The sequence below is a fragment of the Pelagibius sp. genome, from assembly GCF_028289705.1.
In the GTDB taxonomy this organism is placed as follows: domain Bacteria; phylum Pseudomonadota; class Alphaproteobacteria; order Kiloniellales; family Kiloniellaceae; genus Pelagibius.
On the sequence record NZ_JANQOI010000178.1, the window covers coordinates 1 to 51,997 of the forward strand.

Consider the following 51,997-nt stretch of genomic DNA (forward strand, 5'->3'; position numbering starts at 1 on the left):
TCGTCGCCGTCCAGTGTGACCGTCTGGCCCTCGCCCACGGTCAGACTGTTGTTGACCAGGACCGGGGCGTCGTTCACCCCGTTGACGGTGATGCTCACCGTCGCCGTGTCGCTGCCCTCGTTGCCGTCGGAGACTCGGTACTCGAAGATGTCTTCGCCGTAATCCCCGTCCCCGAGGCCCTCGAACTGACCGTTGGGGTCGTAATCGAAGCTGCCGTCGGCGTTCAATGTCAGCAGCGCACCGGAGCCGAGCGTGACTTGCTGGCCCACAGAGACCGCCTGGCCGTCCACCTCCGTCACGCTCAGCGGGTCCTCTTCCGGATCGCTGTCGTTGCCCAGAACGCTGGACGTCGTGAAGGCGCTGTCCTCGTCGGTGACGAAGCCCGCCCCGCCGTCGTCCCCGGCCAGCGGCGGGGCGTTCACCCCGTTGACGGTGATAGTCACCGTCGCCGTGTCGCTGCCCTCGTTACCGTCCGAGACCCGGTACTCGAAGATGTCCTCGCCGTAGTCCCCGTCTCCCAGGCTCTCGAACTGGCCGTTGGGGTCGTAATCGAAGCTGCCGTCGGCGTTCAGGGTCAGCAGCGCACCGGAGCCCAGCGTGATCTGCTCGCCCACGGAGATCGCCTGGCCGTCCACCTCCGTCACGCTCAGCGGGTCCCCTTCCGGGTCGCTGTCGTTGCCCAGAACGCTGGCCGTGGTGAAGGCATTGTCCTCGTCGGTGACGAAACCCGCTCCGCCGTCGTCCCCAGCCAGCGGCGGGTCGTTCACGCCGTTGACGGTGATGCTCACCGTCGCCGTGTCACTCCCGTCGTTGCCGTCGGAGACCCTGTAGGTGAAGACATCCTCGCCGTAGTCCCCGGCCCCGAGGCCCTCGAACTGGCCGTTGGGGTCGTAGTCGAAGCTGCCGTCGGCGTTCAGCGTCAGCAGCGCCCCGGAGCCCAGCGTGACCTGCTGGCCGACGGTCACGGCGTTGCCGTTCACCTCCGTCACGCTCAGCGGGTCTTCCTCCGGGTCGCTGTCGTTGCCCAGGACGCTCGTCGTGGTGAAGGCGCTGTCCTCGTCGGTGACGAAGCCATCCCCGCCGTCGTCCCCGGCCACCGGCGGGTCGTTCTCGGAGTTGAAGGTGATCTCAGCCGCCGCCGGATCGGTCGATGCCTCGCCGTCGCTCACCGAGACGCTGTAGTTCGGCGGAACCTCGTCCCCGTCGTCGACGAAGACAATGTCGCCATCCAGAACCTGCTGCTGGGTGAAGGAGGTGACGGCCGCCTGCTGCGCGCTGATCCCGCCTTCTTCCTGGAATCCGCCGCCGCGCAACTCGAACTGGCCGCCGGTGACGTTGCTGACGGTGAAGACCAGGCCGGCATCATCGTTGTCGGCATCCGTCGCGCTGAGGTTCTCGGCCGTCAGCGTCACCGTCTGGCCTTCACCCACATTGAGACTGTTGTTACCCAGGACGGGCGCGTCGTTGACCGGCGTGACGGTCATCGGGATCGCCACCGGCGCGGAGACGCCGCCATCCGGGTCGGAAACGGTGACGGTGAACCCGGCGTTCGTGGTCTCGCTGCCGTCGTGGGCAAAGAACACGAGGCCGTTGTCGAGGTCGGCCTGCGTGAAGCTGAAGACGACTTGGAAGTTCTCGCCAACGGCCAAGACAAGCAGCCCGTTGCTGACCGCCGTCACCGTGTAGTTCAGTTGGGCCGGATCGCTGGTCTCCGCATCGCTCGCCGTCATCACCGCCGGGCCGAGTCCCACAAGCCCGCCTTCCAGGACCGCGCCCCCACCGGCGGTGATTGTCGGTGGCGCATTGCTGGGCGGGGGCGGCGGTTCGGTCTCCTCCTCGACCGTCTCTACCGGCGGCGCGGTTGTGACGCCTTCGGTGGGCGGAGCCGGTTCCAGACCGGAGGGCGTCTCGCCGCCGTCGACGAGTTCTTCGACCCCCTCCAGGTCATCGCTCACCGCCTCCGTCTGCAGGCTGCCGCCCAGACTGCTGCCCTGGCTGATGGACGGTGCGCCTGATTGTCCCTGTTGCGGGCCGGCTGCCGTCTCGATCGGCGCCTCGGTTTGCAGCGCCTCTATCTGCTCCTGCGTCAGGCCAGCCTCTTCCAGAACCGCCTGAAGCTGATCCACCTCGAGTTCGGCCTCTTGGGTCTCGTCAGGATCCTGCTGCTCGGGTTCCTCCGGCTGGTCCTGGCTGACGGAGCGCTGGACCTCCACCGCCCTGTTCAAGGCGCGCCCGAATTCCCTCGCGATCGCCTGGCCGGAGGCCACCGAAGGAACGCCCGGATCCACGGTGGCGCTGCTGACGTCGAGAAAGTGGTTTGCAAGCGTAAAGAGGGCGTCGCCGACATCGTTGCTGAAGGTAAAGCTGCCGAGTTCCCCGGTCTCCGGATTGGTCAGGTTGGCGATCTGCGTCCGTCCGCCGAAGGTCGCAATCTGCACGCCCACCGTGGTGCCGCGGATGCCGATGGTGCCCACCGGGGTTTCCACGTCGATCCCGCCGCTGGGCGCCACCTTGCCGGTGATGAACACGAAGGTGCCCTGGATCAGGGAGATCCCCATGCTGTTGGCGGTGCTGCTGGGATTGTAGATGAGCTCGTTGATCACCATCCGCGCGTTGGCGGAGAGGGAGAAGACCGTGTCGTCGACGAAGAGGATGCCGAGTTCGGAGCCGACGCCGGTGGACACCACGTCGCCCTCGAAGATCGGATCGCCCTCGGAGAGATTGGCGCGTGTGCCGTCCGGCCGCTGGACCCGCGCCGAACCGCTCAGTGTGCTGACCTGGCCGATGGGTTCGGCCAGCTGCACCGTGCCGGCCTGGGCATAGGCAAGGGGATGCTCCGGGATGGCCAGGCCGTCGACGGTCTCCGGCAACAGACGTGCGCCCTCGACCGTCTCCAAGGGCGGCGGCGGGTCCTGCGCGAAATAGTCGCGCACCAGCACCTCGCGGCCATCGTCACCGCGCAGCAGAAGGTCGTCGCCAACCCTTACGAATTCGGCTGAGAACAGGAATCCGGACTCGAGGACGACGCCGCCTTCTTCCGACAGCTCGACAACACGCCCGCCTCGGCCGGCAATCGCCTGAGGATCAACTCCAGCCCTGACCATTCAACACGCCTCAACGCCCTGCGTGAACGCTCCCAATGGGCCCGATCAATCCCCAGCCGGCACGCAAGACGCACGCGTCGGCACTCGAAATCCTGATTGATCGCAGCCCCCCTGCATTCCAGCATGGATCGCATTTTTTGGGCACCCCTCAAATTGCACGGAAGGCTAACGCAGGCTTTCAGGAAGGACGACTTTAGGTTAAGAATTCAATCCGAATACAATCGAGATTTGAGAATTAGGGTTACCCGCTCCGGCGTGTCGGGAGCATATAAGGAGAACCTAAATTCGGCCTGAGACTCCGGCCAGCCTTCCCCGGCGAACCGAGGCTGGCTCGCGCGCGAACCGGGCGTGCAAAAGGGCCTCGCGCGGCACGGTGTCGCGGCTGTCCGGCGGTTAGAGCTCTTGATGTTTTGACGGCACCGGCCCGCAGCACACGCGCCTGTGGCAAATATGCGTCAATCAGCGCATCGACGGCCCAGCCGCGCATGCGGGTTGGAATGTCGCCGTCCTTCAAACCACCCAGAAGCGAATGCGTCGCGGCACGCCCATCGGCGCCTCGCACAGGCCGCCTAATCCGCGACTGCGCTAGCTCTCTGTCAGATGCTTGGCGGTATGCGCAATGGCCTCTTGCGTCAGGGCCAGATCGTCTTCGGTCAGCGCCAGGGAGATATAGAACTTGCTGTCGGGCTTCAGCACCCCTTGCTCGCGCATCAGCATGTTGAAGCGCTTCAGCCTGTCCATATCGCCGCGCTGGAAGCCGCGATAGTCGACCACCGGGTCCGGCGTGAAGACGACGTCGAACAGCACCGGGTCGCCGACGATCTGATGGGCGATGCCGGCGGCGGAAAGATGTTCTCTCAGCGCATTCATCACGGTTTCGCCGTTCTGGCGGATGCGCTCGTAGCTGCCCGGACGGCTGAGGACCTCCATGGTCTTCAGCCCCGCCACCGCCGCCACCGGATTGCCGCTCAGGGTGCCGACCTGGAAAGTGAATCCCCCTTCGCCCACCTTGGCCTTGTCGAAGTGGGCCATGATCCCGCTCTTGCCCGCGATCGCGGCCAGCGGAAAGCCGCCGCCGATGACCTTGCCGAGGGTGCAGAGGTCCGGCGTCACGCCATAGTGTTCCTGGGCGCCGCCGTAGGCGAGTCGGAAGCCGGTGACCACCTCGTCGAAGACAAGGACAATGCCGTGCTTTTCCGTCTCCTCGCGCAGCGCTTGCAGGAAGCCCGGCGCCGGCGGGATCAGCCGCTGCAGGGGCTCGACGATCACCGCGGCGATCTCCCCGGCGTGCTCGGCGATCAGGCCGCGCAGGAAGTCGATATCGTTGAAGGGCGCGATCAGCATATGGTCGCGCACGCTCTGGGGAATGCCGGCGGAGTCCGGCACCGCCAGGGGGAAGTTCTCCAGCCGGGTCGGCGCCAGGCTCATCAGTGCCTCGGCAGACATGCCGTGATAGCCGCCCTCGAACTTCAGGATCTTGTCGCGGCCGGTGTGGGCCCGGGCGAGACGCATGGCATACATGTCCGCCTCGCCGCCGGTGCTGACGAACCGCACCTGCTCGGCGCAGGCCACGGCACGGCAGATCTCCTCGGCCAGTTCGATCCCCCGCGCATTGCTGGCGAAGAAGGTCAGGCCCTTGCCGAGTTGCTCCTGAGCCGCCTCCAGCACCTCCGGGTTGCCATGGCCGAGCATCATGGGGCCGGAGCCGATGAGGTAGTCGACGTAGACCTTGCCGTTCTCGTCCCAAACCCGCGCGCCGCGGCCTTCGCGGATCACGATGTTGGGGTCGAAGTTGCCGAAGCCGCCGGCCGGCAACACCTTTTGCGCGCGCTCGATCCAGACGTCTTGCGAGATATCGGCTTTCATCGGATGGCTCCCTTCAATCAAAGACCGCAAGCGGCTCGCCCAACACCTCGGGGTCCGGGGTCACGCCCAGTCCGGGTCCCTCCGGCGGTGCGATGCGCCCGGCCTTACGGATCGGCCCCGCGGGGTCGAGGCGCGGGGCCCCATAGCCCGAGAGGTCGCAGACATTCAACACGCTCTCCGCTGCGGTGGCCGCCGCCAGATGCAGGGCCGCCGCCGTTGTGACATCGGACCCCCAGGTATCCTCGATACACATCTGTGCGCCGAGATGGAAGCAGAGATCGCGGGCCCGCCGCGCCGCGCTCAGGCCACCGAACTTGGAGAGCTTGACCGCCACCGCATCCATGCAGCCGAGGCGCTGGGCCTGCAGGAGGCTCTCGACGTCGAAGGCGGCTTCATCGATCTTCATCGGCAGGCCGGTTGCCGCGCGCACCGCCGCGCAGTCCGCCAGGGTTTCGCAAGGCTGCTCGAGCATGACATCCAGATCCGCGACGGCGCGGCCGACGCGGGTCGCCTCCAGGCGGCTGGCCCCGCAGTTCCAGTCGCCGTAGACCAGCGGGCCGACCCCGACTGCCTCACGCACCAGGCGCAGGCGGGCGACATCGGCCTGCCAATCGTCGTCGGCGCCGAGTTTCACCTGAATCTGTCCAATGCCGGTCGCCTGCGCCTCGCGGGCGATCCGCGCCATCTCTTCCGGCGCGATGCAGGTGATCGAGTGATAGAGCGGCAGATCCGCCGCCTGCCTGCCGCCGAGCAGGGCGTAGAGCGGCAGGCCCGCCGCCTTGCCGGTGAGGTCCCAGAGGGCGATATCGATCATCGACTTGGCATAGGGATGCCCTTTGAGCCATCGCGCCATCGCGCGTTCGAGTGCTTCCGGGCCTCGGGGGTCCGCGCCCAACAGGATGGGCGCCAACTCCTCCAGCGCGGGCGCAACCCCGCGGGCGTAGGCCGGCAGGTAATGGGGGATCGGGCAGACCTCGCCCCAGCCCTGCAAGCCCGCGTCGGTTTCGACCCGCAGAACCATGGTCTCGACGGTTTCGCAGGCCTTGCCCTCGGCCATGAGGTAAGGAACGTGGCTGGTGAGGGCCACGGACCAGAGCGTGAGCCGCGTGATCCTCACCTCAGCCCCCGTAAACGGCGACCGGCTCGCCGAGGCTTTCGAAGTCCGGCACGACGCCAAGGCCGGGGCCATCCGGCGCAAAGAGCTTGCCGTCCCGGGTCTCCGGTCCCGGGCGCCCGGTTGAGCGCGTGTTGTAGCGATGAAGATCGGTGGTGCTCACCAGCATCTCCGACGGCGTCGAGGCCGCGAAGTGCGCCACCACCGCCGAGCAAATCTCGCCGCCCCAGGTGTCTTCCGCAAGGACCGGAACACGGTTGTCGACAAGGTAGTCGCGCAGGCGCCGCGTCTTGGAGAGCCCACCCTGCTTGGAGACCTTGAGACAGACGATCTCCGCGCCCTTGTCCGCGACCAGTTTCTGCGCCACCCGAATGTCGGTCACGCATTCGTCCAGCTTCATGGGCAGGTCGATGCGGGCTCGAAGCTGCTGGCATTCGTCATAGGTCTGACAGGGCTGCTCGAGGATGTAGTCGAGGTGCCGCGTGGCGCGGACCACCTGCAGCGCCTCATCGACGCGCCATCCTTGATTGGCATCGACGAAGGCTCTCTCGCCGGGTTGCAGCGCAGGCACGGTTTCACGAATGCGTTCGATGTCACCGGCCCAGTCCGCGCCGACCTTGACCTGAAACTGGCGATAACCGGCGGCCCGGTGCCGCAGGATCTCATCGCGCATGGCCTCCGGCGCTTTCTGGGGCGCGACGCGGTACATCGGCGCGCCCTCCGTCAGCCTGCCCCCCAGCAGCATCCAGACCGGCTGACCCGTCGCCTTGCCCAGGATGTCCCAGCAGGCAGCGTCGAAGGGTGATTTGGCATAGCCATGCCCCCGCAACGTGGCATCCATGATGCCTTCGATCTTGGCCAGTTGGCGCGGATCTTCCCCCAGCAGCGCCGGGGCCAGCAGCCGGGCGGCAGCCTCGGTTCCCTCGGAATGCGCCTCCATGTAGCTCTCGCCGCAGGGACAGAATTCGCCACAGCCCGAGAGGCCCGCATCGGTGTCGATGACGACGACGGTCGTGCGTCCCTCGGTGAGAACGTTCCCGGCCCCCCAGCGGTATTCCCCACCGACATAGGGCAGGCGCATCCGGTAGACCGCGATCCTGGTGATCTTCACGGAACGACCACGATATTGCCGATGTGCTGCTTGTCGATGAAGGCCCGCTGCGCCTCTCTCAGCTCGGCCAGCGGATAGCGCGCCGCGAGGATCGGTTTCACCTCGCCCCGCTCGATGTAGCGGACCAGATCGGCAAAGACGCCGGGCGGCACGATGGTGGCGCCGGTGAAGGTGAGGTCGCGCAGATAGAAGGTGCGCAGGTCCAGGGTGACCATGGGCCCGGCGATGGCCCCGGCGCAGGTGTAGCGCCCGCCGCGGTCCAGCGCGTCAAGAAGCGCCGGCCAGTAGGCCCCGCCCACCACATCGGCGACCACGCTGACCCGGTCGCGGCCGATGGCCTGGCGCAGGGCTCCCCTCAGGTTCTCCGGCGCGCGGGGCAGGATCGCGTCGGAACCGATCTCCCTGAGTTGTTCGTGCTTGGACTCGCTGGCCATGGCCACCGTCGTCGCGCCGCGGCGCTTGCAGAGCTGGACGAGGGCCGAGCCGACGCCGCCGGAAGCGCCGGAAATGAGCACGCTGTCGCCCTTGGCGACCGCGGCCCGGTTCAGCATGTTCTCCGCCGTCATCGAGGAGGTCGCGAAGGTGGCAAGTTCGGCATCGCCGAGCGCGCTCTCGATGGGATGGACCTGGCGCTGGTCGACCTTGGTGAACTCGGCAAAGCCGCCGTCGCACTCCGAGCCGTAGTAGCCGCACTTGTCCTGGTTGAGCGGGTCGTCCCAGTCGCGCAGCCAGGGATCGATGAGGACGCGCCGGCCCATCAGCGCCGGGTCCGCCCCCTCGCCCAGCGCGACGACTTCGCCGGCCACATCCGCGCCCTGAATCTTCGGGAAGGTGATGGGCGACCCGCCCCAGGCGGCATCGTCGGACTCGGCGCTCTCCAGGGCGCCGCCCGTGGTCCTTTCGGTGACGCCTTTGGAGTACCAGCCGGTGCGGGTGTTGACGTCGGTGTTGTTCAGCCCGCAGGCCAGCACCTTGATCAGGACCTCGCCCGGGCCCGGACGCGGCACCGGCCAGTTTTCATGGACTTCGAGCTTGTCCAGATCGCCGTGGCCGGTGAGCACCACGGCGCGCATGACCTCGGGGATTTGGGCTGGCGCCGTCATGCCGCATCGCTGCTCGCCACCGCGTCACTGCGCGGCAGCAGAGCCTCCGGATCATAGGCCGGGGCGTCCAGCACCCTGGCCGCCCTCGGCGTGCCCAGGATCACCACCTCCAAGGCAGTGCCCGGTTCGGCGGCCTCCGGTTTCACATAGGCAAAGGCGAGGACCGTGCCGACGCTGTGGCCGTAGGCGACGGAACTGGTGGTGCCGACCACGGCACCATCCTTCAGCACCGCTTCGCCGCCGTGGCCGTCGCAGTCGCCGTCGGCCTCGATCTCCAGGTAGGCGCAGACCCAGGGGCGCGCGCCGTCCTGGCTTGCCAGGGTCGCTTCACGCCCGAGAAAATCGCCCTTGTCCAACTTGACGAAACGCATCACATCGGCCTCCGGCAAGGTGACTTCATTGGTCAGTTCCCCCGCGCCTTTGAAGGCCTTTTCCATGCGCAAGGCGTTCATGGCGAAGGAGCCGTAGTCGGCGATGCCATGGACTTCGCCGCCGGCCCAGAGGGCGTCGTAGACGGCGGGCAGCGAGTCGCGGGGGCCGTGGATCTCCCAGCCCAGTTCCCCGGCATAGGACAGGCGCATCGCCCACACGGGGTGTCCGCCGATTTCGATCTCCTGCGCCGTCAGCCAACGGAACCCGGCATTGTCGAGGGGCGCCGCCGTCGCCGCGGCCAGCACTTCGCGGGAGCGCGGCCCCTGCAGGGCGAGGGCCGCCCAGCTCTCCGAGCGGTTGACGACCTCGACCGTCTCGTCCTTGAGGGTCTGCTGCAGGTGGTCCAGCAGGCGCTGTTCGAAAAAGGCGGCGCAGACCAGATAGAAGCGGTCTTCGTCAAGGCGCACGACGGTGAGTTCGATCTCGATGCGGCCACGGCGGTTCAACAGATGGGTCAGGGCGATGCCGCCGACCTTGCGCGGCAGCCGGTTGGCGACCAGCCGGTCGAGGAAGGCTTCCGCGTCGGGCCCGGCAACCTCCACCTTGGTGAAGGCGGAGATGTCCATCACGCCGACCCGCCGGCGCACCGCCTCGCATTCCCGCGCGACCATGTCGTGGACCGCGGTCCGCCGGAAGGAATAGAGATCCTCCTGGGCAAGGCCGTCGCGGGCGAACCAGCGCGGGCGCTCGTGGCCGTAGACCTCCTCGAAGACCGCGCCCTTGGCCTTCAGCCGGTCGTAGAGCGGGCTCGGTTTGACCGGCCGCCCGGCGAGGCGGTTGAAGTGGGGAAAGGGGATCTCGTGGCGCAGGCAGTAGTCTTCCTTCGCCTTGGTCACCTGCCAGTCCTTGCCGGCATAGGCCCCGAAGCGCCGCGGGTCAAACTCCCGCATCGAAATGTCGGCGGCGCCGTGAACCATCCAGCGCGCCAGTTCCCGAGTCAGTCCGGGGCCCCAACCGATGCCGATCTGGGTGCCGCAGCAGCACCAGTAGTTGCGCACGCCCGGCGCCGGGCCGATCAGCGGATTGCCGTCGGGCGGGTGGGAGATCGCACCGTGTACGTCGCGCTTGATTCCCAGTTCGGCCAGCACCGGCATGCGCTCCATCGCGGCCTCCAGCCAGGGCATGACCCGGTCGTAGTCCGCCTCGAAGAGCTCGTTCTCCGCCTCCCAGGGGCAGTGGTCGATCCACACCGCGTTGGGGTTCGCCTTCTCGTAGATCCCGATGAGGCCGGACTTCTGCTCCATGCGGATGTAGCCTGAGACCTGACGGTCGTCGCGCACCACCGGCAGTTCCTGATCCAGATCCAGAAACTCCGGCACCCTGTCGGTGACGAAGTAGTGGTGGGTCATGGAGGTCATGGGCAGTTGCAGCCCGCTCCACTCGCCCATCTGGCGGGCATAGGTGCCGCCGGCGTTCACCACATGCTCGCAGCGGATGTCGCCGCGCTCGGTGGAGACCAGCCACTCGCCGTTCGGCTGCTGCGCGATGTCGGTGGCGCGGCAACGCCGGACGATGCGCACGCCCAGTTGCCGGGCGCCGATGGCCAGCGCCTGGGTGACGCCCGAGGGGTCGACGTGGCCGTCCTCCGGCGTATGCAGCGCACCCAGGACACCATCGAGGTTGTAGAACGGATGCAGCGCGCGCACGCGCTCCGGCCCCACCAGTTCCATGGGAAAACCCAGCGCCCGGCCGACGCTCAGGGTATGGCGCAGCCAGTCCATCTCGTCGTCGCTGTAGGCCAGGCGCAGCGAGCCGCAGCCGTGCCAGGTGACCGACTGGCCGGTCTCCCGCTCCAGCGCGCCGGCATAGAGGTCGATGTTGTAGCCGACGCACGTGCCCAGGGCGAAACTGGAGGTGGAGTGGGTGATCTGCCCCGCCGCGTGCCAGGTGGAGCCGGAGGTCAGCTCCGCCTTTTCCAGCAGCACCACGTCGCGCCAGCCCTCATGGGCCAGATGGTAGGCAAGGCCGCAGCCCATGATCCCGCCGCCGACGATGACCACCCGCGCCGAGCCCGGCAGCTCGGCTCCGCTTTCGGATGACACCATGTCCCTCCTCCGGTCTTCCAGGGGCTAGCCAGGGGCTAGAATGAGATGGACAGGGTAATTGTACAATTGTACGATAGTCAATCATGAATGATATGACCGTACCAAATATCCAATTGGATGCCCCGGATGCCGTGCTGCAGGCGCTGGCGACGGAGCTGCAGAACCTGACGCCGGAGCTGCGCAAGGCGGCCTCCTATGTCTTGGAGAACCCCAACGACATCGGCGTCAGCTCGATCCGCGAGATTGCCGGTGCCGCCGGGGTGAAGCCCAACACCCTGGTGCGCATGGCCCGCTCCGTCGGCTTCGAGGGCTATGACGACTTCCGCGCCCCCTTCCGCGAGGACATCCGCAAGGGCCGGGCGGCCTTCCCGGATCGGGCGCGCTGGCTGCAGTCCCTGGCCAAGGGCGGCAAGCTCGGCGGGCTCTTCGCCGACATGGCCGCCAGCGCCATCGCCAATATCGAGCAGAGCTTCGCCGATATGGACTCGCGGCGCATGAAGGCGGCCGCCGATGCCATCGTCGCCGCCCGCCACACCTATGTGCTGGGGGTCGGGGTCAACCACAGCCTGGCCTGCAACTTCGCCTATCTGGCCGGCATGGCGGTGGACACCATCGAGGCCATTCCCCGCGCCGGCAGCCTGGCCGCCGACGACCTTGCCCGCGCCGGGCCGGACGACGTTCTGCTCGCCATGACCTTCAAGCCCTACCGCACCGAGGTGCTGGAGGCCGTGGAGGTCGCCCGCGGCCAGGGCGTCCGCATTGTCGGCATCTCCGACAGCCCCGCCTCGCCCATCGTTGTCGGCAGCGCCCACGGCTTCGTGGTGCAGACCGACACGCCGCAGTTCTTTCCCTCGACCGTGGCCGCACTGGCCCTGATCGAAACCCTGATGGCCTTCGTCATCGCCGATGCGAAACCCGATGTCATTGCCAACATCGAGCGCTTCCACGGGCGCCGGCAGCGCCTGGGCATTTACCGCGACGACTGGGGAGAACGGTCATGAACCTGCAGAGCGGCCCGCCCCGCGCGCTGGAGGCCCGCTACTACACCGATCCGGAGATCTTCCGGACGGAGCAGCGGGATCTCCTCGCCACGACCTGGCAGTTCGCCGGCCATGCCTCCCAGGTCGAGAAGCCGGGCGACTACTTCGTCTTCGAGATCGCCGGCCAGAGCCTCTTCTGCGTGCGCGGCAGGGACAACGAGGTGCGCGCCTTCTACAACGTCTGCCAGCATCGCGCCCACGAACTGGTCCAGGGCAGCGGCAACGCGCGGCTACTGGTCTGCCCCTACCACGCCTGGACCTACGAGCTGAGCGGTGCCCTGCGCGCCGGCCCCAACACCGCCGCCGTGCCCGGCTTCGACCGCAACGAGATTTGCCTGACCGCCGTACCGGTGGAGGACTTCCTCGGATTCCTCTTCGTCAACCTCGACCCCGAGGCGCAGCCGATGGACAGTTGGTTTCCGGGCGTGCGCGCGGAGCTTTCGGCCTACGTGCCGCAGATCGAACGCCTGAAGCCGCTGGAGTGGGTCGAGATCCAGGAGCGCTGCAACTGGAAGGTCTCGGTCGAGAACTACTCGGAGTGCTACCACTGCCAGCTCAACCACCCGACCTTCTCCGGCGGGGTGGTGAAGCCGGAGACCTATGACATCCGGCCCCAGGGCCACTGCCTGCGCCACACCACCCAGTGCCAGAACCTGGAGCGCATGACCTATGCCATCGATCTCGAGGCCAACGAACACGCCGGCGATTATTCCTCCTGGTTCCTCTGGCCGCTGTTCTCCTTCCAGGTCTATCCCGGCAACGTGCTGAACACCTATCACTGGCGCCCCGGCGCCGTGGACGCGGTCACGGTCTGGCGCGGCTGGTATACGGTGGACGGCGTCGATTCCGACGACATCCGCCGCCTCGCGGTGCAGGACCGCGCCACCACCGTGGAAGAGGACATTCATCTGGTCGAGTCCGTGCAGCGCGGGCTGGGCAGCCGCGGCTACAACCCCGGGCCGCTGGTGATCGATCCCCGCGGCGGCGTCAAATCCGAACACTCCCTGGCAACGCTTCAGGGTTGGATGCGGGCGGCCATCGATGGCGCCTGACGTACAGCCCTACTGGCGCAACTACATCGACGGCGCCTTCGCCGACGGCGGCGCCGGGCGGCTCGCCATTGAGGACCCGGCCACCGGCGAGACCCTGGCCGAACAGGCGCTGGCCGATGCCGGCGACGTCGACCGCGCCGTGCAGGCGGCCAGGCGCTGCCACGAGAGCGGCGCCCTCACCGACCTGCGGCCGGTCGAGCGCGGCCGCATGGTGCGCCGGATCGGCGAGCTCCTGCTGAAACGCATCGACGAGATCGCCCCGGTCCACACCCTGGAAAGCGGCAAGCCTCTGTGGGAGTCCCGCATCGAGATCGAGGGCGCGGCCCGCTACTTCGAGTACTACGGCAACCAGGCGGAGACCCTGGAGGGCCGCTCGATCCCGCTGGGTGCCAATTACCTCGACTTCACGGTCTACGAGCCCTACGGCGTCTCCGCCCAGATCATTCCCTGGAACTATCCCCTGGAGATGACGGCGCGTTCGCTCTCGGCAGGGCTCGCCACCGGCAACACCTGCGTGGTGAAGACGCCGGAGCTGGACCCGCTGACCAACGGCTTCATCGCCGAGGCCGTGGAGGCCGCCGGCTTCCCGCCGGGGGCGGTGAACATCCTCTGCGGGCTGGGCGCGGAGGCCGGGGCCGCCCTCTCCGCCCATCCGGGCGTCGATCAGATCGTCTTCACCGGCTCGGTGGCCACGGGCCGCGCCATCGCCCGCGCCGCCGCCGAGACCGTCGTCCCCTGCGTGCTGGAGTTGGGGGGCAAGTCGGCCGCCATCGTCTATCCCGACGCCGACCTCGCCAACCTCGTCGAGAACGTGCGCTGGGGCATCTATTTCAACGCCGGCCAGGTCTGCTCGGCCATGTCCCGCGTGCTGGTGCACCAGTCGATCCACGACGCGGTGGTCGACGGCATCGTCGACATGGCCCGCGGGCTTTCCGTTGGCCCCGGCATCGAGCGCCCGGAGCCCGGCGCCAACATGGGCGCCATGGTCTCGGAGAAACAGCGCGACCGGGCGGCGGAGATGTGCGGCGAAGCCCAGCGCCAGGGCGCCAAGTTCGCCACCGGCGGCCACAAACTGAACCGCCCCGGCCACTTCCTCGAACCGACGGTCTTCACCGCCGTCACCCCGGAAATGACCATCGCCCGGGAGGAGGTCTTCGGCCCGGTGCTCTCGGTGATGCCCTTCTCGACGGACGAGGAGGCCATCGCCCTGGCCAATAGTACCGACTACGGCTTGGTGGGCGGCGTCTTCACCCGCGACCTCGACCGCGCCACCGACGCCGCCCGGCGCCTCAAGGCCGGACAGGTTTTCGTCAACGAGTGGTACGCCGGCGGCGTGGAAACGCCCTTCGGCGGTTACGGCAAGTCGGGCTATGGTCGCGAGAAGGGCCGCGAGGCCCTGTGGAACTATCTGCAGACCAAGAACGTGGCGATCCGCCTGAACTGACGGGACATGAGGTGAGAGGAAGGGTGATGGACGGCGATCTTTTTGAGAAGGGACTGAAACAGCGCAAGGCAACCCTCGGCGATGACTACGTCGAGAAGACCCTGGGCGGGGCGGACGACTTCAACCGGCCCTTCCAGGAGGCGATGACCGCCTGGTGCTGGGGCTTCGGTTGGGGCGATGCGGCGATCGAGCCCAAGACCCGCTCCATGATGAACCTCGCCATGATCGGTGCCCTGGGAAAGATGCACGAGTGGGAGATTCACTGCCGCGGCGCCCGCAACAACGGCGTCTCCTGGGAGGAAATCCGCGCCATCGTCCATGTCGTGGGCATCTACTGCGGCGTGCCCCAGGCCATGGAGTGCTTCCGTGTCGCCCGCAAGGTCAAGGACGCGGAAGCCGAGACTTAAGTCAGAAAAAAGTTATATCATATCAATAGAGTCAGGACCCTTCCTCAGACTTCACATGGAGTGCGAGCCAAAGCGTCGGGCGCAGCGGATCGGTCCAGGCCACCCGGTGGCGGCAGTGGGCCGGCAGCAGCAGGGCGTCGCCCGGGCCCAGGTCCGTCTCGCCCTCGCCTTCGATGGTCAGGCGCGCCGCCCCGGCCAGCAGCAGCACCCATTCGTCCCAGTCCTGGTCGTACCACTCGCCCTCCGGCGTGGTCTGGCCGCGGGAGACGATGCGCTCCAGCTTCACCCCCGGGCGTTCCAGCAGGATTTCGAAAACCTCCTCCGCGGCGGCGGGCGGCAGACTTCTCAACAGGTTCCTCGGCTCGGTCATGGCGGCGCCCGATCTCTCTTGCGGGGACGGTCAGGATACCGCCAAGGGCTGAGATGCGGGGCCTTGGATTTGACGCACTGCAGACATAGTTTCTCATAGACAACCTTTGGTAGCCTGCTGTCTCTTCGCCACTGGGGGAATCCATGCACCTGCGACCCGCCGCCTTTCCAGCGTTCCCGCTTCGCGCCGCGCAAGGCCTGGCCGCCGCCGTGCTGCTGCTGTGGAGCGGTGCTGCAGCGGCCGACGAGTCCAAGGCGGTGCGCGCCAGCTACGAGGTCTACTTCGGCGGCTTTCACGTTCTGAATGCCGAGGCCTATCTGGAGAACGGCGAAGAGCGCTATCGCATCACTGCCGAGGCGGAGACCCAGGGCTTCCTCAGCTGGTTCCTCACCTGGCGCGGGACCACCGAGAGCAAAGGGCGGGTCAGCGCCGAGACCGTCATCCCGGAGCGGCACGACAACTGGGGTACGGCGGATGAGGGCGAGCGCCTGGTCAGCCTGCGCTATGACGCGGCCGGCAACATCGTCGAGACCGTCGCGGAGCCGGAGCAGGACTGGGCGGAGCGTCATCCCCTGCCCCCGGACGCCGGCAAGGGCACCCTCGACCCGCTCAGCGTCATCGCCGGGCTGGGCCAGCTCCTGCGCAACGGCGGGGCCTGCGAGGGCAGCTTCGCCGTCTTCGACGGGCGCAAGCGCTATGACCTCACCGTCGCCGATGCCGGCGTGACCAAGCTGGAGCCCAACAATTACTCCATCTTCGACGGGGAAGCCCGCGGCTGCCGCCTGGACTACGAGATGCTCGGCGGCCACCGCATCGAGCGCAACAAGTACGCCGCCACCGCCTACGACCGCATCGTCTGGGTCGCCCGCCCTGCCGAAGACGCCCCGCTGATTCCGGTGCGCCTCAGCATCGAGACCGCCTACGGCACCGTCATGGGCCACCTCACCGGCTACAGCGTCGACGGGGAAACCGCGGCGCCTTTGACCGACTGAGTCCCACGGCCTCCGCCAAACACATCCCGGTAGTCACCGCCGCCCATCGCCCGTAAGATCGCTCAAGGTGCCCAGCGCACCTCTGGGGGAAAGGGGACTGTCATGGCGGCGCAGCAGGAACAGCGGCCGCCCTTCACGGCGGCAGAACGCCTGGAGGGCGGTGACCGCATCCCGCCCTTTCGCTTTGCCGATCAGGACGGCCGCCCGGTGGGCCCTCTGGACGACCGCCTGGCGGGCCGGCCGCTGGTCCTGGCCTTCGAATGCGAGGGCACGGGGCCGACTTACGAGGACGAACTGGCCGCCCTGGCCGACGCGCTCGCGGAGAGCGCAGCCGTTGTCCTCGCCATCACCCGCCGCAGCCCGGAGGAAAACCGCGCCCTGAGGGACGGCCGGTCCCTGCCCTTCTCCGTCCTGTCCGACGCCAAGGCGGAACTCTACGGGGCCTGCGGCCTCGATCCGCTCACCATCGGTCGGCCCGCCGTCACCTTCGTGCTGGATGCCAACCTGCGCATGGTGGAGCTTTTCGACGGCGGCGGCGCCACCCGTAGCGCCGAGATCCTGGCGGCCCTTGAGGCTGCCGCAGACGACCCGCTGAGCGCGCCGCCGGCCGGCCACCCGCCGGTCATCGTGCTGCCGCGCACCCTGAGCGCCAAAGACTGCGCCGACCTGATCGACTACTGGCATCGCCCGGCCCCGGTCTGGGAGGCCGAGGGGCTGACCACCCAGGGCTTCGGCCAGGAGGCGGGCGATTTCATGGTGCGCAACAAGGACTACGGCAAGGTCTCGCAGCTCGTGGTGCGCGATCCCGAGTTGCAGAAGTACCTCGACGCCAAGCTGAACCGCCGGGTGATCCCGGAGCTGCGCAAGGCCTTCCAGACCAAGATCTCACGGCGCGAGGATTACCGCATCGCAGGCTACGACTCGGCGGAGAGCGGCAGCCTCGGCCCGCACCGCGACAACCCCACCAAGGAAACCCGCCACCGCCGCTTCACCATCTCCGTCACCCTGAACGGCGGCGCCTTCGAAGGCGGCGAACTGCGCTTCAGCGAATACAGCCAGCAGGGCTATCTCGTCCCCACCGGCACCGCCGTCATCTGGTCCTGCTCCCTCCTCCACGAGGTGCTGCCGGTGACCGCGGGCCGGCGGTTCATCCTGGGGACGCACCTGTTTGGGACGTGAGGGCCAGTCCGTTCCCACCGATACCGAGCCCGATCCCCCTCACCCTCCCGCTGACGCGGGCCCCTCCCTCTCCCACGCCGGGGAGAGGGATATCTCACCCGCACATTTGGTTCCCTCTCCCCGCCGTGGGAGAGGGTTGCGCAGGCTTGGTGAGCGCAGCGAGCCTAGCCGAAGCTGGGTGAGGGGGAGCGCCGCACGAGGGTGACGATGGGCGCTACCCTACCGCAATGGCCTCGCGTTTGAAGGGCGCGACGTCGGGGTCAACCATCTCCCCGAACTCCCGGGCGTAGCGGTGGCCGGCGAAGACGGCGGCGGCGATGGTGCCTGGCGCGCGGGCGTCGCCGAGGGTCTGGAGGGTCTCTAGGCCGGCGTCGGGCCAGTCGGCTTCGCGCCGCCGCAGGTCGAGAGTCAGCGACTCGTTGGGCAGGCGGGCGGTGACCAGGACCAGGGTGGCGCAGGCGAGGGTCTCCGGCGCTTCGGTGAAAGCGCAGGCGAGGTCGACGCGGGTGGCTGTGCGTCCCGTCAGCACGCTGTTCAGCCTGATGGTCACGCAGCACTCGGCGAGGCGGCGGTGGATGCGGGGCTGGTCGAGGGCGTACTGGGTCCAGGCGGAGACCAGGGGCGCCGGGGTCACGTAGGTAACCGCGCGCCCGGCCTTGGCCAGGACTTCCGCCATGAGGCCGCCCATGAGATAGCCCTCGTCGTCGTAGACCACCACCGGCCCGTCGGGCAGCGCCGCGGCGTCGAAGCCGTCGGCCACTACGTCGTCGGGGGTCAGGAGGGCGCCCGCTCCCAGTCCCGGCACCGGCGCATGGCGGGACCGGCCGATGCCGTCGCGGCGCCAGGTGGCGCCGGTGGCCAGCGCCACATGGGCGATGCCGTAGCTGAGGATCTCCCCGGCGGTCAACGCGCTGGCGAGGTACATCTCGACATTGGGCAGCTTGTGCAACTGGCCCAGGCGCCAGTCCCGCACCCGGGCCCAGGAGGCAAGGCCCGGCAGGCGGCATTCCCGGGCGACGCGCCCGCCCCAGTCTTCCCCAGCCTCGGCCAGCACCACCTCCAGCCCGCGCTGGCCGCAGGCCCGGGCCGCCTCCAGGCCGGCCGGGCCGCCGCCGACGATCAGCACCCGCTCGCGCTGCTCGACGGCGGGGATGACCTCGGGGTGCCAGCCGCGGCGCCACTCCTCCCCCATGGTCGGGTTCTGGGTGCAGCGGATCGGCGCGGCGAAGTTGTCGCCGGTGACGCAGATGTTGCAGCCGATGCACTCGCGGATGTCGTCGATGCGCCCTTCCTCGATCTTCTTCGGCAAAAAGGGATCGGCGATGGAAGGCCGCGCCGCGCCGATGAGATCGAGGTGGCCCTGCTTCACCACCCGCACCATGGCGTCCGGCGAGGTGTAGCGCCCCACGCCCACCACCGGCTTCGAGGTGAGCGATTTCACGAAGCGGGTATAGGGCTCCTGAAAGCCCTCCTCGGAGAAGCGGGCGGTCTGGCTGTCGTTGGCCCAGCCCGAGAGGCTGACGTCCCAGAGGTCCGGCAGCTCGGCCAGCAAGGCGACGACATCGTGGGCCTCCCCCTCCGCGCTGATGCCCTCCTCCCCCAGCAGTTCGTCGACGGCAAACCGGAAGGCCACGGCGCAGCGGTCGCCCACTGCCTCCTTGGTGTCGATGAGGATTTCTTTGATGAGGCGCGCGCGGTTTTCCAGGCTGCCGCCGTACTCGTCGCAGCGGTCGTTGTGGCGCCGCGACAGGAAGTGCTGCAGCAGGGCCATGTCGTGGCCGGCATAGACATAGACGATGTCGAAGCCGGCCTCCTTGGCGCGCAGGGCGGCGTTGCGGTGCCAGCGCCGCAGGTTCGCGATGTCGGTCTTGTCCATGGCGCGGGCCTGCACCGGGTCGCCGGAATCGACGATGCGGTGGGAGGGGCCCAGCGGCACCTCCCGGCTGTAGTGGTTTGGGCTGTGGTGGCCGTTGTGCACCAGCTCGATCCCCGCCAGGCTGCCCCGGGCGTGCACCGCCTCGGTCAACGCTTTTAGGTGCGGCAGGTCCTGGGCGTCCCAGATGCGGTTTTCCACGTAAGGCGTGATCTCGGCGGAGTGGTGGATCTCCGCCTCCTCGGTGCAGACCACCGCCCAGCCGCCCTCCGCCTTCATGCCGCGCAGGGCGGCGTTGGACATCGGGAAGCGGTAGCCCATGCCGGCGCAGTGGGGCACCTGGTAGAAGCGGTTGCGCGCGGTCACCGGCCCGATGGGCACCGGCTCGAAGAGGACGTCGTAGCGGGGATCGCGCATCGAAGCTCTCTGGTTGCTGGTTGTCGCGGCGCCGGCCCGACGCAAATCGAACGCGCTCTACCGCGTATGACCCTTGCCGTAGTAGGCCTCGATGCGCGCCTGCACAATCTCGAAGACCACCGACATCACCCAGTAGATCACGGCGGCGGCGATGAGGAACTCGAAGACCTGGAAGTCGCGCTTGCCGAGCACCTGGGCGGTCTTGGTCAGCTCCCAGACGCCGACCACGGAGACCAGCGAGGAGTCCTTCAGCATGGCGATGAACTGGTTGCCGGTGGGCGGCACGATGAGGCGCATGGCCTGGGGGAAGACGATCTTGCGGAAGATCAGGTTGGACGGCAGGGCAAGCGCCTTGGCCGCCTCGCGCTGGCCCGCGGGCACGCCCTCGATGCCGGCGCGGAAGATCTCCGCCATATAGGCGCCGTAGCAGAGCGAAAGCGCGGTGATGCCGGCGGGCACCGCCTCCATGACGAAACCGAGCTGCGCGAAGCCGGTGTAGATCAGCACCACCTGCAGTAACAGCGGCGTGCCGCGGAAGAAGGAGATGTAGAAAGTCGCCACGGCATAGAAAGCGCCGTTGCGCGACAGCTTGCCCAAGGCGCCCGCCAGCGCCAGCACGCAGGCGATGGCAATGGCGATCAGCGATACGTAGAGCGTGGTGAAGGCACCGGTGGTGATCAGGAAGTAGAGGTTGGAAACCCCGGAGCGCCCTACCGCGAAGATCACCCCGAAGTCGCGGTCGAAGGAGAGCACGAAGCCGTAGAACAGCAGCAGCAACTCGCCCCAGACCAGCAGCACCTGGTAGCGGAAGGGCAGCAGGCGCAGGAACTCCAGATTGGCGACCAGGGCACCGGCCAGCATCAGGCCCACCAGCAGGTGGCGGCCGAAGCCGGTCTCGGCCTCCGGGTCCACGGCGCCCAGCAAGGGCGAGAAGAGGTCTCCGGCTGCCGTGCCGCCCAGGCCCAGGGCGGTCAGCAGCGCCGCGGCGACGAGGAAGAGGGTCGCCCGTGAGAACCAGGGGCTCTCACGGGCGAGGTCGAACATCGAAGCCCCCGCTTACTGAACCGAGGTCAGGTCGACCCCGTACCACTTCTCCGACAGCTTCTTCAGGGTGCCATCGGCCTTCATCGCGTCGACGATCGCGGTGATCTTGGCGTCGAACTCCGGATCGCCCTTGTCGGTGGCTACGGACAGCGGCTCGTAGAAGGCCGGCTTGCCGATCACCTTCAAGGGATAGCCGCCCCTGCTGATGGCTTCCTCAATGGTCGGCAGGGCCGAGAAAACCGCGTCGAGACGGGTGCCGTCGCCCAGGCGCAGGTCGTCGAAGGCATGGGTGTCGGTCTCGTAGGTTTTGATCTCCCCGGCCTCGACCTTGTACTCGAAGGGCGGCGCCCCTTCCGCATCGATCGTGAGCTGCTGGTTCAGGTAATCATCGTAGGTGCAGCCGCCGCAGGCGCCGATGGTCTTGCCGTTGAGGTCGGCCAGCGAGTCGATCTCGGAGTCTTTGTGCACGGCAAAGGCGGCCGGCGTGTAGTAGTAGACCGCCGGGAAGTTCAGCACCTCGGCGCGCTTCTTGGTCGGGGTCATGGAGCCGACGGACATGTCCCAGCGCCCGCCCCAGCTGCCTCCGGTGATGATGTCCCAGGAGGGCGTGACGATCTTCAGCTCGACGCCCATACGCTTGGCGATCTCCTTGCCGACGTCGACGTCGAAGCCGTCCATCTCGTTGGCGTCGTTGAGGAAGGACTGCGGCGGATACTCCGCGTCGGAGGACATGGTGAGGGTCTTGGTGGACATCACCCGGTCAAGGGTGTCACCGGCAAACGCCGGGCCGGCCATGGCCAACGCCAAGGTGGCGGCCATTCCCAAGGTAACGATGGATCTCATTCTTTGTTTCTCCCTGTGGTTAAGATTGTTATTGGCGCGGCGCGGTCCTGCTCCTTGCGTTCAGGGTGCGCAGCGCGGATTCGAAGTCTTCGTGATTGTGATAGCAGCCGCAGAACACACGCTTGCCGGAATAGCCCATGCGGCCGTGCAGCAGGCGCCAGTTGTCGAAAATCAGCGCCATGCCGGGCCGCAGCGGCACGGTCTGCCAGTTCTCCTGGTTCACGATGCGGGCGTGGAAATCGGCATAGGCGCGGTAGAAGGCCTTCATGCGTTCCGGCTCGAGGTGGAAGGGCGCGCGGTCGTAGTTGTTGAAGGTCACCTGCGCCAACCGGCCCTGGCCGTCCAGGCGGATGGCCGGGCGCTCAGCGCGCAGGTGCTGGCCCTCCTCGATGTAGCGCCCCGGCACCGAGACTTCGCAGAGCACCCGGAACAGCTCCGGCTCTTCGCTGCGCATCTGCTCGGCCAAGGCGAAGCCGTCCACCAGGATCGACTCGCCGCCCGTGCCGTCGAACTCCTGGCAGAGGAAGCACTGCAGGCCCGGCGCGTCGTGGCTATAGGTAGCGTCGGTGTGGGGCTCCAGGTATTGGGTCGAATAGGCAGTGTCGTCGTGCTCGGTCAGCTCCGCCGAAAGCGACCAGATGCCGCCGAAGATGGTCTCGCGGATGTAGCCGAAGCGGCCGAAGAGATCGCGCGCCGAGGCCTCGTCGGTGGGCACCCCGGCGATGACCACGAAGCCGTCGCGCTGCAGCCGCTCGAAGCATGTGCGCAGGCCGTCCCCCTCCCCGGCGATGGTGCCATAGGCCACCGGCTCAACCACCTGCAGCGGCGATCCGGCGGACCAGAGCCGTGGCGGAATCCTGGCCTGGGTGTCCCAGTCATCGGCGGCAAGGCCGGCCATGGCGGCCAGGAATTCGGCGCTGTAGCAACTGCGCAGGCCGCTTTCGGGCCAGGTCACGGCCAGCGTCCGCCCCTCTTCAAGGATCGCGCTATCGGCACCGCGGATCGCCTCGTCCAGGGCGAAGGTATCGACGCGGCGCTGCAGCGTGGCCGGGTCCAGGCTTGCGGGGCTCTGGTCGTGATCGCGCAGCCAGAACCAGGAAAACCGGCTTTCCGCGCCGTCCCGCCAGCGCAGAACCAAGCCCTCGTCGTTGCCCTCAACCGCCGCGATCACCGTCATCGTCTTCGCTCTTCATCCCGTGCGTTGCCGAACCCAGGTGACCAGTCTAGCGCGCCGGGGAAAAGCGGAAAACCTGGAGTTTCGTCCAGCGATCTCAAAGCCTTATGGCAAAAGGCTCCCTGGCGCGCCTGCCGCGCGGGCGGCCCTCCTATCGCCAGCGCGGGGTAAAGGCGGGCGGCGGAGGAAAGCGGGAGCGCGCGTCGTGGTCGCTCAGTTCCATATGGCTGCGGGTGTATTCGTCGCCGGCCGCGCGCGGCGGCTGATAGTCCCAGCCGGTGTGCTGGCCACGGGTCAGGGCGCCATTGATGAAGCGGCGCCGGGCCTGATCCTCCAAGACCGCCCGCGCCACCGCCTCGGTATCCCAGTGGGCGCCCGCCTGCCGGCGGAAGTCCGCCAGGACCTCGGCCTGCCCCGGATCGCCGGCCAGATTGGTCAACTCGTCCGGATCCGCCTCCAAATCGAAGAGCTGTTCCGGGTCCCCCGGGCAGCAGGTGTATTTGAAGCGTCCCTGGCGGATCATCAGCAGCGGCGCGGCCGCGCCCTCCGCCAGATACTCGCTGACCGCCCGGCCCTGATCCGCCTCGCCGCGGCAGGCCGGCAGCAGGGACACACCGTCCAGCGGATCGACAGGCTCGGGCATCTCGCCGGCACCGCTTTCCGCCGCCAGCGCCATCAGGCTCGGCAGCACGTCGACCTGGGAGGCCGGCGCCGCCACCCGCCGCGCCGCGAAGAGCTGCGGTGCGGAGACGATAAGCGGGATGCGCACCGACCACTCATAGAGGCTCATCTTGTACCAGAGGCCGCGCTCGCCCAGCATGTCGCCGTGGTCGGAGAGAAACACCACCACCGTGTCGTCGCGCAGGCCGAGATCGGTCAAGGTCTGCATCAGCCGTCCCAGCCAGTGATCGACGTAGGAGACGTTGGCGTAGTAGGCGCGGCGCGCGCGGCGCACGTCTTCCTCGGTCACCTCGGCGGCGTCGACGGCGATGGCCCGTTCGAGGCGCAGGCTGTGCGGATCGTTGGCCTCCGCGGCCGGACGCGCCACCCGCGGCAGGTCGATCTCCTCGCCCTCGTAGAGATCCCAGAACTGCCGCCGCGCCGCATAGGGGTCGTGGGGGTGGATGAAGCTGGTCACCAGGCAGAAGGGCCGGCCGTCGCCGTTGCGGGCGGCATCGTAGAGCCAGCGCAGCGCCTGGGCGCCGACCTCGTCGTCGTAGGCGAGCTGATTGGTGATCTCGGCCACCCCCGCCTGCTTGACGCTGGACATGTTGTGATACCAGAGGTCGATGCGCTGCTCCGGCATGCGCCAGTCCGGCACCCAGCCGAAGTCGGCGGGATAGATGTCGGTGGTGACCCGCTGCTCGAAGCCGTGCAACTGGTCGGGACCGACGAAGTGCATCTTGCCGGAGAGGCAGGTGCGGTAGCCCATGGCCCTCAGGTAGTGGGCGAAGGTCGGCAGGGTGCTGGGCAGGTAGGCCGCGTTGTCGTAGCCGCCGAAGCGAGAGACATAGCGCCCGGTCATGAAGGCATAGCGCCCCGGCGTGCAGAGCGGCGAGTTGCAATAGGCGCTGTCGAAGACCACACCCTCCGCCGCCAGGGCGTCGATGTGGGGCGAGCGCACCAGCGGGTGGCCGTAGCAGCCGAGCGCGAAGGGCGTGAGCTGGTCGGCCATGACGATGAGAAAGTTGGATGCGGCCATCGGCCAGTCTCCCTAGATCTTGCTGCGGACCCTACGTTTACAGAAGGTCCCTATCCTGCCAATGGACAGCAGAATGGAAGTCGCCGGCCGGAGGGTCTGTCGCAGCCGCGACATTGATCGCCGCGGCGAAAGGCAATAGACAGGCTGTCGGCCGTCAACCGCCCAACGAAGGACCCTCCCATGCGCCAAGACCGATCCGCGCCGCGCGGCAGCCTGCACAGCCTGGTTCTGGAATCGGAGCGGCTGCGGGGCAACCTCCTCGGCGATCCCCATGAGCGCGAGGTTGCGGTCTACCTTCCCCATGGCCACGACGGCAAGGGCCTGCCCCTGCTCGTCGACCTGGTGGGCTTCACCGCCGGCGGGCCGGCCCACGTCAACTGGAAGAACTTCGGCGAGAACCTGCCGGAGCGCCTCGACCGGTTGATCGGCAGCGGGGCCATGCCGCCGGTGGTGGTTGCCTTCCCCGACTGCTTTACCCGGCTGGGCGGCAACCAGTACATCAACTCGGCCGCCATGGGCCCCTGGGAAGAGGTGCTGATCGAGGAGATCGTGCCCCTGGTCGAAGGGCGGTTCGGCTGTGGTGGGGACGGCCGGCGCGGCGTCTTCGGCAAGTCGTCGGGCGGCTACGGGTCTATCGTCCATGCCCTGCGGCGCTCCGACTTCTGGGCGGCAGCCGCCTGCCATTCCGGCGACATGGGCTTCGAGCTCTGTTATCTGGGCGAGTTTCCGAGCCTGCTGCGCGCCCTCGCCAAGAAGGGCTCCATCCAGCAGTTCATCACCGACTTCGAGGCCGGCCCGAAGTGGAAGGGCGACGACATCCACCAGCTCATGACACTCGCCATGTGCGCCACCTACGACCCCGACCCGGAGGCCTTCTGCGGCATCCGTCTGCCGGTGGACCCGGAGACCTGCGAGGTGATCGAGGCGCGCTGGCAGAACTGGCGGCGCTGGGACCCGATCAACCTGGCGGACGACCACGCGGCGAACCTGAAGACGCTCAAGGCGCTGTGGATCGACTGCGGCGACGTCGATCAATACGACCTGGTCTACGGAGCCAGACGCCTGCACCGCAAGCTGACGGCCGCCGGGGTCGAGCACGTCTACGAGGAGTTTCCCGACAACCACTCCTCGGTCGATTTCCGCATGGACCGCAGCCTGCCCTACCTGGCCAAGGCGCTGAGCTGAGCCTGTCCCGGCGTCGCTGGCGCCAGTCCTGCAGGAAACATTCAAAGACCTGGACTTAGGCCACTAAACAAAAAGGCCACCGAGACGGTGGCCTAAGTTTAGGGAGGAAACGCCCAATGGGCGTGCGGACTGGCGCTCAGCGCCATCCGTCCATCAAATATGGTCATTTCATCAGCAATCTACAAATGAAAATTTGATTATGCCGTTTGTTTGATCATCTGTTCCAAATTTAGGCAGACCACTGGGTTTCTTTTGCAACAGTTCGATTTGCCGCTTCCGATCAAGGCGAGCCGACCCGGTCCCCGAAGCGTCAGGACCGGTGGATCGGGTCAACGGCCCGTGGGGTCGGCCTCGACCGCCGGCGGCGCGTCACCCTCGGCCGACAGGGCATTGAACTCGCGGGTCAATGCCAGGGCGGCGTTGAGGTCGTGCTTCTGCAGCAGCATCCAGACCACGTCCATGTTTGCCCGCACGCGCTTTTCGCCGGCCAGATAGGCGCGGCCGTACCAGCGATAGGCCTCGGCGTAGTTGCGCTCGACCGATACGCCCTGGACATAGAGATAGCCGAGGATCTCCATGGCCTGGGGATCGCGTCGTCCGGTGGCTCGTCGCTCGATGACCGCGATGTCCTCCGCCGACAGGTTGTCGGGATCGGCCTGGTCGAGAAACGCCAGCCAAGCGGCGTCTTCGGCGGTCAGCGGCGGCCCCTGCTGCTCAGGCAGCTCGGCTTTGGAGGGCAGCTCCGATCCCTCGGCACACCAGCTCGGCGGGCGCCGTGCGTGGGTGCAGACATAGATCCGCATCATCGTGGTCGCGCCGGCCCATAGATCGTGCTCCCAGGGCGAAGCGCCGCTCGGACCGGCCGGCGCCACTGCAGCCGCGTCTTCAGCCGGCGCTTCGTCGTGTGCGGGCGCGGCAGAGGTCCCCGCGGGACCGGCTGTGGCGCGGCCCGGCAAGAAGCCGGTCGCGGCGATCAACAGAGTGACGGAGAGGAAAACGGTGAGCGCTTGCATCCGCGCCGGCATGTGCCGGCGGCCGCGACGCTTGCCGGACCTGCGAGACCCTGCCTCAGCAGGCGTTGGCAGCGGCCGGCCGGTGCGCTTCCAGCGCGCCGGGCAGAACCGAGAGCACATCATCGATAAGCTGCCCCTGCGCCAGAGGCTGCCAGGCCGCATCCAGGGCGTAGTACCAGCCCTGGGCCTTGCCGAAGGCACAGATCAAGCATTGATGGTCGTAGTCGAGAAGGGCAATTACAAGTTCGCCCGCCTCGGTCTCCACCGGCACACAGGCACCGGCCAGACCGCGATCGACCATCTCACAACCCCGGTTCAGCAGGACGTGGATGTCCGCCCGAGTAAACTCCGCATGACCAATGGGCGTAACCGACATGGAATTCTCCATCGTTCGGACGATGCCCTCAGCTTCCCCTGGAAACGTAACCATGTCGTAAATGTCGCCGGTTCTTATTTTTCTCGGCTAAGATACTGATCTACAATGGTTAACGAGAGATTACCGAAGCGCTCTGGCGGCCCGTTTCGGTCCCCTTGCTCCCCACAAAAACAGGTGCGTGACGAAGCGCCGGCCCCGGTCTCTTTGCCCGGCAGTTTCGGCGAGCTTGCGGACTTCGGCTGTGGGAATGCCCACAGATTCGAAAACCAGGTTCTGGTCTGATGATACCCAGTCGCCGAAGACCAAAGACCCAACGGAGCAATCACATGCCCAAGACCGAGAACCGCAATGCGGTCAGGTGGCGGCCCGGATTGACGTCCGGATCCCTGCTTTCGAACGCCTTCCTGTTCGGCGTCACTCGCGGCCTCAGCGGACAGCCCGGGCGGGACCCGGGCAGCCAGGGAAAAGGCCTCTACGACCCCCGGGACACCTTCGAGGAGAGCTACCCGAAGTTCGAGTTCGCCGGCCTGGTCAAGATGGTCCTGAGATTGGCCGGCTGGCTATCGCGGCGCAGCCAAGAGACGGCCGAACGCCCGGCGGACACGACGGAGGCCCCGGCGCCGGCCATCAAAGGTCCCACGCTGGTCAAGCCGCGCAACCCGGGCCGTCCCGCCTGGCGCGACCGCAAGACGGCGCCACCGGCCTCTTCGGCGCGCTGAGAGCCCGCTTCGCCCAACACGGCAGAGTCAGAGGGCACCGTAGAGGCTGGCCGGTGCCGCACAGAGAACAGCCTGGCGCTGTGCACTCGTGAGCCCGGACAAGGCGGACCGGGCCAGAGCCGCAGTATCGATCTGCCGAAACGGCCTGGGGCTGAGCCGCTCAGCATCGCTGGTGGGGTGCAGAGGGGTGTGCGGCCAGTCCGAGCCCCAGAGGCAGCGCTCCGGCCAGCGCTCAACCAGCGCGGCGACGTAGGCGGCGACCCTGGCCGGCTGCAGCCCCGCCACCCGGTAGGGGGCCGAGAGCTTGAGCCAGACAGTCCCGCTGTCGAGCCAGCGGCCGAGCAGCGGGGGTATCGATCCGTCTCTACCAGGGGCCAGGCCGCCGAAGTGATCCAAGGCCACGGGCAGGGTGACGCCGGCCATCAGCCGCTCGAGCGCCTCGAACGATGCGCTGATCGCGTGCACATCCAGATGCCAGCCCGGGCCGGCATAGCGGTGAACCGTCTCCGTCAGCCCCTCGGTCTTGCAGTCGGCAAGGTGCAGGCGAATGCCGCGGACGCCAAGCTGCGTCAACCGTTCCAACTCCGCGGTGCTGGGGACCTTAGCCGGCAGCTGCATGACGCCGACAGCCCGTCCAGCCAGCCGTTCGAGTGCCCAGAGCAGGCAGGCATTGTCGCTGCCGTAGACCGAGGCTTGCTGCAGCACGGCGAAGCGCGCGGCGAGACCGTCCAGGAACGCGGAGGCCGCTTCCGGGCCGGCAACTGGCGGCGTGTAGCGCCGCTCTTCGGCGAAGGGAAAACGTCCGGGGTCTCCGAAGACGTGGATATGACAGTCCCAGCCGACGCCGCCGAGGGGGCCCAGACCAGGGGCCTCTGCCTGGCTTTGACGATCCTGGTCCGGCCCGGTCATGGCAAGTCAGCCGCCGATCTCGTCGACGAGTGCGAGAGCGAAGGCTTCCGTTCCCAGGGGGCCGCCCAGATCGCCGGTGCGGGTCTGCGGGTTCGCCAGGACCTTGTCGACGATGGCGTCCAGCACCATCGCCGCCTCCTTGAAGGCGTCCAGGCTATGCTTGTCCCCGAGCCAGCGCAGCAGCATCCCTGCCGAGAGAACGAGGGAGGTCGGATTGGCCTGATCCCGTCCCGCGATATCGGGGGCGGAGCCGTGCTGGGCCTGGGCAACGCAGAATTCGTCGTTGGCGTTGATGGAGCCGGCAAGGCCCAGGCCGCCGGCCAATTCGGCCGCAAGGTCCGACAGAATATCGGCATAGAAGTTGGTGGCGACGACCACGTCGAAGCGCGAAGCATCACGCACCAGAAGCGCGGCCATGGCATCGACGATCACCTCCTCGAGCTCCACCGAGGGATAGCCTGCAGCAACCTCCCGGACCACCTCGAGGAACAGGCCGTCGGTCATGATGAAGTTGTTGGCCTTGTGCACGGCGGTCACCCGCCGGTGGCGCAGTAACGCCAGATCGAAGGCGGCAGAGGCGATCCGCTCACAGGCGCCGCGCGTGATCTTGCGCACCGAAAGGGCCATGTCGGGATCGGGCATGAACTCCCCGATGCCGCGGGCCATGTTGCGGTCGGGATACATGCCCTCGGTGGCTTCGCGGACGATGACCAGATCCATCTCGCTGCCGCGATGCGGCACGCCCGGCCGGGTCCGCGCCGGCCGGATGTTGGCGAAGAGATCCAGCTTGACGCGGAAGGCGGCCGAGACGTTGACGCCGCCCTGATCGCGCGGCGGATAGTCGAGGTGGGAGATCGGCCCGAGGATCACGCCGTCGACGGCGCGGGCCTGCTCCAGCACGTCCTCCGGCAAGGTCGTTCCGCAGGCCTCGTAGGCGGCCCAGCCAATCTCCCGCTCCTCGAACGCGAGGCCCAGGGCAAAGCGCCGGTCGAGGGCTTTCAGAACCGTACGGGTGGCCGCGGCAATCTCAGGACCGATGCCGTCCCCCGGCAGGACGAGGATCTTCATAGGATGTGGCCCATCACAGTCAGCAGTGCTCCTTGAACTCGGACAGCATGACGACGCTGCCGCTTTCGATGGATCGATAGGCCGCCAGGGTCGCGGCCAGGGTTTTCAGGTTGTCCTCCAGAGAGGTCTCAAAGGGCTCGCCCTTGCGCAGGGCGGTTACGAAGTGCTCGATAGCCGCGGCGTAGGAGCAGGCATAGGCATCCTCGCCGTCGACCAGGACCGCCCGTTCTTCGTGGCCGGCCGGCGTATCGCAGATCACCCGCAAGGCGCCATCGGTGTCGACGAAGGCGGCGCCTCGTTCGCCTTCCACCACCACTTCCTCACTGGCCACCGGCGGTCTCTCCCGCCCCCGGGAGGCGTAGCTGCGCTCCAAGACGGCCTCGGCATCTTCGAAGGTGAGATGAAGGATCGCCATGTCCTCGCCCTGCACCAGCGGCGAAACGCGCCGCGCACGCGCATAGACCGAGCACGGTTCGCCCAGCAGCCAGCGCGCCACGTCGACCTGATGGATCATGGATTCGAGAATCAGGAAGCGTTGGAGCCGGGCGAAAAAGGGCTGGCGGGCCAGGCTCCAGGGCGCCTCCGGATGGGCCGCGGTGGTCACCGTGCCGGCCATGCGCTGGGCCGAGCGCAGGTAAAAGGGCGCGCCGATGTCGCCGCGCCGGATCAGTGATCCCAAGGCCCGATACCAGGGCCGAAAGCGGAAGTTCTCGTGGACCATGGCGCGCACGGCAGCGGCCTCGGCAACGGCGGCAATCTCCTCTGCCGTCGTCATGTCCCGGGCCAGCGGCTTCTGGCAGATGAAGTGAATGCCGCGTTCGCAGGCCAGGCGCGCCTGGGCGAGATGCACGTCCGCCGGCGTACAGATGTCCAGGATATCGGGACGCTCCCTGTCCAAGGCTTCGGCGAGGTCCTGATAGACCCGCGCAATCCCATGGGCCGCCGCGCGCTGCGCACAAGCCTCCCGGTTGCGGCCGGCAATTGCGGCCACGGTGACGCCAGGCAGCCGCGCCCATCCGGCCAGGTGGAAGGGCGTGACGAAACCGGCACCGCTCACCACCACGCGCAGCGGCCGGTCGCCGATGGGCTGTGCTGGTGTGGCACCGGTCATCGCAACACCGACGGCAGGAACAGCACCAGCTCCGGCACCACGATCAGCAGCAGGATCACGGCGACGGTGAGCACAAGATAGGGCACGGCAAGTCGCGCCAGGGTCGCAAAGTCGAGTTCGGTTACCTGGATCAGCGCATAGAGCACCATCCCCACCGGCGGTGTCAGCAGGCCCAGGGTCAGAGTAAGGGTCATCACCACGCCGAAGTGGATGGGATCGATGCCGAAACGCTCGACGATGGGCATCAGGATCGGCGTCAGGATCAGGATCGCCGGCGTCTGCGCCATGAAGCAGCCGACGACCAGCCAGAACCCCATGAGCAGCAACAGCAGCAGGGTCGGGCTGGTGGTGAGCGAGGCCAGGTACTCCGCCAGCGCGATGGGCACCTGACCGCGAATCATCAGCACACCGAAGGCCGAGGTGAAGGCGATGATCAGCATGATGACGGCGCTGTCGATCAGGGTGCCGCGGATCTCCCGCAACAGGACCGAAAGACCGAACTCGCGATAGAAGAGCAGACCGAGAAGCGCGGCATAGAGGGCGGCGACGGCCGCGGCCTCGGTGGGCGTGAAGACCCCGAAGTAGATGCCGCCCATGATGATGCCGGGCGTGAGGATCGGCAGGATCGCCTTGCGGAAGGCGGGCCAGAGTTCGGACAGTCGTGCGAAGCGTCCGGCCGTCATGCCCGCGCGGCGCGCCTGGACGCTCACGTAGGCCATGTAGGCGGCGGCCATCAGCAACCCTGGTGTGACCGCCGCGAAGAACATCGCGGCGACCGAGACCTCGGCCTGCACCGAATAGGCCACCAGGGCGATGCTCGGCGGCAGGATCGGACCGATCAGCGAGGAGGCGGCGGTGATGCCCGCGCTGAAGCGCCGGTCGTAGCCCTGGGACAGCATGGCCCGCATCTCGATGCGCCCGAGACCCACGGCATCGGCGGTGGCCGAGCCCGACATGCCGGCAAAGAGCACGCTGGCGAGCACATTGGCGTGGCCGAGGCCGCCGCGCAGCGGCCGCACCACAAGGCTGACGAAATCGAACAGCCGCTCGGTAATACCGCCGGTGTTCATCAGCCGGCCGGCGAGCAGGAAGAAGGGAATCGCCAGCAGCAGAAAGTTGTTCATCTTGTCGAGGGCCAGGCGGGCGATCATGGTCGCCGCCCGTGGGTCGCCAATGTCGCCGAAGAAATAAGCGGCGCCGGAGAATGCCGTAACGCCGGCGGCAAAGCCGACGGGCATCCCCAGCACGATGAGCAGGATCAGTAGCCCGACGAAGGCAAGATAGACGATCATGCCCCGCCGCCATCCGGCCCGCGGTTCGAAAGCTTGCGCCATAGCCCGAGCGAGATGTAGAGGGCCATCAGCGCGATGCCCAGAAGCTCCCAGAGATAGAGCCAGCCGACGGAGAACCAGGGAATGGTGATCAAGGTCGCGGTCCAGTTCAGCTCGGCCAGGGCGATGGCGCCGCGCGCCCAGAGCACAAGGAACGCCAGAATGGCGAGATCGAAGAGACACTCGATCACCCGCCGCAGCGCAGGGGCGTACTTCACGAGCAGAAAGTCGACGACGATGTGTTCGCGGTCCCGCGCGGCAAAGGCCATGCCGGTGAACATCGCCGCGACGAACAGGGTCCGCGCCAGTTCCTCGGTCCAGGGAACCGGGATCTCCAGCAGATAGCGAAAGGCGACCTGGCCGAGGGCGGCCAACAGCATGACGACGAACAGCGTCAGCGTCACCGCTTCCAGCCCCTTCTCGACAAGCCGCCAGGCTTGGCGCAGGCGAAGCGATCCGGCTGCGCGCGCAGAATGGCTATCGGACATCGCAGACCCCGTCCCGGCTGAAGCGGCCGATCACCCTAGCGCAGCGATCGGCCGCGGCATTGTTTTATTGTACCTTGCGAATGTCTTCCAACAGACCGGGCCGGCAGTTTTCGGCGGCATAGGCCTCGACGACCGGGGCGGCGATCTGCTGGAACGCGGTCACGTCCGGCTTGATCACCGAAAGGCCGCCGTCCTGCATGGTCTTCAGCAGAGCGGCGGTGTCGTCGCGCACTTTCTGGTTCAACCAGCCCATGGCCTCGCCCAGGGTCTCGTCGAAGACCTTGCGGTGCTCGCCGGAGAGGCCCTCGACGAAGCCCTTGTTGGCCGAGACGATGTAGTAGCTGATGACGTGGCTGGTCAGGTTCACATGGTCCTGGACCTCGTAGAACTTGTTGCCCCAGATCGTCGGGATCGGGTTCTCCTGGGCATCGAACACGCCCTGGCGCAGCGCCCCGTAAAGCTCGGAGATCGACAGCGGCGCCGGCAGCGCGCCGAGCGCCTCGAAAACCTGGGAGCGCAGCGGGTTGGTCACCCGCACCTTCACGCCCGCCAGATCGGCCGGCGAGTTGATGGCCTTGTTGGCGGTGAGCTGGCGGGCGCCGCGCAGGCCGACACCCACCATGGTGATGCCGTACTGGTCCTCCAGCGCCTTGTTGACCTCGTCGCCGAGGGGGCCCGTCCAGACGCGGTAGCCGTGGTCCTCGTCGCGGTAGACGAACTCGGCCTCCATACACTGGTACTGCTTCAGCAGCTTGTGGACGATCACCGGGCCGGCAACGTGAAGCTGGATCTCGTTGGTCGCGAGCTGCTGCAAGAGCTCCTGGTCGCCGCCGAGGGCGCCGCCGGAGATGAAGGTCATATCGAGCTCGCCGCCGGAACGCTCCTTCATCGCCTGTTGCCAGCGCACGATGGCCTGCGAGCTGAAATCCTTCGGGCCGTTGGTGGTCGCGAAGGTGAACTTCACTGTGTCCGCCTGGGCGGCGGTGGCGCTGAGCGAAAGCAGCAGCGCCGCGGACGCGAAAAGTCGCGCGATCATTGAATCCTCCCTGATTGCCGTTCGGCTCTTTAATGTATACACATAAGCTGCCAAGTTATCCGTAGATGCGCAAGAACTTTGTCAGGATTCTTGAGATCGGTGGCGACCTTGTCTGAGAAATTACCTAATGGCCTGTAAATTTGCCAGTATCTGACTTGAAGGCGCCGAACTCGCTGTATACATTATTACGATCAATTGATTGATCCATCTCTGGGAACGAGTCATATGGCTGTACAGCCCGTTGCGGCAGACCGCCGATCCATGGTCGAGGACGCCTATGAACGGCTACGCGCGAAGATTCTGACCAACGAACTCGCGCCCGGTTATTCCGCCTTTGAGGAGGAGTTGGCGCTGGAACTGGGCATGAGCCGCACACCGGTGCGCGAGGCGCTGATCCGCCTGGAGAAGGAGGGGCTGGTCGAGGTCGTCCCACGGCGCGGCATGCGGGTGCGCCAGGTCACCGCCCGGGACGTGCGCGAGATCAACGAGGTGCTTGCCTGCCTGGAGGTGCAAGCGGCCGAGCGCCTGGCCAGCCGCCGGGTCAGCCCTGACGAAATGGCGCAGTTGGAGAACGCCATCGCCGAGATGGACAAGGCCCTGGAGGCCGAGGACATGACGGGCTGGTCGGCGGCGGACTATCGCTTTCACCGGCTGATCATCGAGCTCTGCGGCAACGGCCATCTGGCCGAGACGGCCAAGCTGTTTCTCGACAAGGCGCACCGCTGGCGGCTGCTGACCCTGCCCTACCGCGCCAAGCCGGTCTATTCCAACGTCAACCACGCCGCCGTCGTCGAAGCGATCCGCCGCGGCGATGCGCAGACCGCCGGCGAGATCCACGGCGCCCACAAGCGCCGCTGGTTGCGGGAGATGAATGAGATCATCGAGCGGATGGACCTGCCGGAGAGCAATGGGGACCGGCCGGCGTGAGCGAAGCGCGCCCGCCGCGAATCGTGCTCGTCCATGCCGTCACGGTGGCGGTCGATCCGATCCGCGAGGCCTTCGACCGGCTTTGGCCGGAGGCCGAGCGGATTAATTTGCTCGACGACTCGCTGAGCCCGGACCGGGCCAAAGACACGGATCTGACGAACAGCCTCAGCACGCGCATCGGCGCCCTGGGCGACTACGCCGTTCTGGTCGGCGCCGATGCCCTGCTCTACACCTGCTCGGCCTTCGGGCCGGCCATCGAGGCGGTGGCCCGGCGGCTTGCCATTCCGGTGCTGAAGCCGAACGAAGCGATGTTCGCCGCCGCCCTTCGCGCCGGCCGGTCTCTGGGCATGCTGGCGACCTTCGCGCCCAGTGTTGCTTCCATGGAGGCGGAGTTCGAAGAGGAGCAGCGGCGCCTCGGCGTCGACGCCAGCCTACGCACCCTGCTGGTCGAAGAGGCGATGGCCGCGCTGAAGGCGGGTGACACGGAAGCCCACAACCGCCTCCTCGCCGCGCAGGCCGAGGCCCTCGGCGGTTGCGATGCCGTCATGCTGGCCCACTTCTCGACGTCCCGTGCGCGCGAAGCTGTGGCCGCCGTGGTGCCCTGCCCGGTGTTGACCAGCCCGGACGCCGCCGTGCTGGCGCTGCGCCAACAGCTCCGCCTCAGTCTCTGAAATTCTCGTACTGCAGGGGCTGATCGACACCCATGTCTTTCACCAGGGCGATGGCGTCCTGCAGGTCGTCGCGCTTCTTGCCGGAGACCCGCAGGCTGTCGCCCTGGATCGACACCTGGACCTTCAGCTTGCTGCCCTTCAGCTCCTTGACGATCTTCTTGCCGAGGTCCTGGGCGATGCCCTGCTTCAGGGTCACCACCTGGCGGATCTGGTTGCCCGAGGCCTTCTCCGGCGTGCCCAGGTCGCAGACCTTGGGATCGACCTTGCGCCGGGTGAGATAGGTGCTCAGCAGGTCGTGCATTTGGCGCAGCTTCAAGTCATCGTCCGCCAGGATGGTCAGTACGCCCTCCTTGCGCTCGACCGAACAATTCGAGCCCTTGAAGTCATAGCGCTGCTCGATCTCGCGACGCATGCCCGCCAGTGCGTTGTCGACCTCGGTGAGATCGGTTTCGGAAACGATATCGAACGACGGCATGCCGGTGTCCTCCATTACCCGCCCGCCGATCCGCCTGGAACGGGGGCATTCAGCCAAGCTTTCAAATCTGCCGGCGAATCCACCCGATTCGCCGCCTTCTGAGATCATCGCCCGCCCGGAAGACCGAGTGAAGTGTCTTCGCGGACCGCGTTTTGCAAGGCCGCCACAGGGCATCCCGGATGAGCGGCCGGCGCGTTCACCCAACTTCTGAGTTCATCGCGGTCTCGAGCGAGCGCGAAGAGAATCTGCCCACCACCTTTCGCACTGCAGCAAATGACGGTGTTCCGTGTCTTGGACCCTCTTTATAGAAGCAATCCTTAACGGGACCATATTCGCCACCTTGCGGTGCCAATCATTGGCTCGAATTCTTTGGTTGACCCAAATTAACTACACACTATGGGCAAGACATTACACGCCGAATTAGAAGCAACTAGTACGCGATTTCGGCTACCCGCGCCCCATTCTCGAGATATCCACAGCAATTAGTACATTGTTAATAACTTCTGCAATAGGATGAAGGGGTCTTGATAGGATTTGGCTGGAGTTCCCATGAGCTCAAGAGTTGGCCCAGAGCATCTGCGTGATTTCGAGCGTCGGCGTTCCCTGCGCTTCGTTCTGCCGCGCGAAGAGCGGGTCACGATGACGGCCGCGGGCAAGCATTATCAAGGCATGCTTGAGGACGTCTCGATCGGCGGCGCCAAGCTGTCCTTCGTCGGCGAGATGCCGCCGCCCGTCGACCTGCGGGTCGCCCACGACGCGGCTGGCGAGATCCTCGGCACCTGCATGTGGCACGACGGTCAGAGCATGGGCATCGCCTTTTCGCTGACCGATCCGGCGCTGCGGCTGATCTCCCACTGCCTGCGCCAGGGCGTGCCCAGCACCAACGTCACCGCCGCCTGACCCGGGCCTCACACCCGTTACTGCCGCGCGTCTCAAGCGCCCAGTCGAACTTGCGCGGGATCAGCTGCCCTCGCGCTTCACGATGTCGGTGATCTCTATGGCGATGCGGTCCTCGACGACCACCACCTCGCCCTTGGCGACGAGCTGATCGTTGATGCGCATCTCGATCTCGTCGCCTAGGCCGGTCTCCAGCTCCACCACAGCGCCACGGCCCATGCGCAGGAGCTGACTGACCGGCATCGAGGCGGTGCCGAGGATCGCATAGGCTTCAAGCGAGACTTCGTGGATTGCCGGCGTCTTTTCCCCGGCGGTCGCCGGAACGGCGGCGGCCGGGGCTGCGTCCGCGGCGTCCTCTTCGCCCTCCGCAGCCATGGCTTCCCACTCGGCCATCATGGCTTCCTGGTCTACATCCGAGGCCTCGGCCTCACCGGCTGTGGCGGCCTCTTCTTCCTGCTGCTGGTCGTCGTCGGACATCGCTTGACCCAAGCCGTTCGATCTCCGCACCCCGCTTTGACCCGGGCTCTCTGCTCTGGGGTGCGCTTGGACCCTATCTTTCCCCCAGCCGTGGTTAACGATTGGTAAGGGCGGCGCCGATTGCCCCGCGTCACCTGCATGCCCAAGCATGCATTCCCTCCCCCACCGGCCTGTGGCAGGCTTGCAGCCATGCGACTCCTTCCCCCCGCTCTCGGGCCGACGTCTGTTTGCGCGCTGGCTTTGTGGAGCCTTTGTCTCTTCGCGACACCTGAAGGTCTTGCCCAAACTGGCTCTCAGACCCAGGGTCGCGGCCCAGCGGTGATCGACTCAGCCACCCTCGAGTTCGCCGGCAAGCGCGTTCGCCTCCTCGGGCTGCACGGCCTCGCGCAAGAGGACTCCTGCAGCGCCGGCACATTGACCTGGCCGTGCGGCCGGGAAGCGCGCTGGGCCGCACAGAACCGGGTGGGACGGCACTGGGTGGTCTGCGTCGAACAGGCCCGCGCCGCCGAGGCGGCGATCCTCGCGGTCTGCTACCTGGGCGGGGTCGGTGGGCCGGAGCTCAATGCCTGGCTGGTGGAACAGGGCTGGGCCCGGGCGGTGCCCGCCGAGGGCGTGGACTACCGTCCCCTGGAAGACGCGGCCCGCAGCGCCGGGCGCGGCCTCTGGCGGGGACTCTAGAGAAACTTTACGTCACGCCGAACTGGCGAGAACAAACATAGTATCCGAAGCCCAAAAACAATGAATTCCATGGGAATTAACTATTAATCCTAATGATTAAGACAAATTTGAAATGAAAATTCGTTTAAGTCCTTGAGATATATAGTTAATTATTGAATTCTATATTGAATTTCTCCCAGAAATAGCCTATATTCCAAGAACTGCATTGCCAGTACTGGGTTCTATACGGCGTCTGCGACCTTGCCGTGGGACCTACCTTAAAGCCACGAATTGTCCTCTCGGCCCCGGGCGTTTCCGGGGCCGTTTTTTTCGCGTCGCTTTTCCTCAAAGCAGTTCGGCGTAGCCGAGGGCCTCGGCTTCGGTCTCCATATCGACGATCCGGTCGTAGGCAGCGACCGGCATGACCACCACATCGGCCAGCAACAGCGCGGAGCGCAGGTCGCGGAGTGACGGGTCGTCAAAGACGCGGCGCAGGCCGCTGCGCAGCCGTTCCAGATCGGCGGCGGGAATGTCGAGGCGGGTGATGTAGGGCAGCGCCGGGGCCGAAGGGCTGGCCATCAGGCGGCGCAGGCCGGCAACGGCTTCTGGCTGAGCCTTGGCCAGCAGATGATAGGTCACGGTGTCCACGGCGCAGACATCGGCGGTGTCGCCCGCAACCGCCGCCATGGAGTGGACATGGCCGCCGCTGCGCGCGACCGAGGCGAAGAAGCCCTGCCCCCCGGCCAGCGGCGCGATGACCGCGCGCAGGGCGTTGTAGCCGCTTTGCGATCCCAGCTCGTTCACCACGGCCCGGGTCCCGCGCAGATCCTCAGGGCCGCGGATGGCGGAGTCCGCCCGCACCAGGATCTCGCTGTGATAGTGCCCACCCTGGCAGCCGGGACAGTCGTAGACGGGGGTGGCCAGCAGGGTCACCTGCCCCTTCAGGGCACGGGTCAGGGGATAGCCGCAGGTCTGACTGAACAGAAGGTCCGGTGCCTGCCAGAGCGCCGCAAGATCGCCGCCGCGCGTCAGCCGGTCAGGCACGCCCTGCAGGCCCTCGGCCCGCAAGGCCTTTGCCAGACCGGCCCACCAGCCGTCGGTCTGTTCTTTGAGGGCCGGCAGGTCGTACATCGGCAGGGAAGCCTGCATCCTCAGTCTCCGCGCGCCGGGCCGCCACCCCGCGCTTCCCGAGCTTCCCGCGGCCAGGGGTCCTCCTGGCCCTGCGGCAGGCGCGGCAAGCTGTCGCCGATCTCATAGAAGTCGGCCTTGTCGTCGGTATAGATGTGGCACAGCGTGGTCAGGCCGCTCGGCTGGTCAAGGCTGCCCGCAGAGACCGAGACGAAGTCGTTGTCCGCCTTGTCCCAGAACAGCGCCGAGCCGCAGCGGCTGCAGAAGCCACGCCGCACGCCCGGCGAGGAGACGTACCAGGTGATCGCCTCCTCCCCCTCGATTAGGAGGTCCCCGCGCTGCGCTGCTGAGAAAGCGGCGAAGTTGCTGTAGCTGCGCCGGCACTGGCCGCAGTGGCAGGCGACCGCCGGGCGCATCGGTCCTGCCACCCGGTAGCGCACGGCACCGCAGAGGCAGGCTCCGGTTCGTGTCGGCGCCGCACTCACTGCGCCCGAGCCCGCTTCAAGTCGTGCTTCTCGCGCACTTCGATTTCCTCCAAAAGGCCCGTCAGCAGCTTGCTCACGTCCGGCGGCTGCACCACCGCACCGCGGATCAGGTCGTCGAAATGCTGGGTCAGGGCGCGGATGTGTTCGGTGGAATTGAACACGAAATACATGTTGCCGATGTAGGCCGCCGCGCGGGTCGGCCCGAAGATGGTGATCGGCGCCGAGTAGTGCTTCAGACCGTCGAACAGAAACCAGCGGAAGGTCGGGTAGAGCTCATCCAACAGCGCAATCATCCAGGAGAGCTGCAGCTTGCGGTCGGCCAGCGGCAGGGTCGACCAGATCCCCTCCCCGCGCGCGAAGGCCTCCACCGACTGAATGGACGCGCAGGCTTCCAGGTCGGTCTCCGGCCGCCGGCTGTAGGCCAGGCGCGCCTCGGCCTGTTCCATGCGAAAGGCCGGCACCGCGCTGCCCTGCTGGCGGTACTCGAAGCGGATCACCTCCTCCCCCTTCAGGAGGTCCGGCAGGGTCGAAGGAACATAGCGGATCTTGTAGCCCACCGCTTCGGCACGCCAGCGCGCCAGCCGCTCGTCGGCGTAGGACGACGCCCCGGTGGCGATTTCCGGCGCCTCGCTCAGGATGTTGGTGCCGATCTTCTCCTCCTGCACCAGACCCAGCAGCCAGTCGCTGGAGACCTGTTCGTGTTCGGCGATGGTGGCGATGGTCTCGGCGCGCGGCAGGCGGTCGTTGGTTTCGGAAAGGAGCTGGGACAGCGTGGAGCGGTCGATCCCCGCTTTTCGCGCGAAGGCCGAGCGGCTGAGCCCCGAGCGATCGATGACCTCGGTTAAACGTTCGCGAAAGATTTCGACGGTAAGACGACGATCCATGGTTGAATCTGATGAACAAACATCACTTTGTTGATATTACGAACATATTAGTGCTAATCCGCTGCAAATGTAAACACTGCAGATAACAATCTGCGGAATGTGCGCAGTCCCTCGTTGTTCGCCGCGGCCTCCCTCTGACACAATCCTGACACAGAGCGATTTCGGGAGTTGTCGTACAGGTGTTCGAGGAGGGAAATCTGCCCGGCTCAGAGGCCGGGCCAAGCGGCGAACTCGGGTCCGGTCAGAGCCTGAGCCCGACCGTCAGTGAGGTCGGTGTGCGGCCCGCCGGCAGCCAACGCCTGCCCGCCCGCATCGAGATCCCGACCCTTCTGTTGGCCGCCGTCCTCTATGGCGCGTTCGGCGTCCTCACCTGGTTCCACGAGGTCCTGCCCTGGTGGGTCCTGCTGCCGCTGGGCGGCTATCTGGTGGCCTGGCACGGCTCGCTGCAGCACGAGGTGGTGCACGGCCATCCGACCCCCTGGGCCTGGGTCAACGAGGCCCTGGTCCTGCCGAGCCTCTGGCTGTGGATCCCCTTTCGGATCTATCGCGACAGCCATCTGGCGCATCACAACGATGCGATCCTCACCGATCCCCTGGAAGATCCGGAATCCTTCTATCTGACGCCGGAGGCGTGGCGGACGGCCGGGCCGCTCACTCGCGCCTTCCTCTGGGCGCACAACTCCCTGGCCGGGCGCCTGCTGCTCGGGCCCCTGCACTGCCTCTGGCAGCTCTGCGCCGCAGAGGGCAGGCGCCTGCTGCGCGGCGACCTCTCCCACGCCAGGGCCTGGCTGCTACATTTTGCGGGCGTCGCGCTGGTGCTGGGCTGGGTGCTGGCGGTCTGCGGCCTGCCGTTCTGGCAATACTTGCTGTTCTTCGTCTACCCGGGCATCGCGCTGACGCTGCTGCGCTCCTTCCTGGAACACCGGGCCATGCCCGACCCTGCCGAGCGCTCGGTGATCGTCGAGGCCGGACCGCTGTTTGCGCTGCTGTTTCTCAACAACAACCTGCACGTCGTCCACCACGCCAAGCCGGGCCTCGCCTGGTATCGCATCCCGGCGCTCTACCGCAGCGACCGCGCGCGCTTCCTTGCCGCCAACGGGGGCTATCTCTACAGAGGCTACAGCGAGGTTTTCCGGCGTTACTGCTTCCGCGCCAAGGAACACCCGCTGCATCCCGGCGAAAGACGGACCGACCGGCCGGATGTCGGGATGGTTCTTGAGGGCGCGGACTAAGGCCACGGCACCTTAGTCGCCTCCAGAGAAGAGCAGCGGCGGCAAATCTGTTGGCATGTCGCCGGCCTTGGACTAAGTGAAGGGCGGTCGGCCGTTGCGCTGCCTGCCTTGGTTCGCAGCAGGGAGTCTTCCGCCTCCGGCCAGAGCCGTACCGCCCACCATGAGACCCCGGGGTATCGTCCAAAAAAATGCTCACCCAGAAGCCTGGCCTGCTGGACCAGATCCGCGACCGCTTTGCCCATGTCGAGAGCTGTCCGCTTACCGGCCCGCGCATCTTCTTCGAGAACGCTGGCGGCGCCCTGACCCTGAAGACCGTCGTCGAGACCTCCGCCACCTTTGCCGCTATCCCGGACAACCAGGGGCGCGACAATCCCGCATCCAAGGAACTGGTCCGAGTGATCGACGAGGCCAAGGCCGCCATGCGCGTCTTCCTCAACGCCCCCGACGGCCATGTCTTTGTCGGCGAAAGCGGCACCGAAATCCTGTTCCGGCTGATCCGCACCGCCGCCGGCGGGGCCGCCGAGGGCGGCACCCTGCTGGGCAGCACCCTCGAGCACCCTGCCTCGCGCAGCGCCATGGCGCACTGGGCGGAAAGGAGCGGGCGGTCTCATGTGCTGGTGCCCCACGACGACGCCAGCGGCACGGTCGGGGTCGACGCCTATCGCCGCCATCTCACGCCCGATCTGCGGGTCGCCACCATCCTCCACACCTCGCCGGTGACCGGCATGGCCGTCGCAGTGGCAGAGATCGCCGAAGCCATTCGAGAAGCCGCGCCGGACTGCCTGATTATCGTGGACGGCATCCAGCACGCCAGCCACGGGCATATCGACATCGCCAGCTACGGCATCGACGGCTACGCGATCTCGCCCTACAAAGTCTTCTCCCGCCACGGCTACGGGATCGGCTGGGCGTCTGAGCGGCTCACGGCGCTACCCAAGGAACAGCTCCTGGGGGGTCCGGCCGCCAACTGGGAACTGGGCACCCGCGACACCGGAAGCTATGCGACTTTCAGCGACGTCGTCGACTACTTCGCCTGGCTTGGCAGGCACTTCACCGGGAGCAGCGACCGGCGGCAGCAGATCGAAGCGGCCGCGGCGGCCATCCATGCCCACGAAAAAGACCTCACCGATGCCATGCTCTTCGGCAGCGGCAATCTGAAGGGCCTGACCGAGTTGCCGGGGGTCACGATCATCGGCGGAGCCGAGAATCCGGCGCGCGAAGGCCTCGTCGCCCTCATGGTCGACGGCCTCGACTCCGGCGATCTGGTTTCGGCGTTGCGCGAAGAGGGCATCCGGGTGCACATCCGCAAGAACGACCACTACTCCGGCAACATTCTCGATCCGCTCGGTCAGCCATCCTGCATACGGGTCTCGCTCTGCCACTACAACAGCCAGCAGGAAGTCGCCCAGTTCCTGGCGGCCATGGCCGATATCCTGGGCGAGCACAAAGCGGCCTGAAGCCGCCACGGGACGCAGGGGTGCCAAGGGCCGATAGCCAGGAGAGCTACTCGGCCCGCTGCAGCACCGCCGTCTTCAGCAGGCGCCGCTCGCGGTAGAAAGTGTAGATCCCGGTGCCGACCACGATGACGCTGCCGACCCAGGTCCAGAAGTCGGGAATCTCCCCGAACAGCACCAGACCCAGCACCATCGCCCAGATCAGCACGGTGTAGCGGAAGGGCGAGGTGAAGCTCACCTCGCCCACCCGCATGGCCATCACGGCGAAAAGATAGCCGAAGAAGATGAACAGCGCGGCACCGGCCAGCAGGGCCAGCGCGCCGCCGCTGACAGGCTGCCAGGTTTCGGTGAAGCTCAGGACACCGCCCACCAGGGTGATCGCCAGCGACGAGACCAGAGCGACGAAGGCGGAGGGAACGCCCGCCCCCAGGCGACGGGTCGAAAGGTCGCGCAGCACGATGAAGCCCACGGCGGCCACGGCCCAGAGCGCATAGGCGTTGAAGCCCTCGCCGCCGGGCCGCACGATGATCAGCATCCCGGCAAAGCCAAGGCTGATCGCGCTGTAGCGGCGCCAGCCCACGGCTTCGCCGAGGAAGAGGGCAGCGGCGAGGGTCACCGCCAGAGGCAGGGCCTGCAGGATGGCGGTGGCGTTGGCGATGGGCATGTTGAAGAGCGCGGTCAGGAAACAAAGCGTGCCGCCGATCTCGCCGACCGCACGCAGCGCAATCACCCGGGTGTCCTGGCCTGTCGGCCGATAGAACAGCGCCCTGCGCTGCCAGGCGAGAACACCCATCAGCGCGCTGGCGAAGACCCCGCGCAGCACAAGGATCTGGAACAGGCCCATCTCGGCCGACACCAGTTTGATCAGTCCATCGTTCAGCGCGAAGCCCGCCATGCTGACGGACATGAAGAGGGCGCCGCGGAGGTTGTCGGAGAAAGCGCTCATGGCGCAGCGACCATAACCGACGCGCGCTGAGATGAGCTATGCTGCTTCTGCACCCCCCTCCGCCGTTCGCCGGGCGACGAAGGCGTCCAGTTCTTCCTTGACCGCCGGATCCAGCGGCGGCGGGCTGTAGTCCGCCAGCACGGCCTTGAACAGGCGGTTGGCGCGCTGGGTGGCGGTTTCGCTGCCCGCCTCCTCCCAGGTCTCGAAGTTGCGCCAGTCGGAGAGGATGGGGCTGTAGAAGGCGGTCTCGTAGCGCTCCAGAGTGTGGGCGGCACCGAAGAAGTGGCCGCCGGGGCCGACCTCACGGATCGCTTCCAGCCCGATGGCGTCCTCACTGACGTCCAAGGGGCGCAGGAACTCCGCCATCATCTGCAGCATCTCCGCATCCAGCACGAACTTCTCGAAGGAGGCGCAGAGCCCGCCCTCCAGCCATCCGGTCCCATGCATGACGAAGTTGGCGTGGCCCATCACCGCACCCCAGATCGACATCTGGGACTCATAGGCCGCCTGGGCGTCGACGCAGTTGGCGGCATTGGCGTTGGAGGAGCGGTAGGGGATGCCCAGATGGCGGGCGAGCTGCCCGCCCGCCAGGGCGGCGCGACTGTATTCCGGCGTGCCGAAGGCCGGCGCCCCGGACTTCATGTCGACGTTGGAGGTGAAACCGCCGTAGATCACCGGCGCGCCGGGATTGACCAGTTGGGTGAAGGCAAGCCCCGCCATGGCCTCGGCATGCTGCTGGGCCAAGGCGCCGGCCACCGTGGCCGGGCTCATGGCGCCGGAGAGAGTAAAGGGCGTGATGACCACGGCCTGGTTGCGCCGCGCCAGTTCGATCAGCCCCTCGATCATCGGCCCGTCGAGACGCAATGGCGAGGAGGTGTTGATGATGGAAAAGAGGCAGGTCTTGGCCGCCAGCTCGGACTCCGTCAGCCCATGGCCGATGCGCACCAGTTCCAGCGCATCGAGGATGCGGGTGCGGCCGAGGGAGTAGGCGTGAAACACCTTGTCGGTGAGTGTCAGGCAGTCGCGCAGGCAGTCCAGATGCCGGGTCGCCGGCGGCAGGTCGACGGGCTCCACCGGATAGCCGGCGATGAACTGGACGATGTTGAAGGCCTGGGAGAGCCGCAGCAGGTTTTGATAGTCCTGCTGGTTACCGGGCCGCCGGCCACCGTCGAGGTCCGAGGCGTTGGGTGCCGAGGCGATGCTGCCGAAGGCGATGTGGCGCCCGCCGATCTCCAGATTGTGGGCCGGGTTGCGGGCATGCAGGGTGAAGCGCGCCGGCGCCTTCGCCAGAGCCTCCTGAATCAGGCCCCGGTCGAAGCGCACCCGCTCGCTGCCCGGCTCCACCGTGGCGCCGGCCTTGGCGAGGATATCGAGGGCCTCAGGATGGAGGAAGTCCATGCCGACTTCCTCCAGGATGCGGAAGGCCGCCTCGCTGATGCGCTCGACATGATGGTCCCGCAGCACCCGGATCGGTTCGTAGGGGTTTTCCAGCAGCCGCCAGTCGAGCTGTTTCAGAGCGCCGCCCGGCCTGCGCTCGCCCTGCCCGCGCCGCCCCCCGCGGCGTGAGGTCTCCCGTGCCATACCCACTCCCCGGCCGCTTCTTGCGGCCATGTGTTGAGGCGCATATCGGCGCCCGGTTTTCGGGGTCAGGCGCCCGAGATGGCGCCGCAGTCCTGGGCCCCCGCAGGCCCTCGTAGCTCCGCCAAATTGTATATACAAGCTGGGAAAGTCTCGTGTATAGACGACAGGCGCTTGTCGCTCCGGCCCAAAACGCGCGGGGCAGAGGCGGTTTCAGTCCGCCCGGCGGCAGGCCGGAAAGGGTCGGAGTCACTCCGCCCGGCGCAGACGGGAAGCGGCGCGCGTCCTTCCTAGCGGGCCAGACGGTCAAGGTGGGCGCCGGGGGGAAGGGCTGCGTCGAACAGACCTGACAAGGACACCCCACCATGACCGTACTTCCGGAATCGAAAAGCTATGTCATCGCCGGGGCCGGCATTCACGGCCTCTCCACCGCCTGGCATCTGGCCATGGAGCTGGAGGCCCGCGGCAAGGGCTCCGGCAAGGACATCGTCGTCCTCGACAAAACCGCGCCCGGCGCTGGGGCCAGCGGCATCGCCTGCGGCTGCGTGCGCAACTTCTACATGACCGAGGCGCTGCACCCCATCCTGCGCCACTCCGTCGACGTCTGGATGGAGGACCCGGTGCGCTTCGGCTTTCAGCAGGTCGGCTACATCTCCGTCGGCGAGGAGAACCAGGTCGCCGACTACGAGCGCATGACCAAGAGCCAGAACGCCGCCGGCTATCACTCCGACATCTATGTCGGCAAGGAGGCCAAGGACTTCCTGAGAGGTTACTGGCCGGACTTCAACACCGAGAACGTCGGCGTCGCCATTCACGAGAAACCTTCGGGCTACGCTGGCACCCGTCAGGCCATCGCCGGACTCGCCGAGAAGTGCGCCCAGCACGGCGTGCAGATCCTCTCCGGCGTCGAGGTGACCGGCTACGACCTCACCAACGGGCGCATCTCCAAGCTGCACACCAATCTGGGCGACATCGCCTGCGACGTCGCGGTGCTCTGCTACGGCGCCTGGATCGGCAAGCACTGGGAGATGCTGGGCAAGGCCGACACCATCGAGGCGAAGTATCCCGACGGCGGCACCAACACGCTGGACATGTGGACCTACTGGCGCCTGCTGGAGGGCGAGGTCTACATCGACCAGCCCTACCGCGACAGCCGCGACCTCGACCCGCCGGTGCTCCACGTCGAGTTGATGAACACGCCGGTGGTGAACGAGGAGACCGGCGCGGAGATCTCCGACCACCTCTACGTCTACTGGAAGAACGGCGCCGAGCGCATGGAGCGTGCCGGGGTGCAGGGCGGCACCATCCCCATCAAGATCGGTCCCAAGGCGGTGCTCGATCCCTACGGCTGGGACAACGCCGAGTACCAGGCCGACGAGTGGTTCGCCGACTACCTGACCGCCGCCATGGGCTATCTCATGCCGCGCTTCAAGGGCCATCGGAAGAACTTCAAGGACCGGCCCAACGGCGGCATCGGCGCCTTCACGCCGGACAACGTGCCGATTTTCGACTGGATCCTGCCCAACGCCTACATGATCGCCGACTCCAACCACGGCTTCAAAATGACCGGCGTCGGCAAGCTGGTGGCCAGGATCCTGGCGGGCGACAACCGGGTGGCGGAGCTGGAGCCCTTCGCCTTCTCGCGCTTCGCCGAAGGCCGCACCTTCGGCGCCTCCAACAGCCACTGTCCCTGGGTCTAGCCTGCGGAGACTTTGGCACAGCCTATCGGGGCCGGGCCTTGAGGTGCCGGCCCCGCCCTCTTTCGAACCCCAAGTCCCGTGACCGACAGCCCCTCACCCATCGCCCTCACCGGACAGGATCTCGACGCCGGGACCCTGGCCGAGATCGCGCGCGGCGGCCGCGGCGTTGCCATTGCGCCAGAGGCCAAGGCACGTCTGGCAGCAGGCCGCAGCGTGGTGGAAGCGGCCATCGACAGCGGCGCGGCGGTCTACGGCATCACCCGAGGTCTCGGACCGCAGGTGACCCACAGCCTGGATCGCGGCGAGCTGGCGGACTTCTCCCTGCGCACCCTGCGGGGACGGGCCCACGGCATCGGCCCCGCCCTACCACGCGACCAGGTGCGCGCGGTCATGGCGGTGCGGCTGAACGGCCTGCTCAACGGCGGGGCCGGGATTACCCCGGCCATTGCCGAGTTGCTGGCCGAGTTCCTGAACCGAAAGCTGCATCCGGTCCTGCCGTCCATCGGCTCCGTCGGGGCCAGCGACCTGCTGATCCTCGCCCACCTGGGTCTCGCGCTGGTCGGTGAGGGAGAGATCGAGTCCGGCGGGGTTGCCCGCCCGGCCGCCGAGGCCCTGGCCGAAGCGGGACTGACCCCGGCGACCCTCGGCCCCAAGGACGGTATCGCGCTCTGCAGCGCCTCGTCCTTCTCCGCCGGCCTCGCCGGCCTGCTGCTCCATGATACCGCCGCGCTCTGGCGCCTCGCACAACTGGCGGCGGCGCTGAGCCTGGAGGCCTATCGCGGCAACCTCTCGCCCCACGACCCGGCGGTGACGGCAGCGCGTCCCGCCCCCGGACAGACCGCCGCCTCGGCCCATCTGCTGGAAACCCTGACGGGCAGTGCGCTGATGGACCAGAGCCAGGCCCGCCGCCTGCAGGACCCGATCTCGCTGCGCGCCGTCGGCCCTGTCCACGGCAGCCTGCTGGCGGCCCTGCAATTCCTCGCACCCGCCGTCCTCGCCGAGATCAACGGCGCCGGCGACAACCCGCTGGTGGTGGCGGAACGGGAGACCCTGATCGCCAACGCCAACTTCCACACGCCCGCTCTGGCCTTGGCGCTCGAGACCCTGGGTCAGGCCTTTGCGCAAACCGGGGCGCTCTCGGTGTCGCGCGCCGCCAAGCACCTGACACCGCGCCTCAGCGACCTGCCGGACAGCCTGTCGCCGCGCGGGCCCGGCAACACCGGCTACGCGCCCTTTCTGAAGACCGGCGAAGCCCTGCTGCAGGAGCTGCGCCATCTCGCCCAGCCCGCCATCCCCGACCTGCGCTGGGCCGCCGACGGCGTGGAGGACGACATCACCGCCGCTCCGCTGGCCGCCAAGAAAGCGACCGACGCGCTGGGGCGGCTGCGCCTGCTGCTCGGCGTCGAACTGATGGTCGCCGCCCAGGCCCTTGAACTGCGCGCGCCCGAAGGCGTTGCGTCTGTCGTCGCCGACGCCCTGCAGAGCATCCGCACCGCCGTGCCCCGGCTCGACGAAGACCGTTCCCTCGCCGGCGATCTGGAGAGGCTCGACCGGGACCTCCTGCAGACCGGCCTGCTGTTGTCGCAAGCGCGAGTCCCGCCCCTTCCAGACTGAAGGTGTTCGCATCAGGAGTTCATCCCGGCCGAGGTGCTTCCCTTCCTCGCAAGGCTGGGATATACCCCGGCGGCGCAGCGCGCGCAGGCGGCGGACATTTCACATTTGTGACAGGTGGGGGCAGGACCATGACGACGTCTGTTTGCCTGAAGGGCGGTCAGGTGCTGACGCCCCAGGGCGATCTCGAAATTGCCGATGTTCACATCGCCGAAGGCCGGATCGTCGAGTCGCCGGCGGCCGACAGCCTGACCATCGATTGCCGCGGGTACTGCGTGCTGCCCGGCATGGTCGACGTCCATGGCGACGCCTTTGAGCTGGAGCTGCATCCGCGCCCGGGCGTCGATATCGCCTTTCCCATCGCCATGGGCTCGGTGGACCGGCAATTGCTGGCCAACGGCATTACCACCGCCTTTCACGGCTTGACGTTGTCCTGGGAGCCGGGCGCGCGCAGCCTCGACGCCGGGCGCCGCTTTATGGATGGGCTGCAGGCTCTGCGCCCTCGCTTGACGGCCGATCACCGGGTTCAACTGCGCTGGGAGACCTTTGCCCACGACGCCATCGAGGATCTCGGCCGCTGGCTCGGCCAGCAGCCGACGCCGGCCATCGCCTTCAACGATCACACCACCGCGACCATGGAAAAGGTCCAAGCCGGCAACCACAAGAAGCTCGGCCAGTGGGCCCAGCGCGCCGGCCTCTCGGTGGAGCAATACCTGGCCGAGGTCGACGCCGTCGGGCGCCGCGCGCCGGAGGTCCCGGCCAAGATACGGGAGGTCGCGGGTCTCGCCCGCCGGCAGAACGCCATCATGCTGTCCCATGACGAGCGAAGCTGTGACGAGCGCGCGACCCACCGAGATCTCGGGATGCAGGTCTGCGAGTTTCCGCTGGCCCGTGTGGTGGCCGAAGACGCGGTCGCCCGCGGCGAACACGTCATCTTGGGCGGCCCGAACGTCATTCGGGGCGGCAGCCACACCGGCGCCATGTCAGCCGAGGAGGCCATCGGCGACGGCCTCTGCACCGTGCTGGCCTCCGACTACTACTACCCCAGCCTGTTGCACGCCGCCGAGGGTCTCGTCGATCGCGGCGTGCTGTCCCTGAGCGCGGCCTGGGACCTCGTCTCCAGCAACCCGGCGGCGGCGATGGGGCTGCAGGATCGCGGAAGGATCGAGGTCGGTTGCCGCGCCGATGTCGTCGTGATCGACTGCTCCGGTCCCTGGCGCCTCGTCCACACCCTCGCTGGCGGCGAAGTCGTCCTCAGGCTCTGATCCCGCTTCTTCTTCGGCGGTCAATCTGGACAGCGGTGGCAGCGGGCCTCATGGATCGACATCGAACCGGGGGCGTCTCGCATCAGTGCATGCAGCGCGTTCGCAGATGGATGGTCATGGGATCGACCTCGAACGCGTCGAAGAGAGTGGTGCCGAAGATCTCCAGCCAGCGGGCCTGCGCCTGATAGGCCGGTCGCTCGCGCGCTTCGGCGCAGGCATAGTCAAGCCCGCCCACATTCTGGAGATGGTGGACCAACTCATGCACCAGCATCGACACGTCGCTCGGTGAATCGGCCGCCCAGCGCTCGGGCAGGAAGATGGTGCGGCTGTGGTCGTCGTAGATCGCGTAAAGCGCTTGAGAGGCCTCCGGCGGCGTCGACAGCCGAGGTTCGGCCATGACGCTGCCTTCCGCTGCCGTTTCCACCCGGCTCAGGCGGATATCCACCATTTCCGCCGGGGAAACGAACGCCACGCGCGGCAGCTCATCGGTCGCAGGAAGACCGAAGGTGATGGCGAGCCAGGTGACGATCAGGGTCAGCAGTTCCTGCATGGCTTTCGACCTGCGAGATTGAGGCGGCCTATGCCGGCAGACTGTCTGAGGGGTCTCTTCGCAGATATCCGCTTTCGGCAGCGTTATCCGAAACCGGCAGAAAAGTGATAGACTGTCCGCGAGGCGGGCGGGTTTCACAGTCCGCAGGCGATGGCGCCGAGGCGGGACCGCAAGGAGATCCAGCGTCCCGGTTGAGGGCGAGACACCATGAAGCGTTCGGACCATGCAGGCTCGGAGGGATCGGCAAGCCCCGGACCTGTGCCCGATGACCTCAGACGGGCCATCGCAGTCATGCGCGCAACGCTCTGTGCTCCGCCCTCCATGGCGGATCTCAGCCGAGACTGTGGTGTGGCGGAACGCACGCTGAACGGACACTTCCGGATGTTCCTTGGCATGTCGCCGCTCCGCTATCTCCGGCAGCTCCGTCTCGCGGCTGTGCGAGACGCACTGCTTTCGGGCAACAGGGACGCCACAGTCACCGAGTGCGCGCGGCGATACGGCTTCAACCACGCCGGACGATTCGCCGAACAATATCGACAGCAATTCGGCGAGCCGCCTTCCGCGACCCTGCGCCGCGCGCAAGCCGCCGCACACCTGCATTGCCCGCAAATCGAGAAGGGCGAGCGGCGGGGGCCTCCTCCGGCGATCTGGTCCCGCGAAAAACCAACCATCGCCGTCCTGCTCGGGGCAGCGCAGACCAACGAGCCCTCCCTGCGCTGGTTTGCCGAAGCGCTCGCCGAGGCGGTCGCTGCGGATCTGTCCTCGATCCGATCCCTCGCCGTCCTGCTGCCGAGGGCGGCGCTCGCCGGAACAGGTGACCCGCAGCGCCTGGCCCGGGAGAGCGGTGCCCGCTATGTCCTGGCGGGACGGATTGTGAAGGACGGGACGCGGTTGCGGTTCATCCTCCGCGTCGCCGAGGCCGCCAGCGGGCATCACGTCTGGGGTGACAGCTTCGACGGCGATACCGAGCGGCCCCTCGCCCTGCTGGATCGGATCCTGCGCGGCCTTCGCCGCGGCATCGTTCCGAGCATCCGCGGCGCCGAGATCGATCGTGCATCCCGGCGCGCGCCCCGGGACCTCGACGCCTACGGTCTGGCGATGCGCGCCCTCCCGCTGCTCTATTCCTCGACCCAGGAGGGGGCCCGGCGGGCGCTGGAGAGCCTGGACCGCGCCGTCGAGATCGATCCCGACTACGGTCTGGCGGCCGCGCTCGCGGCCTGGGGGCACGGCCAGCTGGTCATGTACAATGCCAGCTCGGTTCCGGCCGAAGAGCGCGACCGGTCGAGCCGGCTGGCCCGACGGGCTGCCGTCCTCGATGATGACGATCCGCTGGCGCTGACCGCCCGCTGCGCCGTCCACATGATGCTCGGCGAGCTCGATGTCGCCAGAACGCTGGTGTCACGCGCGCTGGCCCGCGATCCGACATGCGGATGGGCCTGGGGCCGCAGCGCACGGCGGAAGTGCGCGATGGCCGTGTCGGCCTCGCCCTGATAGGCGTGCAGCCAGCCGCTC

46 protein-coding genes are annotated in these 51,997 nt (G+C 67.2%); 18 read left to right on the forward strand and 28 right to left on the reverse strand.

Annotated features, from left to right (window positions below; translation table 11 throughout):
* The 6 genes from Q0996_RS22325 to Q0996_RS22350 all read right to left on the reverse strand — a co-directional run.
* A partial coding sequence (locus Q0996_RS22325; RefSeq protein ID WP_299625259.1) for an Ig-like domain-containing protein occupies positions 1–3,104 on the reverse strand: 3,104 nt, incomplete at its 3' end.
* A 585-nt stretch (positions 3,105–3,689) separates the two neighbouring features.
* Positions 3,690–4,970: an aspartate aminotransferase family protein gene (locus Q0996_RS22330; protein ID WP_299625262.1), complete on the reverse strand. Its 1,281-nt coding sequence runs from the start codon at positions 4,968–4,970 to the stop codon at positions 3,690–3,692.
* Between the two features lie 13 nt (positions 4,971–4,983).
* On the reverse strand, positions 4,984–6,087 hold the full coding sequence (locus Q0996_RS22335; protein ID WP_299625265.1) for a mandelate racemase/muconate lactonizing enzyme family protein: 1,104 nt from the start codon (positions 6,085–6,087) through the stop codon (positions 4,984–4,986).
* Position 6,088: 1 nt separating this feature from the next.
* Positions 6,089–7,195 (reverse strand): mandelate racemase/muconate lactonizing enzyme family protein, encoded by a 1,107-nt coding sequence (locus tag Q0996_RS22340; protein WP_299625268.1) that lies wholly within the window; start codon positions 7,193–7,195, stop codon positions 6,089–6,091.
* Complete coding sequence (locus Q0996_RS22345) at positions 7,192–8,298, reverse strand: alcohol dehydrogenase family protein (protein WP_299625271.1); 1,107 nt, start codon at positions 8,296–8,298, stop codon at positions 7,192–7,194. Before Q0996_RS22345 ends, Q0996_RS22340 begins: the two co-directional genes overlap by 4 nt.
* Positions 8,295–10,775: an FAD-dependent oxidoreductase gene (locus Q0996_RS22350; RefSeq protein WP_299625274.1), complete on the reverse strand. Its 2,481-nt coding sequence runs from the start codon at positions 10,773–10,775 to the stop codon at positions 8,295–8,297. The genes Q0996_RS22345 and Q0996_RS22350 overlap by 4 nt, the downstream gene beginning before the upstream one ends.
* A gap of 92 nt (positions 10,776–10,867) precedes the next feature.
* On the opposite strand from Q0996_RS22350, the gene Q0996_RS22355 reads away from it, so the two are divergent.
* The 4 genes from Q0996_RS22355 to Q0996_RS22370 are packed head-to-tail and all read left to right on the forward strand — an operon-like array spanning position 10,868 to position 14,718.
* Positions 10,868–11,776 carry a MurR/RpiR family transcriptional regulator gene (locus Q0996_RS22355; protein WP_299625277.1) on the forward strand — a complete coding sequence of 303 codons (909 nt, stop codon included), beginning with the start codon at positions 10,868–10,870 and terminating at the stop codon, positions 11,774–11,776.
* Positions 11,773–12,867 (forward strand): aromatic ring-hydroxylating dioxygenase subunit alpha, encoded by a 1,095-nt coding sequence (locus Q0996_RS22360; protein WP_299625280.1) that lies wholly within the window; start codon positions 11,773–11,775, stop codon positions 12,865–12,867. The genes Q0996_RS22355 and Q0996_RS22360 overlap by 4 nt, the downstream gene beginning before the upstream one ends.
* Positions 12,857–14,311 (forward strand): aldehyde dehydrogenase family protein, encoded by a 1,455-nt coding sequence (locus tag Q0996_RS22365; RefSeq protein WP_299625283.1) that lies wholly within the window; start codon positions 12,857–12,859, stop codon positions 14,309–14,311. The genes Q0996_RS22360 and Q0996_RS22365 overlap by 11 nt, the downstream gene beginning before the upstream one ends.
* 26 nt (positions 14,312–14,337) lie before the next feature.
* Positions 14,338–14,718, forward strand: a complete 381-nt coding sequence (locus Q0996_RS22370) for a carboxymuconolactone decarboxylase family protein (protein WP_299625286.1) — start codon at positions 14,338–14,340, stop codon at positions 14,716–14,718.
* Positions 14,719–14,749: 31 nt separating this feature from the next.
* Here Q0996_RS22370 and Q0996_RS22375 read toward each other — a convergent pair whose 3' ends face one another.
* Positions 14,750–15,088: a cupin domain-containing protein gene (locus tag Q0996_RS22375; protein ID WP_299625289.1), complete on the reverse strand. Its 339-nt coding sequence runs from the start codon at positions 15,086–15,088 to the stop codon at positions 14,750–14,752.
* A gap of 143 nt (positions 15,089–15,231) precedes the next feature.
* Here Q0996_RS22375 and Q0996_RS22380 point away from each other — a divergent pair, with 143 nt between their 5' ends.
* Both Q0996_RS22380 and Q0996_RS22385 read left to right on the forward strand, forming a co-directional pair.
* A complete protein-coding gene (locus Q0996_RS22380) occupies positions 15,232–16,080 on the forward strand; it encodes a DUF3108 domain-containing protein (protein WP_299625292.1) in 849 nt (282 codons plus the stop codon).
* A gap of 102 nt (positions 16,081–16,182) precedes the next feature.
* Positions 16,183–17,259 carry a 2OG-Fe(II) oxygenase gene (locus tag Q0996_RS22385; RefSeq protein ID WP_299625295.1) on the forward strand — a complete coding sequence of 359 codons (1,077 nt, stop codon included), beginning with the start codon at positions 16,183–16,185 and terminating at the stop codon, positions 17,257–17,259.
* Between the two features lie 214 nt (positions 17,260–17,473).
* Here the strand turns inward: Q0996_RS22385 and Q0996_RS22390 are convergent, their stop codons facing one another.
* The 5 genes from Q0996_RS22390 to betC form a co-directional block, all read right to left on the reverse strand.
* Entirely contained in the window at positions 17,474–19,549 is a 2,076-nt protein-coding gene (locus Q0996_RS22390) for an NAD(P)-binding protein (RefSeq protein WP_299625298.1), read from the reverse strand.
* Positions 19,550–19,606: 57 nt separating this feature from the next.
* Positions 19,607–20,593: an amino acid ABC transporter permease gene (locus Q0996_RS22395; protein WP_299625300.1), complete on the reverse strand. Its 987-nt coding sequence runs from the start codon at positions 20,591–20,593 to the stop codon at positions 19,607–19,609.
* Positions 20,594–20,605: 12 nt separating this feature from the next.
* Positions 20,606–21,436 (reverse strand): ABC transporter substrate-binding protein, encoded by an 831-nt coding sequence (locus Q0996_RS22400; protein ID WP_299625303.1) that lies wholly within the window; start codon positions 21,434–21,436, stop codon positions 20,606–20,608.
* A 28-nt stretch (positions 21,437–21,464) separates the two neighbouring features.
* Complete coding sequence (locus Q0996_RS22405) at positions 21,465–22,613, reverse strand: TauD/TfdA family dioxygenase (RefSeq protein ID WP_299625306.1); 1,149 nt, start codon at positions 22,611–22,613, stop codon at positions 21,465–21,467.
* Between the two features lie 148 nt (positions 22,614–22,761).
* On the reverse strand, positions 22,762–24,312 hold the full coding sequence (gene betC, locus Q0996_RS22410; RefSeq protein WP_299625309.1) for a choline-sulfatase: 1,551 nt from the start codon (positions 24,310–24,312) through the stop codon (positions 22,762–22,764).
* Between the two features lie 180 nt (positions 24,313–24,492).
* On the opposite strand from betC, the gene Q0996_RS22415 reads away from it, so the two are divergent.
* Complete coding sequence (locus Q0996_RS22415; RefSeq protein WP_299625312.1) at positions 24,493–25,497, forward strand: alpha/beta hydrolase family protein; 1,005 nt, start codon at positions 24,493–24,495, stop codon at positions 25,495–25,497.
* A gap of 329 nt (positions 25,498–25,826) precedes the next feature.
* On the opposite strand, the gene Q0996_RS22420 is transcribed toward Q0996_RS22415, so the two are convergent.
* Together Q0996_RS22420 and Q0996_RS22425 are read right to left on the reverse strand one after the other, a co-directional pair.
* Complete coding sequence (locus Q0996_RS22420; RefSeq protein WP_299625315.1) at positions 25,827–26,510, reverse strand: hypothetical protein; 684 nt, start codon at positions 26,508–26,510, stop codon at positions 25,827–25,829.
* A 55-nt stretch (positions 26,511–26,565) separates the two neighbouring features.
* Positions 26,566–26,886 carry a hypothetical protein gene (locus Q0996_RS22425; protein WP_299625318.1) on the reverse strand — a complete coding sequence of 107 codons (321 nt, stop codon included), beginning with the start codon at positions 26,884–26,886 and terminating at the stop codon, positions 26,566–26,568.
* 326 nt (positions 26,887–27,212) lie between these two features.
* On the opposite strand from Q0996_RS22425, the gene Q0996_RS22430 reads away from it, so the two are divergent.
* Positions 27,213–27,605: a hypothetical protein gene (locus Q0996_RS22430; RefSeq protein ID WP_299625321.1), complete on the forward strand. Its 393-nt coding sequence runs from the start codon at positions 27,213–27,215 to the stop codon at positions 27,603–27,605.
* 27 nt (positions 27,606–27,632) lie between these two features.
* On the opposite strand, the gene Q0996_RS22435 is transcribed toward Q0996_RS22430, so the two are convergent.
* From Q0996_RS22435 to Q0996_RS22460, 6 genes are all read right to left on the reverse strand, one after another.
* Positions 27,633–28,514, reverse strand: coding sequence for an amidohydrolase (locus Q0996_RS22435; protein ID WP_299625324.1), 882 nt, complete (start codon positions 28,512–28,514; stop codon positions 27,633–27,635).
* 6 nt (positions 28,515–28,520) lie between these two features.
* A complete protein-coding gene (locus Q0996_RS22440; RefSeq protein ID WP_299625327.1) occupies positions 28,521–29,582 on the reverse strand; it encodes an isocitrate/isopropylmalate dehydrogenase family protein in 1,062 nt (353 codons plus the stop codon).
* 19 nt (positions 29,583–29,601) lie between these two features.
* Entirely contained in the window at positions 29,602–30,693 is a 1,092-nt protein-coding gene (locus Q0996_RS22445; RefSeq protein ID WP_299625329.1) for a Gfo/Idh/MocA family protein, read from the reverse strand.
* Positions 30,690–31,985: a TRAP transporter large permease gene (locus tag Q0996_RS22450; RefSeq protein WP_299625332.1), complete on the reverse strand. Its 1,296-nt coding sequence runs from the start codon at positions 31,983–31,985 to the stop codon at positions 30,690–30,692. Before Q0996_RS22450 ends, Q0996_RS22445 begins: the two co-directional genes overlap by 4 nt.
* Positions 31,982–32,512 carry a TRAP transporter small permease gene (locus Q0996_RS22455; protein ID WP_299625335.1) on the reverse strand — a complete coding sequence of 177 codons (531 nt, stop codon included), beginning with the start codon at positions 32,510–32,512 and terminating at the stop codon, positions 31,982–31,984. Before Q0996_RS22455 ends, Q0996_RS22450 begins: the two co-directional genes overlap by 4 nt.
* Before the next feature lie 64 nt (positions 32,513–32,576).
* Positions 32,577–33,548 (reverse strand): TRAP transporter substrate-binding protein, encoded by a 972-nt coding sequence (locus Q0996_RS22460; RefSeq protein ID WP_299625338.1) that lies wholly within the window; start codon positions 33,546–33,548, stop codon positions 32,577–32,579.
* Positions 33,549–33,773: 225 nt separating this feature from the next.
* On the opposite strand from Q0996_RS22460, the gene Q0996_RS22465 reads away from it, so the two are divergent.
* Together Q0996_RS22465 and Q0996_RS22470 are read left to right on the forward strand one after the other, a co-directional pair.
* On the forward strand, positions 33,774–34,475 hold the full coding sequence (locus Q0996_RS22465; RefSeq protein WP_299625341.1) for a GntR family transcriptional regulator: 702 nt from the start codon (positions 33,774–33,776) through the stop codon (positions 34,473–34,475).
* Complete coding sequence (locus tag Q0996_RS22470) at positions 34,472–35,146, forward strand: aspartate/glutamate racemase family protein (protein WP_299625344.1); 675 nt, start codon at positions 34,472–34,474, stop codon at positions 35,144–35,146. The genes Q0996_RS22465 and Q0996_RS22470 overlap by 4 nt, the downstream gene beginning before the upstream one ends.
* Here Q0996_RS22470 and Q0996_RS22475 read toward each other — a convergent pair.
* Positions 35,136–35,621: a YajQ family cyclic di-GMP-binding protein gene (locus Q0996_RS22475; RefSeq protein ID WP_299625347.1), complete on the reverse strand. Its 486-nt coding sequence runs from the start codon at positions 35,619–35,621 to the stop codon at positions 35,136–35,138. The genes Q0996_RS22470 and Q0996_RS22475 overlap by 11 nt on opposite strands.
* Positions 35,622–36,170: 549 nt before the next feature.
* Here Q0996_RS22475 and Q0996_RS22480 point away from each other — a divergent pair.
* Entirely contained in the window at positions 36,171–36,521 is a 351-nt protein-coding gene (locus Q0996_RS22480; RefSeq protein WP_299625350.1) for a PilZ domain-containing protein, read from the forward strand.
* 60 nt (positions 36,522–36,581) lie between these two features.
* Here the strand turns inward: Q0996_RS22480 and Q0996_RS22485 are convergent, their stop codons facing one another.
* Positions 36,582–36,995 carry a FliM/FliN family flagellar motor switch protein gene (locus Q0996_RS22485; RefSeq protein WP_299625351.1) on the reverse strand — a complete coding sequence of 138 codons (414 nt, stop codon included), beginning with the start codon at positions 36,993–36,995 and terminating at the stop codon, positions 36,582–36,584.
* 318 nt (positions 36,996–37,313) lie between these two features.
* Between Q0996_RS22485 and Q0996_RS22490 the strand changes: the two genes are divergently transcribed.
* The gene (locus Q0996_RS22490) at positions 37,314–37,673 is read left to right on the forward strand and encodes a thermonuclease family protein (RefSeq protein ID WP_299625353.1); all 360 of its coding nucleotides are present in this window, start codon (positions 37,314–37,316) and stop codon (positions 37,671–37,673) included.
* 324 nt (positions 37,674–37,997) lie between these two features.
* Here Q0996_RS22490 and Q0996_RS22495 read toward each other — a convergent pair whose 3' ends face one another.
* The 3 genes from Q0996_RS22495 to Q0996_RS22505 form a co-directional block, all read right to left on the reverse strand.
* Complete coding sequence (locus Q0996_RS22495) at positions 37,998–38,801, reverse strand: phosphate/phosphite/phosphonate ABC transporter substrate-binding protein (protein WP_299625355.1); 804 nt, start codon at positions 38,799–38,801, stop codon at positions 37,998–38,000.
* A 2-nt stretch (positions 38,802–38,803) separates the two neighbouring features.
* Complete coding sequence (locus tag Q0996_RS22500) at positions 38,804–39,196, reverse strand: GFA family protein (RefSeq protein WP_322096782.1); 393 nt, start codon at positions 39,194–39,196, stop codon at positions 38,804–38,806.
* 65 nt (positions 39,197–39,261) lie between these two features.
* The gene (locus Q0996_RS22505; protein ID WP_299625359.1) at positions 39,262–40,149 is read right to left on the reverse strand and encodes a helix-turn-helix domain-containing protein; all 888 of its coding nucleotides are present in this window, start codon (positions 40,147–40,149) and stop codon (positions 39,262–39,264) included.
* 179 nt (positions 40,150–40,328) lie between these two features.
* Here Q0996_RS22505 and Q0996_RS22510 point away from each other — a divergent pair, with 179 nt between their 5' ends.
* Positions 40,329–41,381, forward strand: a complete 1,053-nt coding sequence (locus tag Q0996_RS22510) for a fatty acid desaturase (RefSeq protein WP_299625360.1) — start codon at positions 40,329–40,331, stop codon at positions 41,379–41,381.
* 188 nt (positions 41,382–41,569) lie between these two features.
* Positions 41,570–42,838 carry an aminotransferase class V-fold PLP-dependent enzyme gene (locus tag Q0996_RS22515; RefSeq protein WP_299625362.1) on the forward strand — a complete coding sequence of 423 codons (1,269 nt, stop codon included), beginning with the start codon at positions 41,570–41,572 and terminating at the stop codon, positions 42,836–42,838.
* A gap of 46 nt (positions 42,839–42,884) precedes the next feature.
* Here the strand turns inward: Q0996_RS22515 and Q0996_RS22520 are convergent, their stop codons facing one another.
* Complete coding sequence (locus tag Q0996_RS22520) at positions 42,885–43,781, reverse strand: DMT family transporter (protein ID WP_299625365.1); 897 nt, start codon at positions 43,779–43,781, stop codon at positions 42,885–42,887.
* Between the two features lie 36 nt (positions 43,782–43,817).
* Positions 43,818–45,362, reverse strand: coding sequence for a trimethylamine methyltransferase family protein (locus Q0996_RS22525; protein ID WP_299625368.1), 1,545 nt, complete (start codon positions 45,360–45,362; stop codon positions 43,818–43,820).
* A gap of 362 nt (positions 45,363–45,724) precedes the next feature.
* Here Q0996_RS22525 and Q0996_RS22530 point away from each other — a divergent pair, with 362 nt between their 5' ends.
* The 3 genes from Q0996_RS22530 to Q0996_RS22540 all read left to right on the forward strand — a co-directional run bounded on the left by Q0996_RS22530 (position 45,725) and on the right by Q0996_RS22540 (position 49,935).
* Entirely contained in the window at positions 45,725–47,059 is a 1,335-nt protein-coding gene (locus Q0996_RS22530; protein ID WP_299625371.1) for an FAD-binding oxidoreductase, read from the forward strand.
* 78 nt (positions 47,060–47,137) lie between these two features.
* Complete coding sequence (locus Q0996_RS22535) at positions 47,138–48,673, forward strand: aromatic amino acid ammonia-lyase (protein ID WP_299625374.1); 1,536 nt, start codon at positions 47,138–47,140, stop codon at positions 48,671–48,673.
* Positions 48,674–48,801: 128 nt separating this feature from the next.
* Positions 48,802–49,935: an alpha-D-ribose 1-methylphosphonate 5-triphosphate diphosphatase gene (locus tag Q0996_RS22540; protein WP_299625377.1), complete on the forward strand. Its 1,134-nt coding sequence runs from the start codon at positions 48,802–48,804 to the stop codon at positions 49,933–49,935.
* A gap of 82 nt (positions 49,936–50,017) precedes the next feature.
* On the opposite strand, the gene Q0996_RS22545 is transcribed toward Q0996_RS22540, so the two are convergent.
* Entirely contained in the window at positions 50,018–50,710 is a 693-nt protein-coding gene (locus Q0996_RS22545) for a DUF6647 family protein (RefSeq protein WP_322096783.1), read from the reverse strand.
* A 96-nt stretch (positions 50,711–50,806) separates the two neighbouring features.
* Between Q0996_RS22545 and Q0996_RS22550 the strand changes: the two genes are divergently transcribed.
* The gene (locus tag Q0996_RS22550) at positions 50,807–51,976 is read left to right on the forward strand and encodes a helix-turn-helix domain-containing protein (protein ID WP_299625383.1); all 1,170 of its coding nucleotides are present in this window, start codon (positions 50,807–50,809) and stop codon (positions 51,974–51,976) included.
* The last annotated feature ends 21 nt before the right edge of the window (positions 51,977–51,997 follow it).

Excerpts from the sequence above, each read along its gene's own strand:
- Q0996_RS22330 (WP_299625262.1), bottom strand. The coding sequence starts at position 4,970 with ATGAAAGCCGATATCTCGCAAGACGTCTGGATCGAGCGCGCGCAAAAG.
- Q0996_RS22345 (WP_299625271.1), bottom strand. The coding sequence starts at position 8,298 with ATGACGGCGCCAGCCCAAATCCCCGAGGTCATGCGCGCCGTGGTGCTC.
- Q0996_RS22350 (WP_299625274.1), bottom strand. The coding sequence starts at position 10,775 with ATGGTGTCATCCGAAAGCGGAGCCGAGCTGCCGGGCTCGGCGCGGGTG.
- Q0996_RS22355 (WP_299625277.1), top strand. The coding sequence starts at position 10,868 with ATGACCGTACCAAATATCCAATTGGATGCCCCGGATGCCGTGCTGCAG.
- Q0996_RS22360 (WP_299625280.1), top strand. The coding sequence starts at position 11,773 with ATGAACCTGCAGAGCGGCCCGCCCCGCGCGCTGGAGGCCCGCTACTAC.
- Q0996_RS22365 (WP_299625283.1), top strand. The coding sequence starts at position 12,857 with ATGGCGCCTGACGTACAGCCCTACTGGCGCAACTACATCGACGGCGCC.
- Q0996_RS22370 (WP_299625286.1), top strand. The coding sequence starts at position 14,338 with ATGGACGGCGATCTTTTTGAGAAGGGACTGAAACAGCGCAAGGCAACC.
- Q0996_RS22375 (WP_299625289.1), bottom strand. The coding sequence starts at position 15,088 with ATGACCGAGCCGAGGAACCTGTTGAGAAGTCTGCCGCCCGCCGCCGCG.
- Q0996_RS22380 (WP_299625292.1), top strand. The coding sequence starts at position 15,232 with ATGCACCTGCGACCCGCCGCCTTTCCAGCGTTCCCGCTTCGCGCCGCG.
- Q0996_RS22385 (WP_299625295.1), top strand. The coding sequence starts at position 16,183 with ATGGCGGCGCAGCAGGAACAGCGGCCGCCCTTCACGGCGGCAGAACGC.
- Q0996_RS22390 (WP_299625298.1), bottom strand. The coding sequence starts at position 19,549 with ATGCGCGATCCCCGCTACGACGTCCTCTTCGAGCCGGTGCCCATCGGG.
- Q0996_RS22395 (WP_299625300.1), bottom strand. The coding sequence starts at position 20,593 with ATGTTCGACCTCGCCCGTGAGAGCCCCTGGTTCTCACGGGCGACCCTC.
- Q0996_RS22400 (WP_299625303.1), bottom strand. The coding sequence starts at position 21,436 with ATGAGATCCATCGTTACCTTGGGAATGGCCGCCACCTTGGCGTTGGCC.
- Q0996_RS22405 (WP_299625306.1), bottom strand. The coding sequence starts at position 22,613 with ATGACGGTGATCGCGGCGGTTGAGGGCAACGACGAGGGCTTGGTTCTG.
- betC (WP_299625309.1), bottom strand. The coding sequence starts at position 24,312 with ATGGCCGCATCCAACTTTCTCATCGTCATGGCCGACCAGCTCACGCCC.
- Q0996_RS22415 (WP_299625312.1), top strand. The coding sequence starts at position 24,493 with ATGCGCCAAGACCGATCCGCGCCGCGCGGCAGCCTGCACAGCCTGGTT.
- Q0996_RS22420 (WP_299625315.1), bottom strand. The coding sequence starts at position 26,510 with ATGCAAGCGCTCACCGTTTTCCTCTCCGTCACTCTGTTGATCGCCGCG.
- Q0996_RS22425 (WP_299625318.1), bottom strand. The coding sequence starts at position 26,886 with ATGTCGGTTACGCCCATTGGTCATGCGGAGTTTACTCGGGCGGACATC.
- Q0996_RS22430 (WP_299625321.1), top strand. The coding sequence starts at position 27,213 with ATGCCCAAGACCGAGAACCGCAATGCGGTCAGGTGGCGGCCCGGATTG.
- Q0996_RS22435 (WP_299625324.1), bottom strand. The coding sequence starts at position 28,514 with ATGACCGGGCCGGACCAGGATCGTCAAAGCCAGGCAGAGGCCCCTGGT.
- Q0996_RS22440 (WP_299625327.1), bottom strand. The coding sequence starts at position 29,582 with ATGAAGATCCTCGTCCTGCCGGGGGACGGCATCGGTCCTGAGATTGCC.
- Q0996_RS22445 (WP_299625329.1), bottom strand. The coding sequence starts at position 30,693 with ATGACCGGTGCCACACCAGCACAGCCCATCGGCGACCGGCCGCTGCGC.
- Q0996_RS22450 (WP_299625332.1), bottom strand. The coding sequence starts at position 31,985 with ATGATCGTCTATCTTGCCTTCGTCGGGCTACTGATCCTGCTCATCGTG.
- Q0996_RS22455 (WP_299625335.1), bottom strand. The coding sequence starts at position 32,512 with ATGTCCGATAGCCATTCTGCGCGCGCAGCCGGATCGCTTCGCCTGCGC.
- Q0996_RS22460 (WP_299625338.1), bottom strand. The coding sequence starts at position 33,548 with ATGATCGCGCGACTTTTCGCGTCCGCGGCGCTGCTGCTTTCGCTCAGC.
- Q0996_RS22465 (WP_299625341.1), top strand. The coding sequence starts at position 33,774 with ATGGCTGTACAGCCCGTTGCGGCAGACCGCCGATCCATGGTCGAGGAC.
- Q0996_RS22475 (WP_299625347.1), bottom strand. The coding sequence starts at position 35,621 with ATGCCGTCGTTCGATATCGTTTCCGAAACCGATCTCACCGAGGTCGAC.
- Q0996_RS22480 (WP_299625350.1), top strand. The coding sequence starts at position 36,171 with ATGAGCTCAAGAGTTGGCCCAGAGCATCTGCGTGATTTCGAGCGTCGG.
- Q0996_RS22485 (WP_299625351.1), bottom strand. The coding sequence starts at position 36,995 with ATGTCCGACGACGACCAGCAGCAGGAAGAAGAGGCCGCCACAGCCGGT.
- Q0996_RS22495 (WP_299625355.1), bottom strand. The coding sequence starts at position 38,801 with ATGCAGGCTTCCCTGCCGATGTACGACCTGCCGGCCCTCAAAGAACAG.
- Q0996_RS22500 (WP_322096782.1), bottom strand. The coding sequence starts at position 39,196 with ATGCGCCCGGCGGTCGCCTGCCACTGCGGCCAGTGCCGGCGCAGCTAC.
- Q0996_RS22505 (WP_299625359.1), bottom strand. The coding sequence starts at position 40,149 with ATGGATCGTCGTCTTACCGTCGAAATCTTTCGCGAACGTTTAACCGAG.
- Q0996_RS22515 (WP_299625362.1), top strand. The coding sequence starts at position 41,570 with ATGCTCACCCAGAAGCCTGGCCTGCTGGACCAGATCCGCGACCGCTTT.
- Q0996_RS22520 (WP_299625365.1), bottom strand. The coding sequence starts at position 43,781 with ATGAGCGCTTTCTCCGACAACCTCCGCGGCGCCCTCTTCATGTCCGTC.
- Q0996_RS22525 (WP_299625368.1), bottom strand. The coding sequence starts at position 45,362 with ATGGCACGGGAGACCTCACGCCGCGGGGGGCGGCGCGGGCAGGGCGAG.
- Q0996_RS22530 (WP_299625371.1), top strand. The coding sequence starts at position 45,725 with ATGACCGTACTTCCGGAATCGAAAAGCTATGTCATCGCCGGGGCCGGC.
- Q0996_RS22540 (WP_299625377.1), top strand. The coding sequence starts at position 48,802 with ATGACGACGTCTGTTTGCCTGAAGGGCGGTCAGGTGCTGACGCCCCAG.
- Q0996_RS22545 (WP_322096783.1), bottom strand. The coding sequence starts at position 50,710 with ATGGTCCGAACGCTTCATGGTGTCTCGCCCTCAACCGGGACGCTGGAT.
- Q0996_RS22550 (WP_299625383.1), top strand. The coding sequence starts at position 50,807 with ATGGCGGATCTCAGCCGAGACTGTGGTGTGGCGGAACGCACGCTGAAC.